At 61.9% G+C, this 54,911-nt stretch carries 55 protein-coding genes (1 of these 55 only partly in view); 31 read left to right on the top strand and 24 right to left on the bottom strand.

The window, feature by feature from the left end; translation table 11 throughout:
- On the top strand, positions 1-752 hold the 3' portion of the coding sequence (locus ACIP1G_RS18855) for a DGQHR domain-containing protein (protein WP_400739777.1). 232 nt of this gene lie to the left of the window's left edge; the window shows 752 of its 984 coding nt (coding positions 233-984); the start codon falls outside the window, past its left edge; it ends in the stop codon at positions 750-752.
- Positions 752-1,666, top strand: a complete 915-nt coding sequence (locus tag ACIP1G_RS18850; protein WP_400739776.1) for a hypothetical protein — start codon at positions 752-754, stop codon at positions 1,664-1,666. Before ACIP1G_RS18855 ends, ACIP1G_RS18850 begins: the two co-directional genes overlap by 1 nt.
- Before the next feature lie 15 nt (positions 1,667-1,681).
- On the opposite strand, the gene ACIP1G_RS18845 is transcribed toward ACIP1G_RS18850, so the two are convergent.
- The 3 genes from ACIP1G_RS18845 to ACIP1G_RS18835 form a co-directional block, all read right to left on the bottom strand.
- Positions 1,682-2,680 carry an AraC family transcriptional regulator gene (locus ACIP1G_RS18845; RefSeq protein ID WP_400739774.1) on the bottom strand — a complete coding sequence of 333 codons (999 nt, stop codon included), beginning with the start codon at positions 2,678-2,680 and terminating at the stop codon, positions 1,682-1,684.
- A gap of 105 nt (positions 2,681-2,785) precedes the next feature.
- On the bottom strand, positions 2,786-3,895 hold the full coding sequence (locus ACIP1G_RS18840; RefSeq protein WP_400739772.1) for an alcohol dehydrogenase catalytic domain-containing protein: 1,110 nt from the start codon (positions 3,893-3,895) through the stop codon (positions 2,786-2,788).
- Positions 3,896-4,043: 148 nt separating this feature from the next.
- Positions 4,044-4,979 carry a LysR family transcriptional regulator gene (locus ACIP1G_RS18835; RefSeq protein ID WP_400739770.1) on the bottom strand — a complete coding sequence of 312 codons (936 nt, stop codon included), beginning with the start codon at positions 4,977-4,979 and terminating at the stop codon, positions 4,044-4,046.
- A gap of 103 nt (positions 4,980-5,082) precedes the next feature.
- On the opposite strand from ACIP1G_RS18835, the gene ACIP1G_RS18830 reads away from it, so the two are divergent.
- Positions 5,083-5,847: an SDR family oxidoreductase gene (locus tag ACIP1G_RS18830; RefSeq protein WP_400739769.1), complete on the top strand. Its 765-nt coding sequence runs from the start codon at positions 5,083-5,085 to the stop codon at positions 5,845-5,847.
- 9 nt (positions 5,848-5,856) lie between these two features.
- A complete protein-coding gene (locus ACIP1G_RS18825; RefSeq protein WP_400739767.1) occupies positions 5,857-6,315 on the top strand; it encodes a lipocalin-like domain-containing protein in 459 nt (152 codons plus the stop codon).
- A 376-nt stretch (positions 6,316-6,691) separates the two neighbouring features.
- Here the strand turns inward: ACIP1G_RS18825 and ACIP1G_RS18820 are convergent, their stop codons facing one another.
- A complete protein-coding gene (locus tag ACIP1G_RS18820; protein ID WP_400739765.1) occupies positions 6,692-7,114 on the bottom strand; it encodes a hypothetical protein in 423 nt (140 codons plus the stop codon).
- Positions 7,115-7,197: 83 nt separating this feature from the next.
- Between ACIP1G_RS18820 and ACIP1G_RS18815 the strand changes: the two genes are divergently transcribed.
- Together ACIP1G_RS18815 and ACIP1G_RS18810 are read left to right on the top strand one after the other, a co-directional pair.
- A complete protein-coding gene (locus tag ACIP1G_RS18815; protein ID WP_400739763.1) occupies positions 7,198-7,494 on the top strand; it encodes a helix-turn-helix domain-containing protein in 297 nt (98 codons plus the stop codon).
- Between the two features lie 233 nt (positions 7,495-7,727).
- On the top strand, positions 7,728-8,069 hold the full coding sequence (locus tag ACIP1G_RS18810) for a HopJ type III effector protein (RefSeq protein WP_400739761.1): 342 nt from the start codon (positions 7,728-7,730) through the stop codon (positions 8,067-8,069).
- A gap of 44 nt (positions 8,070-8,113) precedes the next feature.
- Here ACIP1G_RS18810 and ACIP1G_RS18805 read toward each other — a convergent pair whose 3' ends face one another.
- From ACIP1G_RS18805 to ACIP1G_RS18795, 3 genes are all read right to left on the bottom strand, one after another.
- Positions 8,114-9,022, bottom strand: coding sequence for an alpha/beta fold hydrolase (locus tag ACIP1G_RS18805; protein WP_400739760.1), 909 nt, complete (start codon positions 9,020-9,022; stop codon positions 8,114-8,116).
- A gap of 145 nt (positions 9,023-9,167) precedes the next feature.
- Entirely contained in the window at positions 9,168-10,379 is a 1,212-nt protein-coding gene (fabV, locus tag ACIP1G_RS18800) for an enoyl-ACP reductase FabV (RefSeq protein WP_400739758.1), read from the bottom strand.
- A 250-nt stretch (positions 10,380-10,629) separates the two neighbouring features.
- Entirely contained in the window at positions 10,630-11,484 is an 855-nt protein-coding gene (locus tag ACIP1G_RS18795) for a LysR substrate-binding domain-containing protein (RefSeq protein ID WP_400739757.1), read from the bottom strand.
- A 135-nt stretch (positions 11,485-11,619) separates the two neighbouring features.
- On the opposite strand from ACIP1G_RS18795, the gene ACIP1G_RS18790 reads away from it, so the two are divergent.
- From ACIP1G_RS18790 to ACIP1G_RS18775, 4 genes are read left to right on the top strand one after another with little or no spacing between them, the layout of a single operon-like run.
- Positions 11,620-12,660 carry an agmatine/peptidylarginine deiminase gene (locus tag ACIP1G_RS18790; protein WP_400739756.1) on the top strand — a complete coding sequence of 347 codons (1,041 nt, stop codon included), beginning with the start codon at positions 11,620-11,622 and terminating at the stop codon, positions 12,658-12,660.
- Positions 12,657-13,556 carry an N-carbamoylputrescine amidase gene (gene aguB / locus ACIP1G_RS18785; RefSeq protein ID WP_400739754.1) on the top strand — a complete coding sequence of 300 codons (900 nt, stop codon included), beginning with the start codon at positions 12,657-12,659 and terminating at the stop codon, positions 13,554-13,556. The genes ACIP1G_RS18790 and aguB overlap by 4 nt, the downstream gene beginning before the upstream one ends.
- 2 nt (positions 13,557-13,558) lie before the next feature.
- Positions 13,559-14,644, top strand: coding sequence for an extracellular solute-binding protein (locus ACIP1G_RS18780; RefSeq protein ID WP_400739752.1), 1,086 nt, complete (start codon positions 13,559-13,561; stop codon positions 14,642-14,644).
- Between the two features lie 3 nt (positions 14,645-14,647).
- Entirely contained in the window at positions 14,648-15,757 is a 1,110-nt protein-coding gene (locus ACIP1G_RS18775; RefSeq protein WP_400739750.1) for an agmatine/peptidylarginine deiminase, read from the top strand.
- 124 nt (positions 15,758-15,881) lie between these two features.
- On the opposite strand, the gene ACIP1G_RS18770 is transcribed toward ACIP1G_RS18775, so the two are convergent.
- Both ACIP1G_RS18770 and ACIP1G_RS18765 read right to left on the bottom strand, forming a co-directional pair.
- Positions 15,882-16,415, bottom strand: coding sequence for a cytochrome b/b6 domain-containing protein (locus ACIP1G_RS18770; protein WP_400739748.1), 534 nt, complete (start codon positions 16,413-16,415; stop codon positions 15,882-15,884).
- Positions 16,412-16,678 (bottom strand): PepSY domain-containing protein, encoded by a 267-nt coding sequence (locus tag ACIP1G_RS18765; RefSeq protein WP_400739746.1) that lies wholly within the window; start codon positions 16,676-16,678, stop codon positions 16,412-16,414. The genes ACIP1G_RS18770 and ACIP1G_RS18765 overlap by 4 nt, the downstream gene beginning before the upstream one ends.
- A gap of 175 nt (positions 16,679-16,853) precedes the next feature.
- On the opposite strand from ACIP1G_RS18765, the gene ACIP1G_RS18760 reads away from it, so the two are divergent.
- Positions 16,854-18,032 (top strand): acetyl-CoA C-acetyltransferase, encoded by a 1,179-nt coding sequence (locus ACIP1G_RS18760; protein WP_400739744.1) that lies wholly within the window; start codon positions 16,854-16,856, stop codon positions 18,030-18,032.
- 136 nt (positions 18,033-18,168) lie between these two features.
- Here ACIP1G_RS18760 and ACIP1G_RS18755 read toward each other — a convergent pair whose 3' ends face one another.
- Positions 18,169-18,888, bottom strand: coding sequence for an SDR family NAD(P)-dependent oxidoreductase (locus ACIP1G_RS18755; RefSeq protein ID WP_400739742.1), 720 nt, complete (start codon positions 18,886-18,888; stop codon positions 18,169-18,171).
- 163 nt (positions 18,889-19,051) lie between these two features.
- Positions 19,052-19,876 (bottom strand): 5-methyltetrahydropteroyltriglutamate--homocysteine methyltransferase, encoded by an 825-nt coding sequence (locus tag ACIP1G_RS18750; RefSeq protein ID WP_400739740.1) that lies wholly within the window; start codon positions 19,874-19,876, stop codon positions 19,052-19,054.
- A gap of 335 nt (positions 19,877-20,211) precedes the next feature.
- Here ACIP1G_RS18750 and ACIP1G_RS18745 point away from each other — a divergent pair, with 335 nt between their 5' ends.
- Positions 20,212-21,699 (top strand): methylenetetrahydrofolate reductase C-terminal domain-containing protein, encoded by a 1,488-nt coding sequence (locus ACIP1G_RS18745; protein WP_400739738.1) that lies wholly within the window; start codon positions 20,212-20,214, stop codon positions 21,697-21,699.
- Here ACIP1G_RS18745 and yjiA read toward each other — a convergent pair.
- The 3 genes from yjiA to ACIP1G_RS18730 all read right to left on the bottom strand — a co-directional run bounded on the left by yjiA (position 21,659) and on the right by ACIP1G_RS18730 (position 25,107).
- Positions 21,659-22,636 (bottom strand): GTPase, encoded by a 978-nt coding sequence (yjiA, locus tag ACIP1G_RS18740; RefSeq protein ID WP_400739736.1) that lies wholly within the window; start codon positions 22,634-22,636, stop codon positions 21,659-21,661. The genes ACIP1G_RS18745 and yjiA overlap by 41 nt on opposite strands.
- A 189-nt stretch (positions 22,637-22,825) precedes the next feature.
- Positions 22,826-23,023 (bottom strand): YbdD/YjiX family protein, encoded by a 198-nt coding sequence (locus ACIP1G_RS18735; RefSeq protein WP_013974210.1) that lies wholly within the window; start codon positions 23,021-23,023, stop codon positions 22,826-22,828.
- A gap of 17 nt (positions 23,024-23,040) precedes the next feature.
- Positions 23,041-25,107, bottom strand: a complete 2,067-nt coding sequence (locus ACIP1G_RS18730; protein WP_400739734.1) for a carbon starvation CstA family protein — start codon at positions 25,105-25,107, stop codon at positions 23,041-23,043.
- 165 nt (positions 25,108-25,272) lie between these two features.
- Here ACIP1G_RS18730 and ACIP1G_RS18725 point away from each other — a divergent pair, with 165 nt between their 5' ends.
- Positions 25,273-25,638, top strand: a complete 366-nt coding sequence (locus ACIP1G_RS18725; protein WP_400739732.1) for a PilZ domain-containing protein — start codon at positions 25,273-25,275, stop codon at positions 25,636-25,638.
- A gap of 263 nt (positions 25,639-25,901) precedes the next feature.
- Positions 25,902-27,419 (top strand): nucleobase:cation symporter-2 family protein, encoded by a 1,518-nt coding sequence (locus ACIP1G_RS18720; RefSeq protein ID WP_400739730.1) that lies wholly within the window; start codon positions 25,902-25,904, stop codon positions 27,417-27,419.
- Between the two features lie 177 nt (positions 27,420-27,596).
- Here ACIP1G_RS18720 and radA read toward each other — a convergent pair whose 3' ends face one another.
- Complete coding sequence (gene radA, locus ACIP1G_RS18715) at positions 27,597-28,967, bottom strand: DNA repair protein RadA (RefSeq protein WP_003251626.1); 1,371 nt, start codon at positions 28,965-28,967, stop codon at positions 27,597-27,599.
- Between the two features lie 176 nt (positions 28,968-29,143).
- Here radA and mscL point away from each other — a divergent pair, with 176 nt between their 5' ends.
- The gene (gene mscL, locus ACIP1G_RS18710; protein WP_400739728.1) at positions 29,144-29,563 is read left to right on the top strand and encodes a large-conductance mechanosensitive channel protein MscL; all 420 of its coding nucleotides are present in this window, start codon (positions 29,144-29,146) and stop codon (positions 29,561-29,563) included.
- A 124-nt stretch (positions 29,564-29,687) separates the two neighbouring features.
- Here mscL and ACIP1G_RS18705 read toward each other — a convergent pair whose 3' ends face one another.
- The gene (locus tag ACIP1G_RS18705; protein ID WP_028699862.1) at positions 29,688-30,464 is read right to left on the bottom strand and encodes a ferredoxin--NADP reductase; all 777 of its coding nucleotides are present in this window, start codon (positions 30,462-30,464) and stop codon (positions 29,688-29,690) included.
- Between the two features lie 215 nt (positions 30,465-30,679).
- Between ACIP1G_RS18705 and ACIP1G_RS18700 the strand changes: the two genes are divergently transcribed.
- Together ACIP1G_RS18700 and ACIP1G_RS18695 are read left to right on the top strand one after the other, a co-directional pair.
- Positions 30,680-31,387 (top strand): autoinducer binding domain-containing protein, encoded by a 708-nt coding sequence (locus ACIP1G_RS18700; RefSeq protein ID WP_400739725.1) that lies wholly within the window; start codon positions 30,680-30,682, stop codon positions 31,385-31,387.
- A 96-nt stretch (positions 31,388-31,483) separates the two neighbouring features.
- The gene (locus ACIP1G_RS18695) at positions 31,484-32,614 is read left to right on the top strand and encodes a methyltransferase (RefSeq protein WP_400739724.1); all 1,131 of its coding nucleotides are present in this window, start codon (positions 31,484-31,486) and stop codon (positions 32,612-32,614) included.
- A gap of 122 nt (positions 32,615-32,736) precedes the next feature.
- Here ACIP1G_RS18695 and ACIP1G_RS18690 read toward each other — a convergent pair whose 3' ends face one another.
- The 3 genes from ACIP1G_RS18690 to ACIP1G_RS18680 are packed head-to-tail and all read right to left on the bottom strand — an operon-like array spanning position 32,737 to position 35,349.
- The gene (locus tag ACIP1G_RS18690) at positions 32,737-32,892 is read right to left on the bottom strand and encodes a DUF2474 domain-containing protein (protein ID WP_400739722.1); all 156 of its coding nucleotides are present in this window, start codon (positions 32,890-32,892) and stop codon (positions 32,737-32,739) included.
- Between the two features lie 9 nt (positions 32,893-32,901).
- Positions 32,902-33,909: a cytochrome d ubiquinol oxidase subunit II gene (gene cydB / locus ACIP1G_RS18685; protein ID WP_400739720.1), complete on the bottom strand. Its 1,008-nt coding sequence runs from the start codon at positions 33,907-33,909 to the stop codon at positions 32,902-32,904.
- A gap of 3 nt (positions 33,910-33,912) precedes the next feature.
- Positions 33,913-35,349, bottom strand: coding sequence for a cytochrome ubiquinol oxidase subunit I (locus ACIP1G_RS18680; protein WP_400739718.1), 1,437 nt, complete (start codon positions 35,347-35,349; stop codon positions 33,913-33,915).
- Between the two features lie 344 nt (positions 35,350-35,693).
- Here ACIP1G_RS18680 and ACIP1G_RS18675 point away from each other — a divergent pair, with 344 nt between their 5' ends.
- The 3 genes from ACIP1G_RS18675 to trmA all read left to right on the top strand — a co-directional run bounded on the left by ACIP1G_RS18675 (position 35,694) and on the right by trmA (position 39,573).
- Positions 35,694-36,914 carry an MFS transporter gene (locus ACIP1G_RS18675; protein ID WP_400739716.1) on the top strand — a complete coding sequence of 407 codons (1,221 nt, stop codon included), beginning with the start codon at positions 35,694-35,696 and terminating at the stop codon, positions 36,912-36,914.
- A 281-nt stretch (positions 36,915-37,195) separates the two neighbouring features.
- Positions 37,196-38,491 (top strand): NCS2 family permease, encoded by a 1,296-nt coding sequence (locus ACIP1G_RS18670; protein WP_400739714.1) that lies wholly within the window; start codon positions 37,196-37,198, stop codon positions 38,489-38,491.
- Positions 38,488-39,573, top strand: coding sequence for a tRNA (uridine(54)-C5)-methyltransferase TrmA (trmA, locus tag ACIP1G_RS18665; protein WP_400739712.1), 1,086 nt, complete (start codon positions 38,488-38,490; stop codon positions 39,571-39,573). Before ACIP1G_RS18670 ends, trmA begins: the two co-directional genes overlap by 4 nt.
- A gap of 97 nt (positions 39,574-39,670) precedes the next feature.
- On the opposite strand, the gene pcaG is transcribed toward trmA, so the two are convergent.
- Both pcaG and pcaH read right to left on the bottom strand, forming a co-directional pair.
- Complete coding sequence (gene pcaG, locus ACIP1G_RS18660) at positions 39,671-40,276, bottom strand: protocatechuate 3,4-dioxygenase subunit alpha (RefSeq protein ID WP_012274187.1); 606 nt, start codon at positions 40,274-40,276, stop codon at positions 39,671-39,673.
- Positions 40,277-40,286: 10 nt separating this feature from the next.
- Entirely contained in the window at positions 40,287-41,006 is a 720-nt protein-coding gene (gene pcaH / locus ACIP1G_RS18655; protein ID WP_051100860.1) for a protocatechuate 3,4-dioxygenase subunit beta, read from the bottom strand.
- Positions 41,007-41,234: 228 nt separating this feature from the next.
- Here pcaH and ACIP1G_RS18650 point away from each other — a divergent pair, with 228 nt between their 5' ends.
- Both ACIP1G_RS18650 and ACIP1G_RS18645 read left to right on the top strand, forming a co-directional pair.
- A complete protein-coding gene (locus tag ACIP1G_RS18650; protein WP_400739710.1) occupies positions 41,235-42,128 on the top strand; it encodes a neutral zinc metallopeptidase in 894 nt (297 codons plus the stop codon).
- Between the two features lie 295 nt (positions 42,129-42,423).
- Positions 42,424-44,343, top strand: coding sequence for a methyl-accepting chemotaxis protein (locus tag ACIP1G_RS18645; protein WP_400739708.1), 1,920 nt, complete (start codon positions 42,424-42,426; stop codon positions 44,341-44,343).
- A 143-nt stretch (positions 44,344-44,486) separates the two neighbouring features.
- Here ACIP1G_RS18645 and ACIP1G_RS18640 read toward each other — a convergent pair whose 3' ends face one another.
- Both ACIP1G_RS18640 and ACIP1G_RS18635 read right to left on the bottom strand, forming a co-directional pair.
- On the bottom strand, positions 44,487-45,383 hold the full coding sequence (locus ACIP1G_RS18640; RefSeq protein WP_400739706.1) for a LysR family transcriptional regulator: 897 nt from the start codon (positions 45,381-45,383) through the stop codon (positions 44,487-44,489).
- Positions 45,384-45,539: 156 nt separating this feature from the next.
- Positions 45,540-46,130 carry an NAD(P)H-dependent oxidoreductase gene (locus ACIP1G_RS18635; protein ID WP_400739705.1) on the bottom strand — a complete coding sequence of 197 codons (591 nt, stop codon included), beginning with the start codon at positions 46,128-46,130 and terminating at the stop codon, positions 45,540-45,542.
- 154 nt (positions 46,131-46,284) lie between these two features.
- Here ACIP1G_RS18635 and ACIP1G_RS18630 point away from each other — a divergent pair, with 154 nt between their 5' ends.
- Positions 46,285-46,599 carry a putative quinol monooxygenase gene (locus ACIP1G_RS18630; protein ID WP_400739704.1) on the top strand — a complete coding sequence of 105 codons (315 nt, stop codon included), beginning with the start codon at positions 46,285-46,287 and terminating at the stop codon, positions 46,597-46,599.
- On the opposite strand, the gene ACIP1G_RS18625 is transcribed toward ACIP1G_RS18630, so the two are convergent.
- Entirely contained in the window at positions 46,589-47,353 is a 765-nt protein-coding gene (locus tag ACIP1G_RS18625; protein WP_400739702.1) for a sulfite exporter TauE/SafE family protein, read from the bottom strand. The genes ACIP1G_RS18630 and ACIP1G_RS18625 overlap by 11 nt on opposite strands.
- A 77-nt stretch (positions 47,354-47,430) precedes the next feature.
- Here ACIP1G_RS18625 and ACIP1G_RS18620 point away from each other — a divergent pair, with 77 nt between their 5' ends.
- From ACIP1G_RS18620 to ACIP1G_RS18585, 8 genes are all read left to right on the top strand, one after another.
- Entirely contained in the window at positions 47,431-48,312 is an 882-nt protein-coding gene (locus ACIP1G_RS18620) for a LysR substrate-binding domain-containing protein (protein WP_400739701.1), read from the top strand.
- A gap of 165 nt (positions 48,313-48,477) precedes the next feature.
- On the top strand, positions 48,478-49,083 hold the full coding sequence (locus ACIP1G_RS18615) for a CDP-alcohol phosphatidyltransferase family protein (protein ID WP_400739699.1): 606 nt from the start codon (positions 48,478-48,480) through the stop codon (positions 49,081-49,083).
- A 30-nt stretch (positions 49,084-49,113) separates the two neighbouring features.
- Positions 49,114-50,865 (top strand): bifunctional alpha/beta hydrolase/class I SAM-dependent methyltransferase, encoded by a 1,752-nt coding sequence (locus tag ACIP1G_RS18610; RefSeq protein WP_400739697.1) that lies wholly within the window; start codon positions 49,114-49,116, stop codon positions 50,863-50,865.
- Entirely contained in the window at positions 50,866-52,314 is a 1,449-nt protein-coding gene (locus ACIP1G_RS18605) for a serine/threonine protein phosphatase (RefSeq protein WP_400739695.1), read from the top strand.
- Positions 52,311-52,742 (top strand): hypothetical protein, encoded by a 432-nt coding sequence (locus ACIP1G_RS18600; protein ID WP_400739694.1) that lies wholly within the window; start codon positions 52,311-52,313, stop codon positions 52,740-52,742. The genes ACIP1G_RS18605 and ACIP1G_RS18600 overlap by 4 nt, the downstream gene beginning before the upstream one ends.
- A gap of 10 nt (positions 52,743-52,752) precedes the next feature.
- Positions 52,753-53,376: a lysophospholipid acyltransferase family protein gene (locus ACIP1G_RS18595; protein WP_400739692.1), complete on the top strand. Its 624-nt coding sequence runs from the start codon at positions 52,753-52,755 to the stop codon at positions 53,374-53,376.
- A 1-nt stretch (position 53,377) separates the two neighbouring features.
- Positions 53,378-54,310 (top strand): phosphatidate cytidylyltransferase, encoded by a 933-nt coding sequence (locus tag ACIP1G_RS18590; RefSeq protein WP_400739690.1) that lies wholly within the window; start codon positions 53,378-53,380, stop codon positions 54,308-54,310.
- Between the two features lie 96 nt (positions 54,311-54,406).
- Positions 54,407-54,751: a cupin domain-containing protein gene (locus ACIP1G_RS18585; protein ID WP_003258412.1), complete on the top strand. Its 345-nt coding sequence runs from the start codon at positions 54,407-54,409 to the stop codon at positions 54,749-54,751.
- Positions 54,752-54,911: the final 160 nt, after the last annotated feature.

Genomic DNA, 54,911 nt, shown 5'->3' with positions numbered 1-54,911 from the left:
CCTATCACCCAGATTCAAATGAACTGGAGTTGAAAACTCCTGACCGCTCACTTCTGGTTATTGATGGGCAGCATCGCCTTTATGGAGCTCATTTTTTGGCGAGCGAGTATGGTGATGATATTCTTCTACCCGTTTGCATCCTGACCAATCTCTCGCTACTTGCTGAAGTTCAATATTTTATTGATATTAACTCCACACAAAAAGGCGTCCCAAAGACGCTTCGAATTGAACTAACAAAATTCTTGGTCGAGCAGGGATCAATTGAGCAAACTCGACTCAGGCTATTTAAAGAGCTTAACTCTGACCCTGAGTCAGTTCTATTCGGAAAGCTCAGCGCGGAGCAGCGTGGCCCTGGCTATCTCTCCCATGTACCGTTTGAAATCGCCATTAACAAAGTACTGGACCTTCCTCGACTGAAAGGGATGCAGTATGAGGAGCAAAAAGCGCTGATTTCAAACTACTTATATGGAATTGACCACAACCTAAAAGAAGCCAACGTCCCTAACAAGCTGACACAATCAGCATTCTTCCAAGCGGTTTTCCGTGTATTCAATAGCTTTTGCGAGCAAGCATTAATTACCGGGCAAAACTACAGAAAAGAAACCTTCGTTAAGGTTTTTGATTGCCTAAACAAAATTGACTTTGAACTTCACTCCGGCACAAACGAAGACGCCATCAGTCGCTTGGAGAAGGACTTGCTGGATAAGCTGGAGATCTCCCGGTACTCGACCATGGCGAAATCTCTATTCTAATGAAACTAATCAGCCACCTTGAGGACAGCTGTGTTGCTGCAATTGCACGTCTCGCGGGAATTTCGCAAAGGACTGATTATTCCCGCATTACGTATAATGACGGGCTTAAATATTCTATACTCCATGACCCTCTAGTTGAGGTTGCAGTAGAGTCACCAACCAGCTTCTCCATATCTGAAAGGATAGATGGCGACCTTATTCTAGAGGGCCCATCAATATGTGAAGGCAGGCTTGTAGATTTCGTACTAGGTGCAAAAAGAGTAAAAGCACAGTACGATAATTTATTAGCGAGCAAGAATTCGAACGTAAACACCGGCTGGCTGATAGTGACAGCCTACTACTCTGCGTTCTTCGCAGCCATTGAAATGGCCCGACTTCACGGCTTGCTGCCTATGTCGCTCGCATCGGAGGATATTAGGACGCTTCTGTCAAAAATGAGCGGGCCGTCTAACTTAACTCAACAGTTCGCTGACTCACCGCCGCAGAACTTTATCGGAGAAATATCTGGCAATAAAATAATATATCGTTCCAGCGGCGCAAAGCCTCATGTTGCCGCATGGGACCAAGTCAGAAAACATGTACTTAAAGGGGTCGTAGATAAGACAGGCTGGATAGAAGCAGCGATTCTGATATATTTCTTATCTGGCGAAAGGAGCTGGAAGCATCCTAGCGATCTTCGCAATGACTGGAATTACAAGCGCGCAGATTTGTTTATCAAAAACAACCGAGGCATACAGTTTAGAAAGCTCATAGGCAATGCCGACGGCGGACAAAAATGGCTTATGCAAATCAAACATGCAGATGAAGAGAATCAAATCAGCATTCTAGCGGCGCTAGCCGAAACTCTTTGCACGCCAATTACTAAGTCTCTGGAGCGCGTGCGCAACTCTGGGATAATGGAAAGAAGTTTCTGATTTTTTGTCTTTGACTCATCGACGTTTGATTGTATCTGAGGGTGATTCTCCGAATCGTTTCTTATACTCCACAGAAAACCGGCCGAGATGGTTGAAGCCCCACTTCAATGCTGTGGACGATACTTGGACATCGGTAAGATTTTTAGCTTCCAGCTCTCCTCGAACACGCCTTAGACGAATCTCCTTCAAGAACTGCATCGGTGACAGGCCACGGAAACGTTGAAAACTCAGCTGGACTGTTCGAGCAGTCACGCCAGCGTACCTTGCAATCTGCGAGATCGTGAGGGTCTCGTGAGCGTGCTCCTCCATGAACTCCTCAATCATCCGAACAATCGCAGGGACTACCTGCTTTTCGACCAATTCTCGCAGTGTCTCGCTGTGGTTACTTTCATGAAATTCGAGCAAAGAAGAGGCCAGTACCTCACCAATTTGGCTTTGTAGATGCGATGAAATTACTGACTTGGACGATAGCTGGCTATAAGCCCACCCCAGCGTCTGAAGCCAGTTTTGGCCAGCGAAAGTATTCGTGGGCAGGTGAGGCTGAAAGTAAATGTCTTGCTTGATACTCCTCCCGAGCTGACGTTGAAGCGTGGCCTCCAGCAGCGTTCGATCAATGCGAACGAGCAGCTTGTCAGTGCCAGGAAAATGATTGAAGAAGGAGTGTCGATGGTAGTTAAAAACCGTGGCATGTCCTGGGTTGCAACTGAGTCGCAACTGATCACTGATCACGTGCTCATGGCCTGTGAGGACCGACTGGATCAGTACGATGTCATCCAGCTTCCCTGGGTTGATGGCGATTTCCCCCCCAAAGGACATTCTGGCAACCCCACTCTCGCCAGCCGATCGATGAAAAAATCGAGCCTTGAAGTCGGCTCCCTTTTTCTCAAGCCGGTTCTTGCAGAACATGCGCTCACCGCACAAAACCGCCTCCTCTAGGTCGGACGATTCGCATACGCTGAAATCCGCGAGGACCTCATTAGAAGGTATAAATGGGGAGACGTTGGGCCAGGCCATGGAAAGCCCTCCAAAACAGCGATGAGTAACACGAGCAACCTATCAAAAACAGAGATTTGAGGACAACGTCATGGCGACGATCTGCGTCGTCGCCATCTTCCGCCATTAATCGTGCACGATGTGATAGTTCAAGAAGCCGCTGGCATCGGTTTGGATGTCTTCAAGGGCTTGGTTTAGCTGGTCCAATGTGTAGGGCCGAGGTGCCCATTGATTGGTGTCGAGCAATCCCGCTCTGATCAACGCCATCAGTTCCTGCGCTTCTGCGGTGGTGAACCACAGGGAGCCAATGTACTGAAGCTGGGTGCACATGAACGGGTGAGGATCGATCGGAATAGGTCCACTTACACCGCCGATCTGTACGATCTTTCCTCCTGACATGACGGCATTCATGGCCGAAACAGAAAGCTCCGCCGGAGCCTTTGCACCGAGCGTATCCACCACTGCGTCGACCCCGCTCGGAGCCATTTCGCGGATGCTTGCCTGCAAGTCGCTACTCTTGATCTGCAGAGAGCGAATGCGTTTTGGGGCCAGCTCGCGGAGTCGTTCGAGTGCAGTCCTATCTCGCGCTGCCACGATGATGTCCGTCACGCCCATCGCGACTGCGGCAAGCGTCGCTCCGATACCCAAGGTTCCTGAAGCCCCCAGTATCAGCAAGCTCTTACCTGGCATGAGTTCGAGCTTTTTCAATGCGGAGTAAGCAGTGCCCAAGTATCCAAGACGTGTAGCTACCTCGAATGGCAAGTCGTCAGCCAAGGTGATCAGGTTACGTGCAGGCGCTCGAAGGTATTGGGCATACCCAGCATGGCGATACTCGCGGAATACCTCTCTCGAAGACGGGCTGAATCCGAAATAGCCCATGAAGGTGTAGCTAGCGCACCGCGTCGGAAGGCCAGCCAGACACTGCTTGCAGCTGCCGCAACTCAGTCCTGGATTGACGTATACCCGGTCACCTTCCTTGAAATCTTTCACAGAGCGGCCAACCGATACCACAGTACCTGCGGCATCCAACCCGAACACAGCGGGCAGCTCAGGCAGAGGTAGGAACGGGTACCACTCAGGGAAATTTGTGACGACGTTACGCAGATTTGGGATAACACCGCAGGCGGCAGTTTTGATCAGGACGTCATGCTCGCCAACATCTGGAAGCGGAATTTCGTCCACGGTAAATTTGCCACCAACTTCGTGGAGGCGAGCAGCCAACATCGTACCTGGCATGAAACAAACCCTCTTTTTTTCGTTGTCAGGGCTGTGAGGCTCTTGAAAGCCGTTGAGGTATGACCGGCACATCGGCCACAGCTCCAATTATCCGCTCGGCTTCGAACGTGGCTATCCAGGCCCAGTAGCCGCTATCCAGATAGCGAAATTATTTGATATCGCTCGGTGAGGCTTGAATTGGTGCGGCCGGACTTTGAGCCAACTGACGCAGCCAGAGAATAGCCGCGTCAGCATCATTCCTCGGATGCCAAGACATCATGAGTTGGAGAGGCTCGCTTTCAAATGGCAACTCAAACGTCTCGATGGCATCGTTCTGGGACTGAGTAAGCATGCGAGGCATCGTACAGACCAGGTCCGTCGACATCAGAATCCCTGGAACCATCCCAGCGGTCGGCACGGTAAGGTAGATCTTTCGGCTCATGCCAGCGGAGCGCAAATACTCATCCATATACCCCCTAAAGCTCTCTCGCTCAGGCGATACGACAAGATGATTGAGTTCACAGTACCCATCCAGGGTAAGAGGCTCACTTCCACGAGGGTGCCCTTTGCGCTGCGCCATTACGAACTCATCGGTCCTAAGTGCCGTGCATCTCATCCCCAGAGGAACGCCGCGGCTAGAGTCGATCAGCAGATCGAAAACACCTTCCTCCATCTGCCTTCCTATGAGCCCAGGATCAACGGCATTGAGAGACACCTGAATTTGGGTACCAGCGTGCTTGGCGATCGATGCAATCAACGGCTCACAAATGGTGCTTAAGGCGGTATCACAGGCGGCTATCCGGAAGACTCTCTTGTCGTTCCAAGGATCGAATCCCAACTCACTCTGAATGACTGAACCGAGAGTCATCAGGGCTGCACGTAGAGGTCCCCGCAGCGCCAATGCCCGGGCGGTGGGGGTCATGCTCCGGCCTTTTTGAATCGGGACCAACAGCGGATCGCCCATCAGCTCGCGCAAGCGCGAAAGCTGTGCAGACATCGCGGGCTGGCTGATGTGAAGGCGTGAAGCTGCCTTGGTCACGTTCAACTCAGCCAGTAGTGTGTCCAGCGAAACCAAAAGGTTGAGATCAATACGCGACAGGTCCATAACCAATCCATCCCGATGATAGGTCGCATAACGATAAACAATTTCATGGATAGCTTCTTAAGATTTTAATGTTCTGGAAGACCTACGCTAACGGAGATCGACCATGACTAAACAGAAAGTACTGATAACGGCGGGAGCATCCGGAATCGGGTATGCGATAGCCCTGGCCTTCAGCAGCCGCGGCGCTGACGTCACGGTAGTGGACATCGACACTGAAGGCTTAAACCGCCTTCATGCAGAGCATACGAGTATTCGCACCGCGGTATGCGATGTATCTGATCGCCGCAGCCTTGAACTCTGTATTCCAGGCCTTATCGAAGCCATGGGTGGTTTAGATGTGCTCATCAACAACGCCGGGGTATCGGGCCCCACCGCTCCCGTTGAGCAACTTGACCCCGATGAGTGGGACAAGGTCATGCAGATAAATTTGAATGGGACCTTCAACGTTACGCGCCTGGCCGTTCCTGCGCTCAAGCGTTCATCTCACCCCTCGATCATTAACATGTCTTCTGTCGCTGGACGACTTGGTTACCCAGCTCGCTCCCCCTACTCGACCAGCAAATGGGGATTGATTGGTTTCACCAAGAGCCTTTCACGTGAACTCGGCGGGTATGGGATTCGTGTTAACGCCATTCTGCCCGGAGCTGTCGAAGGGGAACGCTTTGAGAACGTGCTCAAAGGCAGGGCCAATTTCAGCGGCAACTCCGTGGAGGAAGAACGTAACAAGGCGCTTTCTGTTCAATCCCTCCAACGCCTGGTGGACCCGAAGGACATTGCAGAACTAGCAGTCTTCCTAGCATCGGACGCAGGCAAGTCAATCTCTGGACAGCTTTTGCCAATCGACAACGACATGCAGCAGACGATGTGAGGTACGACCATGAGCATGCGTGAAAAACTGATTGGAACCTGGGTTCTCGAAACCTATACAGAATACCCAGTGGACGGATCTGCCCCTGTATATCCCTTCGGTGAACATCCTGAAGGATTCATAATCTACTCGGCAGATGGCTACATGTCGGCTCAGTTGAGCATGCCGAATCGGGCATCGTTTTCATCAGGTGACTGGTTCGAGGGCACTGATGCGGAATACCGCTCTCAAGGCCTGTCATACATCTCCTACAGCGGCCCCTTTGATGTAGCCGAGCACTCGGGTGAGCTCACCCACACCATCGCAATCTCGATGTTCCCGAATTGGATAGGCCAGGTGCAGCCGCGAACGGTAAAGCTTGCAGGAGATACCTTGGAGCTGGGTAATACCAGTCAGTACCGCTCAGGTGGAAGTGCAGTAAACGCAAAGATCCTATGGCGTAGAGCGAAGTCGTTGCCTTCCCAATGACCACTGTTGGAACGGAGCTGGTTCAGGGTCAGGAGTGACTGCAGCTGACCCGTTCCAACAGTGGTCACATATTAGTGGATCGAGGTGCCTGGTCGCCCCCAAGCTCTGAGCTGGTAGTCAGTTATCGCCTGAAATTGCGCTTCCGCTATAACACGCAAGCGCTCAATTACCGCGGCAGGCTTACCTGTCGCTTGCGCTTCGTGGTATCGACGCATGGCCTCCACTGCCTCTGCATACGCCTCATGGTCAGGGGGTAGAGGTTTTTCCAATTTGCTCATAAGGTGACCACGCTCTAAGCATCCTGTAAGTCATTCTAGGGCGAATCTCTGTGGCGAGTGATTTGCCCGACACCTGACTACCCCCAAGATGCTTAACATTACGAAGCCCCGCGGTAAATCACCTTCGAATACTCGATGCCGCTCCGAGGATTATTGTCAGGAAAACAGACAACCGTACCATCTCGAAGGGTGAATCTGACTCTCCCCTCCTTCACGGATTGTGCTACCTCGGAGAGATCATCCATCTGCCAGTTATCGTTCCCATTCAACCAGGCGGGCGAAACCAGTTGGAGGCACTCCACTCGGCTTTCATTCTGGTCTGATTCAATCCAGGAGATAAGAGATTGCACCGAGTCGATGAACACGACAGAGCGAGTTTCAAACCCCTCCTCGCACCTGACCAGCGTGACGTGGAACCAGGGTGATACCTGAGGTTTGAGCATGATGTGCCAGCCACGCTGGCCTGGCTCAAGAAACGCAGCCAGGCCTTTGACTTCAGCCCTGCTGTCGGACACGAACATAACGACGCCTCAAAATGAACAGTATACTGTGTAGCGATATACTATTCAAAACGGCTTCATCGTTCCTTTTGCGGGTTGAGCAAATGGAACTGAAAAAGGCTTTTGGTAAAGTGTTCCGCTGGTACCGGACCAAGAACGCACTCAGCCAAGAGGATTTCTCGGATGTCAGCGGTCGAACGTACATCAGCACCCTCGAACGCGGCATACACTCCCCCACGATCGACAGGCTGGAAGCACTCGCGCCGATGCTGAACGTCCATCCAATCACCTTACTGGTATGTACCTACGCAGCCAGAGACGGTGTGTCTCCTGACATTTTGCTGCAAAGGGTGCGCGAGGAAATCGATCACATGCAGCCGCCCTACTCTGCTCCTGAATAAGCAGTAACCGAGTGTCTTCTGCGAAGCATAGTCCGGAAAACAGGCACATCCCGACTTGAGAACAAGTATTCTGGGGCGAGTGAATCATCACAGAAGGGCTATTGCCGCTCTGGTAAATTCAGCGCGGAGCTGCGAGGTGGTTCCTCTCAAAAAAATGGAAAAAAGTACTATTGATAACTCATTGAATTATCGATAAAAAATATAAATTAACTGTTAATAAGGATCCGGAACTCGTGACTGATCTGAACACCCTGCGCGCCAGCCTGGCCGGCGGCCAACACGTTTTCGCCGACACCCTGGCGTTTATTGCCGATAACTACAGCTACCAGCCGCAGGCCTTCAACAATGGTGGCGTGGAAAATGCTGCTGGGCAGAACGAAGGTTCGTGCAAGACCTTGGGCCTGGCCGTGCTGGAAGGGCTGAGCGACCAGGAAGCGCTGCTGGCCTTTGGTGAGCACTACCGTGATGTGCTGGCCACGCCTGAGGGTAGCGACCACGGCAATATCCGTGCGCTGATCAAGCATGGGCTGGCCGGCGTTACATTTGCCGCGCAGCCGCTGTCGCGCAAGGCTTGAGGTCGTCGGGGCCGCTTTGCGGCCCCAAATTATCAAACCCGACATCAATCGATCAGGGTTCCCGGCACTCCCTCTACCAACCCGCCCCGCTCCAACCACTGCAACGCCACCGGCCACAAACTTTCGCGAAACCGATCATGGAAAAACGCGAAATGGCCAATTTCCTCGACTGAGATATCCACAGGCGCAATGCGCAGGTGCTGGCGCTCGGCCCCCTGTAGATAACCCAGCAAACGCTCGGTTGCCGCCACTGTGCCAAAGGGGTCGTCGGTCAGGCTGATGGCCAGCGTCGCCGCCCGCACCTGGGCGAACGGCAGTATTGCCAGCGCCCGCCCGCTGGGCCGCTGCTCATAACGCGGGGTACGGGTGGTCCAGTCGTGCACCACGCCGGAAGGCGTGTCCTCCAGCCAACCCAGGCGATTACCGGGGAAGTAACCGAATACCCGGGTCAGCAGCGGCATCACCACATGCCATTTGCCGAACAATTGCCAGCGCTGGTCGGCGGCGTAATCACGCCAGTAGGCAAATTGCGCGCCCACCATCACCACCCGTCGTACCTGGCCCGCCGACGGCGCCAGGCCTACTGCACAGCCGCCAAAACTGTGCCCTACCACGTCCACCGGCTGGCCTGGGAAGTGTTCTGCCGCATGCGCCAGCATGGCTTCGAAATCCAGCCGGCCCCAGTCGCTCCAGGTGGCCTGAAAACCACGCAGTGAAGCCGGGCGGGATTCTCCGATGCCACGGTAGTCGTAGGTCAGCACATCGCAGCCCTGGGCGAACAGGTAGTCGGCAAAGCGTGAGTAATAGCGGCAGCGTACCGAGGTGGCAGCGTTGATGATCACCAGCGGGCGCTGGCGGTCAGGCAGGGCGTGGCGCCAGATGAAGCCACCGAGGCTGTAGCCGTCGGCTGCGGGGTGGCGAAAGGCAGTGGCGGGTTGGGTGAGGCTGCTCATGGCACATTCCCGGTTGTTGTGCGCCAAAGCTAGCAAAGATTTTATAGCCTGTACCGGCCTCTTCGCGGGTAACCCGCTCCTATAGGCGGTGAAATACCTGTAGGAGCGGGTTCACCCGCGAAGAGGCCAGTACGGCTAAAGCCGATTACAGCTCGACGCAGTCGAACTTCACATCGGTAGCCACGTCTTCGTCGTAGTTGACGTCAGCGCGCTCGAAGCCGAACAGGTTGAGGAACTGCTTCTTGTAACCGGCATAGTCGGTCAGCTCAAACAGGTTCTCGGTGGTCACCTGTGGCCACATGGCCTTGCAGGCGTCCTGCACGTCGTCGCGCAGTTCCCAGTCGTCCAGGCGCAGGCGGGCTTTCTCGTCGACCTCGGCCGGGGCACCGTCAGCGCGGTACATGCGGTCGCGGAACATGCGGTCCAGCTGGTCCTGGGTGCCTTCGTGCACACCCTTTTCCTGCATGATCTTGAACACCATCGACAGGTACAGCGGCATTACCGGGATGGCCGAGCTGGCCTGGGTAACCACCGACTTCAGCACCGCCACGTTGGCGCCGCCTTTGATTTCGCCGGCCAGTTTCTTGTCCAGGCGCAGGGCGGTTTCGTCCAGGTCCTGCTTGGCCTGGCCCAGCGCGCCGTGCCAGTAGATCGGCCAGGTGATTTCGGTGCCGATGTAGCTGAAGGCCACGGTACGTGCGCCTTCGGCCAGTACGTTGGCGCCCGCCAGGGCGTCGATCCACAGCTGCCAGTCCTGGCCACCCATGACGGTGACGGTGTCGGCAATTTCCTGCTCGGTGGCCGGCTCGATGCTGGCCTCGATGATGGTGTCCTTGTTGGTGTCGATGGCGGTCGATTTGTACGGCTGGCCGATCGGCTTAAGCGCGGAGCGGATCACTTCTCCGGTCTGTGGCAGCTTGCGCACTGGCGAGGCCAGCGAATAAATGACCAGGTCGACCTTGCCGCCCATCTCGTTCTTGATCAGCTCGATGACCTTGGCGCGGGCTTCGTCGGAGAAGGCGTCACCGTTGATCGACTTGCTGTACAGGCCCTCGGCCTTGGCGAACTTGTCGAAGGCTGCAGCGTTGTACCAGCCAGCGGTGCCGGCCTTGGTCTCGGTGCCTGGCTTTTCGAAGAACACGCCCAGGGTGTCGGCCTTGAAGCCGAATGCCGCGGTGATGCGGGCTGCCAGGCCGTAGCCGCTGGAAGCACCGATGACCAGGACCTTCTTCGGGCCATCCTCGCGCACGCCCAGCTTGCGGGTGGCTTCGATCTGGTCACGGACGTTGAGCTCGCAGCCCTTCGGGTGAGTCGTGGTGCAGATGAAACCGCGAACCTTAGGATGAATGATGGCCAATGTCTGTACCTCGTCAGGTTTATGCCGGGGAAGCGCCGCTTGGGACGATTCCGATTGATCAGAGGGTGAGACTACCCCCGCAGGTTATCCGACACATATTACGGGGTGATCATGGCGATGCAAAACCGGGGTTAGCCTATGCCGGCCTGTTCGCGGGTGAACCCGCTCCTACAACGACCGCGCAAATCCTGAGACCTGCGCAATCCCTGTAGGAGCGGGCTCACCCGCGAAGAGGCCGGCCCAGACACCATCAATCTGCCAGGAGCGCTTCCTTCAACCACCCCAGAAACTGCCGGGCCAACGGATCATCCTGGCTATCCCGATGCACCAGGCAAGCCCAAGCCGGCCCCCGCACACGCTGCGCCGACAACGCCTGCAAGCGCCCCTCCTCCACCGCCCGCCGCGCCAGCAACTGGCTGACCAGCGCCACCCCCAGCCCTTCGCTCGCCGCATCCAGCAACAGCCCCGGGTCGGAAAAATTCAGCCCCTTGCCCTGCTGCCCCACATCCTCGCCACCCTCCAGCTGCCAGTGGCTCCAGTCCATTTCCCGTTCGCCGTGCAAGGTAGTCCGCACAGCCGAAGATGCCAGCGATGGGTGGCAGGCCGGGTACAGCTGGTCCTGATGCAGCACGCTGAAACTGCATTCAGCCTGGGCACTGAGGTCATCGCGGATGGCCAGGTCGATGGTTTCGCTGGCCATGTCCGGCACCTCGAAACTGGTGAACAGCCACAGGTCGACCGCCGGGCAGCGCTGGTGAAAGTCGGCCAGCCGCGGCAGCAGCCAGTGCCTGGCAAACGCCGGGCTGGTATTGACTACCAGCTGATTGGGCTTGCGGTACTGGTCAAGCCGGCGGATGCCCACCGCCAGGTGCTGCAACAGCGATTGCGTGGTACTGAGCAGGTCGTGCCCGGCATCGGTCAGGCTCACGCCACGGCCACTGCGGTGGAACAGCGGCTGCTCCAGGTAGGTTTCCAGGCTGCGGATCTGCTGGCTGATCGCTGACTGGGTCAGGTTCAGCGCCTCGGCGGCCTTGTGAAAGCTGCCCAGCCGCGCGGCGGCCTCGAAGCCGCGCAGGGCATTCAGGGGTGGCCAGTGTTTAAGCATGATTGATAAGCCTTGCTGATCAGATGTGCGCTAAATCTATCGTTTGTCGCTGGCCAGGCCTAGCCATAGCATTAGCACCAACACCCGCGACGGCGGGCTTCGTTGATAAAAATCCTTAATAGATCGGAGTTCACTATGCACCTGTCCCTCGACAGCGGCTGGCGTATGCCTGCCGAATGGGCCCGCCACGCTGCCACCTGGATGGTCTGGCCGCACAACCAGGCGCTGTGGGAAAGTGGCTGGAACGTGCGCCTGGCCGACGTACAGCAGGACTACGCCCGTGTCGCGGCGGCCATTGCCCGCTTCGAGCCGGTGAAAATGGTCGTCGACCCGTCCGCCTTAGCTAGCGCCCGCGCCCTGTGCGGCGCCAATATCGAGCTGATCGAGCTGGCCGTGGACGACAGCTGGTGCCGGGACAGCGGCCCGAGCTTCATCTGCCACCCGCAACATGGCCTGGCTGGCCTGAGCTGGCGCTTCAATGCCTGGGGCGGTAAGTCGCAACACAGCCTGGACCGCAGCCTGGGGCGGCGTATTCTCGACCAGCTCGGCCTGGACGGCTTCAGCACCTCGCTGTGCAACGAAGGCGGCGCGATTCATGTGGACGGCGAAGGTACGCTGATCACCACCGAGTCGGTGCTGCTCAACCCTAACCGCAACCCTGGCTTGAGCAAGGCCGAGTTCGAAGCCTGCTTTGCCCGCTATCTGGGCATCAGCAAGACCATCTGGCTGCCGGGCGACCCGCAATACGTAACCGGCGACATGACCGACGGCCACGTCGATGGCGTCTGCGCCTTCGCCCGCCCAGGCGTGCTGCTGGTCGACGCCACCCATGACCAGCACTCGGTGTACGCCGAAGTGGTGCGGGAAAACCGCCGCGCGCTGGAACTGGCCACCGACGCCCAGGGCCGCCACTTCGAACTGCTTGACCTGTACGAAGCCAGCGCCGCGGTAGACCAGGACGCCGAGGTGTTCTGTGCCTCCTATACCAACTTCTACATCGCCAACGGCGCGATCATCATGCCGGCCTACGGCATCGCTGCCGACCAGGACGCCGCCGCACAACTGGCCCATGCCTTCCCGGGCCGAGAGATCGTGCCGGTGCGCATCGACCACATTGCCTACGGCGGTGGCGGCATTCATTGCATCACCCAGCAGCAGCCCGAGGTGCAGCCATGAGCCGGCTGCGTATCGCCACCACGCAGATGCCGTGCAGCTGGAACCTGCCCGACAACCTCGAACGTGCCGAACAACTGGTGCGCCAGGCCGCCGCCAAAGGCGCCCAGGTAATCCTGCTGCAGGAGCTGTTCGCCACCCCGTACTTCTGCATCGAGCAGGACCACCAGCACCAGGCCCTCGCCCAGCCTTACCCCGACAGCCCGATCTTGCAGCGTTTTGCGGCACTGGCCGGTGAGCTGGGCGTGGTGCTGCCGCTGAGCTGGTACGAGCGCGCCGGCAATGCCTTCTTCAATTCGCTGACCGTGGCCGACGCCGACGGCCGCCTGCTCGGCGTGTACCGCAAGACCCACATTCCCAACGCCATCGGCTATCAGGAGAAGGAATACTTCAGCCCCGGCGACACCGGTTTCAAGGTCTGGGACACCGCCTTCGGCCGCCTGGGCATCGGCATCTGCTGGGACCAGTGGTTCCCCGAAACGGCCCGCTGCCTGGCGCTGATGGGCGCCGAAGTGCTGTTGTTCCCCACTGCCATAGGCTCCGAGCCTGGCTGTGCCGAACTGGACTCGCGCGACCATTGGCAGGTGGCCATGCGCGGCCATGCCGCCGCCAACCTGCTGCCGGTGGTGGCGGCCAACCGCGTGGGCGAGGAAGTCGCCGCCAGTGACGCAGCGCTGGCCATGCGTTTCTATGGCTCGTCGTTCATCTGCGACCACAAGGGCGCCATGCTCGCCGAAGCCGACCGCAACAGCAGCGGTATCTGGCTGCATGACCTGGACCTGGCGGGCATGCGCGAAGACCGTCTGAGCTGGGGCATCTACCGCGATCGCCGCCCGGAAATGTACGCCACGTTGCTGTCCCTGGACGGCAGCCACCCACACCCCTTGATGAGGGCCTGAGCATGAAACGCCACGTTCTAGCCGCATTGGCGCTGGCCGTCTGCGCCAGCCACGCCCAAGCCGAGCAGCCGGTGCTGCGCCTGTACAACTGGGCCGACTATTTTGCCGAGGACACCCTCAAGCAGTTCACCGCCGAAACCGGTATCCAGGTGATCTATGACGTGATGGATGGCAGCGAGGTACTTGAAGCCAAGCTGATGTCCGGGCGCAGTGGCTACGACCTGGTATTCCCCGGCGATACCGTTGCCGAGCGGCTGATGCGCGCCGGCAGCCTGCAACCCCTGGACCCCAGCCGCCTGGAAGCGCTGGACGATATCGAGCCTGGCCTGCGCAAGCTACATGCTCAGTACCCCAAGGCCAGCCAGGCCACCGTGCCCTACACCTGGGGCACCATCGGCCTGACAGTGAATGCCGACAAGGTGCGCCAGCGCATGCCCGATGCGCCGCTGGACGACCTCGACCTGCTGTTCAAGCCAGAGCTGGCCGCCAAGTTTGCCGACTGCGGCATCTCGGTGATCGACTCACCCGACGAAGTGCTGGCCGTGGTCCTCAATTACCTGGGCCGCGAGCCACGCAGTGCCAAGCGTGAAGACCTGGCTGCAGCCAGCGAGTTGCTCAAGGCCATTCGCCCGTATGTGCGCAAGTTCCAGTCGCAACCAGTGACCGAACTGGTCAACGAGAACCTGTGCCTGTCACTGGGCTACAGCGGCGATGTGATGCAGGCGCAGCGCACTGCCGAGGCCGCAGGCAAGCACCTCGATTTCCAGTACCGCGTGCCGCGTCAGGGCACCACAGTGTGGATGGATACCATGGCCATTCCGGCCGATGCCAAGCACCCGGAATACGCCTATCGTTTCATCAATTTCGTCATGCGCCCGGCGAACATGGCTGCGATCAGCAACTTCACCGGCTACCCCACGGCCAGTGCCAAGGCGCGCCAGGCGGTGGAGCCGCGTATGCGCGACAACCCCGATATCTACCTCGACCAAGCCACCTACGCCCGGCTGATCCCGGGCCGTGATATTCCACAGGCTGACATGCGTGCACGCATGCGCGTGTGGACACGCTTCAAGACTGCACAGGACTGAGCCATGCCAAGCCGTAGAACCTTCCTGCAACTGTCGCTGGCCGCCGGCCTCGGCGCCGGCCTGGGCCTGCCGCTGGGCCTGGCCCGCGCCGAAGAACCGGGGCGCTGGTTCATGCCCGACGAAGGCGAGCCGCAACAACGCGCGTTCATCGCCTTTGGGGCCCAGGCTGCCATCTGGGAGGACTTCACCACCGATGTGCAAGCCGCGCTCGGCCGCATTGCCCAGGCCATTGCCCGTTACCAGCCCGTCACGGTGTTCTGCCGGGCCAGCGAGCGAGCGCTGGCCGAGCAGCACTGCGGCCAGCACAACACGCAGTTTGTCGAGTGCGAACTGGATGACATCTGGATGCGCGACATCGGCGCCAACTTCGTCGTCGACGACGACGGCGCCCTGGCGGCAGTGGACTTCAACTTCAATGGCTGGGGCAACAAGCAGCGCCACCGCAACGATGCGCAGTTGGCCAAGCGCGTTGCCACGCTGGCCGGTGCCCGCTACCAGCGCAGCGAACTGGTGGGCGAAGGCGGTGCTATCGAGGTGGACGGGCATGGCACCGGCATCATGACCGAGAGCAGCTGGATCAACGCCAACCGCAACCCGGACTGGAGCAAGGCCGAGGTCGAAGCCGAGCTCAAGGCGCGCCTGGGCCTGAGCAAGATCATCTGGCTGCCGGGCATCGCTGGTGAGGACATTACCGACGGCCATGTGGACTTTTATGCCCGCTTCGTGCGGCCGGGGGTGGTGATTGCCAACCTGGACAACGACCCGGATTCGTATGACCACGCGGTAACGCGCAAGCACCTGGAAATCCTCAAGCGGGCCACCGATGCCGAGGGGCGCAAGTTGCAGGTACATGTGGTGTCGCCGCCAATGCGCGGGCGGCGCAACAGGTTCAGCAAGGACAATGACGATTTTGCGGCGGGGTACATCAACTACTTCGTGATCAACGGCGCGATCATTGCGCCGCAGTTTGGTGACGGGCCGGCGGATGAGAAGGCTCGGGCGCTGCTGGCGGCGTTGTATCCGGGGCGGGATATCGTGCAGCTGGATATCGATGCGATTGCGGCTGGGGGTGGGGGGATTCACTGTGTGACCCATCAGTGCCCGGCGGTATGAATGATGTTGCCTGACCGGGCCTCTTCGCGGGTCAACCCGCTCCTACAACGACCGCACAAATCTCAGGATTTGTGCAGGTCTTGTGGGAGCGAGCGTGCCCGCGAAGAGGCCGGTGCAGGTTTCCTCAATCGCGATGCCGCCGGCGCCCGGTGATCATCGACAACGGCAGGTTTTCGCGCAGGCGCACACTCTCGACGATGGCGCCCAGCACATGCACGCAGACCAACGCCAGCAACGCATTGGCCAGCCAGCTGTGCACATCCATCGGCCATTCGACACCCCACAGCGCGTCCACCTCCTGCGAGGCCCAGCCGGTCAGGCCAAGGCCCGTGATGCCGATCAACATCAGCACCATCACCAGCGCGCCTATCGGCGAATGCCCCATGCCATGGACATGCTCCCCGCGCAGCAGATCGCGGGCATGCCCGGCCACGCCCGACGGCGTTGGCCAAAAATCAGCCCAGCGCGCGCTGCGCGGCCCGACAAACCCCCAGACCACACGTACCACCACACAGGCCAGTGCGTAGTAACCCAGCCACTGGTGCCAGTCATCACCCTCTTCGTTGAAAAAGTAGTTGGCAAAGAACACGATCGCGATCGACAGGTGGATCAGCCGCAGGAGTGGGTCCCACAGCTGCACCGTGCCGTCGCTGTTCACTTGTGATACTCAGTCTTGACTGCCTTGCCAGTCACCGGGTCGTGGTAGATCTCGACCTTCTTGCCATCCTTGTCGAAACCATAGATCTCGTAGCAGTTGCCCTTGGTGACCTTGAACTTGTTGATCTTGTAGCCCTGCTCCTTGAGCTGGGCCTGGAACTTTTCCTGGTCTTGCCAGGTGCTTTTATCAGCGGTGGTGCATTCGGTAGCGGCGAATGCAGTGCTGCTGCCGATCAGCAGGGTTAGAGCTATCAATGAGCGCATGGGCATGAACTCCATTCAGGTGGGTGATACAGCATGCTAATTAGCTTAGATGTGGGGGGCGCATTACGCCCATTCATTTGCTTTCCGGATCAATCACAAAGAAAAACAAACTTAACAAATGAGCCAAAGCCACCGATGCTTGAGGCATTACGCCCATCGCACGGAGAACAACAACATGAACGACGTGGTCATCGTCGCCGCAACCCGTACCGCCATTGGCAGCTTCCAGGGTGCCCTGGCCAGTGTGCCAGCGGTCGACCTTGGTGCCGCCGTGATCAAGCGCCTGCTGGAGCAGACAGGGCTGGACCCGGCGCAGGTTGACGAAGTGATTCTCGGCCAGGTGCTCACCGCCGGCGCCGGGCAGAACCCGGCACGCCAGGCCGCGATCAAGGCCGGCCTGCCCTTCAGCGTACCGGCACTGACCCTGAACAAGGTTTGTGGCTCGGGCCTCAAGGCCTTGCACCTGGCCGCGCAGGCCATCCGCTGCGGTGACGCCGAGGTGGTAATTGCCGGTGGCCAGGAGAACATGAGCCTGGCCCCCTATGTGATGCCCTCGGCCCGTACCGGCCAGCGCATGGGCCATGGCCAGCTGATCGACAGCATGATCACCGATGGCCTGTGGGATGCCTTCAACGACTACCACATGGGCATCACCGCGGAAAACCTGGTGGACAAGTACGCCCTCAGCCGTGAACAGCAAGATGCCTTCGCCGCCGAGTCGCAGCGCAAGGCCGTGGCGGCAATCGAAGCCGGCCGTTTCGATGACGAAATCACCCCGATCGTGCTGCCGCAGAAAAAGGGCGAGCCCAAGGTGTTCGCACGTGACGAGCAGCCACGCCCGGACACCACCGCCGAATCCCTGGGCAAACTGCGCCCGGCGTTCAAAAAGGATGGCAGCGTCACCGCTGGCAATGCCTCCAGCCTGAATGATGGCGCCGCCGCTGTGCTGCTGATGAGCGCGACCAAGGCCAAGGCCCTGCGCCTGCCGGTGCTGGCGAAAATCGCGGCCTATGCCAGTGCTGGTGTAGACCCGGCGATCATGGGCATTGGCCCGGTTTCGGCGACCCAGCGCTGCCTGGACAAGGCCGGCTGGCAGTTGGCCGAGCTGGACCTGATTGAAGCCAACGAAGCCTTTGCCGCCCAGGCACTGGCCGTGGGCAAGGCGCTGGAGTGGGATGCTGCGCGGGTTAACGTGAATGGTGGGGCGATTGCCCTGGGCCACCCGATTGGAGCGTCTGGGTGCCGGGTGTTGGTAACCTTGCTGCACGAGATGATCAAGCGGGATGCCAAGAAAGGTTTGGCGACCTTGTGCATTGGCGGTGGGCAAGGGGTGGCTTTGGCCATTGAGCGTTGATCTTGGATTGATTTGAGCAGGTCCGGCCTCTTCGCGGGTAAACCCGCTCCTACAGGGACCGCACAAATTTCAATGCTTGTGCAGTAACTGTAGGAGCGGGTTTACCCGCGAAGAGGCCAGGCCTGCTTAAAACCCTTCAGAACCGCTCATCGGCAATTGCCGGCAAGGTCAGCTCGCGCACATAGCTTGCCGCCGACAGCTCCAGCAGCGTACGCACCATCAGCACCACATCATGCAGCGGTATCAGCCCTCCTTCCCCACGCGCCGCGGCCTCGGCCCACGGCACATCCAGGCTGTCCTGGGTATTCAGATAGCCCAGGTTCAGGCACGTCACCCCAAGCCCCTGCCCCCGATAGCCTTCGCGCAAAGCCTCGGCGATGCCGCGCAGGGCGAACTTGGACGCGGCGAAGGTCACTTCCGGCCGACCACTCTGGGGCAGGCCCGAAGTGGAACCGGTCAGGATGATTCGTGGTTTTTCGCTTTTGAGCAGCTGTGGCAGCAAACGCTTGATCAGCAGGATGGTCGCGGTGATGTTGCAGTCGACCATGCGCTGCAATTGCACATCGCGGTCTTCGAGAAAGCTGTAGTGCGTTTCGAAGGCCTCGGTTTCCCACAAGCCGAGGTTATAGATCAGCGTATCCACACCGCCATCGGCCAGTGCTCGGGCAATGGCCTCGACAGCGGTGGCCGGCTGGCCGAGATCGGCTTCGATCCATTGGGCTTCGACATCCTTGCCGATGTTCACTGCCGCTGGTTTGGCGCGCGACACGCCGATCAATGTATCGCCGGGGTTGCCCAGCCCTTCCATGAAGGCCTTGCCCAGGCCCTTGCTGGCACCGACTACCAGAATGCGCATCGCATCACTCCCTGTGGATTTGATCGGAGTCGGCATTCTAGGGGTTTTGTAGCGCCTGTGCCGGCCTCTTCGCGGGTAAACCCGCTCCCACAAACATTGAAATTTGTGCGGTCCCTGTGGGAGCGGGTTTACCCGCGAAGAGGCCGGCACAGACCGCGAATAATCAAGCTGCGACTCGGTACTGCTCCAGCGAAGCGGCCAGCACCGCCACTTCCTGGCACTTCTGCACGGCCAGCTCCACCGGGCTTTCCAGCAACGAACAAGCCGGCGCCAGCCACAGCCGTTCACCCAGGCGTTCGTGGGCATCGAGCAACAAATCCAAGGTCTTTCCCAGATCGCAAGGCGCGGCGTCGCGGCCGTCGACCAGGCCCAGCGACAGCACCTTGTAAGCGGGCAGGCGGTCGAGCATGGCCTGGTACTGCTCAGGCGCCTGCACCAGGTCGATATGCAGGCCATCGACCGGCAGGTTGGCGGCCAGGCCGAGGTTGCCATCGAGACCACCGGAATAGGTGGCGATCAGCTTCTTCAGCGGTGCCCGCTGAAGGATGTTGTAGACGCGCTCGTAGGCGTTTTTCCAATCTTGTGGCAGCTCCTGGGCCAGGATTGGCTCATCGATCTGCACCCATTCGACGCCCAAGGCAGCCAGGCGGTTGAGGGCCTGGTCATACTGCGGCAACAGGCGGTCGAGCAGCTCCAGCTTGTCGAAGTCGTCGCCCTGGGCTTGACCCTGCCACAGGTAGGTCAATGGGCCGATCACCACCGGCTTGACCGCATGGCCCAGGGCTTTGGCTTGTTCCACTTCCTCGAAAAGCTGTTCCCAGTTCAGGGCGAACTGTTGGTCATCGGCGGTCAGCGCGTGGTCATACTGGGCGGCGTTGCCGACTGGCAGCAGTTCAATACCGGCGTCTTTCTGCACTTGCCAGTGGCGGGCCCGCAGCTCACGGTCGCGGCCGGTGGTTGGAAAGCCCAGGTTGTGTGCCAGTGCCATGTCTTGTCCCTTCAGCATGCTCAAATTAATGAAGGGATTTTCCGGCTGATGGGGGTATTGAGACAAACTCATTAAATTTGAGATGAACTCAAGAAATTCTCATGATCATGGTTTTGCATGGGCTGTGCCGGCCCTTTCGCGGGTGAACCCGCTCCTACAGGAGTTTCATGATCTTCGGTGAATGCAGCACCTGTAGGAGCGGGTTTACCCGCGAAAGGGCCGGCACAGGGTAAACACTGATGTCTCATTCAGAGCACCACCCTGCGCATCCGGACATGACCCCGCCCGCCTTCTGCCGCACAATGCCACCCTGACCACACCAGGTACCCGGCCCCATGAGCCTGCTGAAAACCGCGCTGCGCGAAAATACCTTCGTCTGCGTCATGGAGTTCGTCCCCAAGCCCTCCGCAGAGCGCTTTGCTGCCATGCAGGCGATCATGGATCGTGCACACCTGTGCGGCTGGCCAATGACCGTGGCCATCGGCGACCGCGTCGGCAGCCCGCTGGACATGTCGCCGCTGGACGCCCTCGCCTCGTTCAGTAATCCGGTGCCTGCCCTGCCGCATTTCTCCGGCAAGGACCGCGAACGCCACCACCTGCTCGCGCAACTGCAACGCATGGACGCCGCCGGCCTCGACCAGCTGTTGCTGCTCACCGGCGACCGCCTGCCCGGCCATGAGCCTGGCCAGCGCCCGGTGCGCTACCTGGAGTCGGTCGCTGCCCTGCAGATCGCTCGGCAAGCCTGCCCTCACTGGCTGCTGGGCGCGGCGCTGAACCCGTTCAAGTACTGCGAGGAAGAAGGTGGCGCCCAGTATTTCAAGGCCGAGAAAAAGCTGGCGGCGGGTGCTGACTTCCTCACCCTGCAACTGGGTTTCGATGCCGCCAAGCACCAGGAGGCCATGCACTGGATGAGCCGCCAGGCGGCGCCAAAGCCGATGCTGGCCTGCCTGATGAGCCTTACCCACGGCCGCGCGGCGATGCTTGACCACGTGGCCGGCGTTACCGTTTCGCCGTCCATGCGCGACATGCTCGAAGCGGAAACGGCGCAGTCCAAGGCCTTTGCCCAGGCGCGCAGCGTCGACCGCCTGGCCTTGCAGATCATTGGCGTGAAGCTGATGGGTTACGCCGGCGTGCACCTGTCGGGTATCCACGAGCTCAAGCAACTGCTGGCCCTGGAAGCGCGCATCGAGCACTGGCAAGCGCAGGTCCACACACTGGAACAATGGGCACCCGCCTGGCACGCCAGCTGGCAGATGCCCGGCCTGCCGGCCGTGATCTTCCATCCGCCACAGGCGGGCTGGCGCCAGGGCGAGTCACGGGTCGATGCTTCGTTCAAGGAAAAAGCGCGCTATCAACTGATGCACGGCATGCACTCACTACTGTTCAGCCGCCGCAACAGCCTGAGCAAGGCATTCGGCTGGGCGGTGCGCCAGCCGCTTTGGGCTACCCGCCTTGGCGCGCAGGTGCTGCACAAGGTAGAACGCGCCGTGAAGCGCCCGCTGGTGGGTTGCGACACGTGCGGCCGTTGCCGCCTGGAAGACACCCTGTACATCTGCCCGGAAACCTGCCCCAAGGGCCTGGCCAACGGCCCTTGCGGCGGCACCGCGCTGAACCGCTGCGAGTTTGGCGACCGCGAGTGCATCCACAGCGTCAAGTACCGCACCGCCAAGGCGGTGCGGCAAACGGCCGTGCTGACGGAGCGCCTGATCCCGTGCATCGAGGTCGAAACCCGTCACCGCAGCTCATGGCCGCAGTGGTTCGCAGCACAGACGCCCCGCCGGCTCAGCCCACAGCCAGCGCCTCGAACCCAGCCCGAATCGTAGCCTCGGGCAGCTCATCGGCGATGAACACCATCACGCTCTCGCGGGTTTCACCCTCGGCCCACTCGGCGTCCCAGTCGAAGCCGTAGAGCTTGAGTACGCCCTGGAACACCAGCTTGCGGTCTTCGCCGGCAATGTTCAGCACGCCCTTGTAGCGCAGCAGCTGCTTGCCGTGGGCTTCCAGCAGCTCATTCATGAAGTTGCTGAGGCGGTCGATATCCAGCGCGGTTTCCGTGCGCAACACCAATGTGGAGATACGGTCCGGGGTAGCGGGCTTGAGCAACGGGCGAAGCGTAGGCTTGAGGTTCGCACCCAAGTCCGGGTTCAGGTTGAAACCCCGTACATCGAGCAGTTCCGCCAGGTCGATGCGTCCATGCTCGACCACGCGGATCGCAGCCCGGCCATTAATGCGTGCCAGGCGATCGCGCAGGGCTTCTACCGCAACCGGCTCGACCAGGTCGGTCTTGCTGAGCAGTAGCCGATCGGCAAAACCGACCTGGGCCTGGGCGATGGTCTGGGTCAGGTGCAATTCAGCATGGGCGGCATCGACCAAGGTGATGATGCCGTCGAGGATATAACGCTCACGCAGCTCCTCGTCGATGAAAAAGGTTTGTGCCACTGGTGCCGGGTCGGCCAGGCCTGTGCATTCGATCACCAGCCGGTCGAAGGCGATTTCGCCGGCATCCAGGCGTTCGAGCAATAGGTACAGGGCGCGGGTCAGGTCGCCGTGGATGCTGCAGCACACGCAGCCGTTGGCCAGGGTCATCACCTGGACCGGCTCGTCGCCCAGCAGCTGGCTATCGATACCGGCCTCGCTGAATTCGTTTTCGATCACCGCGATTTTCAGGCCGTGCTCAGCCTTGAGCATGTGCTTGAGCAAGGTGGTCTTGCCGGCACCGAGGAAGCCAGTGAGGATGGTAACGGGAATAGGCGTCTGCACGCAGAACTTCTCCTGTGCAGTGATAATTCGGAAGGTGTGCGCGCTCCCTGTAGGAGCGGCCTTGTGTCGCGATAGGGCCGCAAAGCGGCCCCAGGTTTTCAGCTTCGCAGCGGATATAGCCGGGGCCGCTGCGCGGCCCTGTCGCGACACAAGGCCGCTCCTACAAGGACCGCGCTGGCCGATGAGGTGTTAGCAGCACTTGGGCCCGGACTTGCCGCCGTATCGCGCTTCCTGGCGTTCGCGGAAAAACTCCTCGTACGTCATGACCGGCTTGTCCGGGTGCTTGGTCTGCATGTGCTCGACATAGTTGTCGTAGTCGGGCATGCCGACCATCAGGCGGGCTGCCTGCCCCAGGTATTTACCCAGTCGACCCAGGTCGTTGAACATGACTGCAGTCCTCTCGTTTACGCGTCAGGCAACGCCTGGAATGGCGTTTCCTTGTCGGTGCGTTCTTTGCGGCCCCAGGCGGCATAGCCGACCTTGAGGGCGAAGAACAGGATGCTGAACACCACCAGAAGGAACAGGATGGTCAGGCCCGCGTTGGTGTACGCGTTGAAGATCACATGCTGCATCTGGCCGATGTCCTTGGCCGGTGCCAGTACCTGGCCGGCGTCCAGCGCCGTGCTGTACTTCTTGGCCAAGGCCAGGAAGCCCACTGCCGGGTTCGGGTCGAACAGCTTGATCAGGCCTGCCGCAGTGGTGCAGATCAGCAGCCACACAGCCGGCACCAGGGTTACCCAGATGTAGCGCTGACGCTTCATCTTGATCAGCACCACGGTGCCGAGCATCAGGGCAATACCGGCCAGCATCTGGTTGGAGATGCCGAACAGCGGCCACAAGGTGTTGATGCCACCCAGCGGGTCGATCACGCCTTGGTACAGCAGGTAACCCCACATTGCCACGCAACCAGCGGTGGCAAGCAGGTTGGCACCCCACGACTCGGTACGTTTCAGGGCGGGTACGAAGCTGCCCAGCAGGTCTTGCAGCATGAAGCGCCCGGCACGGGTACCGGCATCTACTGCGGTAAGGATGAACAGCGCCTCGAACAGGATCGCGAAGTGGTACCAGAAGGCCATGGTGTTTTCACCCGGCAGCACCTGGTGCAGGATCTGCGCGATACCCACCGCCAGGGTCGGCGCACCACCGGCGCGGGCCAGGATAGTGTGCTCGCCGATGTCGCGGGCCACTGCTTCCAGTTGCTCGGGGGTAATCAGGAAGCCCCAGCTGCTGACTGTCTGCGCCACCGATGCAACGTCGGCGCCGACCACTGCGGCCGGGCTGTTCATGGCAAAGTACACACCCGGCTCGATCACCGAGGCGGCGACCATGGCCATGATGGCAACGAACGACTCCATCAGCATGCCGCCGTAGCCGATGTAGCGAGCGTTGGTTTCGTTATCCAGCAGCTTGGGCGTGGTCCCCGAGGAGATCAGCGCGTGGAAGCCAGACACCGCGCCACAGGCAATGGTGATGAACAGGAACGGGAACAGGGTGCCCTTCCACACCGGGCCGGTGCCGTCGGTGAACTGGGTCAGCGCCGGCATTTTCAGCTCGGGCGCGATGATCAGGATGCCGATGGCCAGGCCGACGATGGTGCCGATCTTGAGGAAGGTCGACAGGTAGTCACGCGGCGCCAGCACCAGCCACACCGGCAGCACGGCGGCGACGAAGCCATAACCCACCAGCATCCAGGTGATCTGCACGCCGGTGAAGGTGAACGCCGGGCCCCAGGTCGGATCTGCAGCAATCTGCCCCCCCAGCCAGATCGACGCCAGCAGCAGCACCACGCCGATGACCGAGATTTCGCCAATGCGGCCCGGGCGGATGTAGCGCATGTAGATGCCCATGAACATCGCGATCGGGATGGTCGCCATCACCGTGAACATGCCCCATGGGCTTTCGGCCAGGGCCTTGACCACGATCAGCGCCAGCACCGCCAGGATGATGATCATGATCAGGAAGCAGCCGAACAAGGCAATGGTGCCCGGAATACGGCCCATCTCCTCGCGCACCATGTCGCCCAGCGAACGGCCATTGCGGCGGGTGGACAGGAACAGGACCATGAAGTCCTGTACCGCACCGGCCAGCACCACGCCGGCAATCAGCCACAGCGTGCCGGGCAGGTAGCCCATTTGCGCGGCGAGTACCGGACCAACCAGCGGGCCGGCGCCAGCGATGGCGGCGAAGTGGTGACCGAAGAGGATGTGTTTGTTGGTCGGGACGTAGTCCAGGCCGTCGTTGTTGAGCACCGCCGGGGTGGCACGGCGCGGGTCGAGTTGCATCACCTTGGTGGCGATGAACAGGCTGTAGTAGCGATAGGCGACCAGGTAGATGGCCACGGACGCGACCACGATCCACAAGGCGTTGATCGCCTCGCCGCGACGCAGGGCAACCACACCCAGCGCGCAGGCTCCTATGACTGCCAGCGCCAGCCACGGAATGTGGCGTAGCAGGCTATTATTGTTGTTCATGGTTAGCTTCCAGCTGGTGGATTGGAAAGACCGCCCATCGAGTCTAGGGCGAGTCATCGCGCATTGCCACACTTGCTTTGGTCTAGAGCCTCTGCGGCCAGATTGCGGTACCTGATGCACATACCACTCTAACTATAGTCAGGATGTCACCCGGAGAGTCCGCCCATGAGCATTCACGACGAACGCCGCCGCTTCCAGCGTATTCAGTTCGATGCCCCGACCAAGTTGTGCCAGGGCGAGCGTTGCTGGAAGGTGAAACTGCTCGACCTGTCCCTCAAAGGCCTGCTGGTCGAATGCCCGGAGCCCTGGGACGCCGACCTGACCCAGGATTTCGAAGCGTACATCCTGCTCAACGATGAAGAGACCGAAGTGCAGATGCAGGTCGAACTGCGCCACGAAGAGCCCCACCGCCTGGGCTTCATCTGCCTGTACATCGATCTCGACTCGATGAGCCATTTGCACCGTCTTGTGGAATTGAACGTGGCCGACAGCACCGAAATGATGCGTGAGCTGCGCGAACTGATCGAATAATGAAATCTCTTAGCTAGCTACTAGCTTTCCCGTCTGGTGTTTCCTGTCTACCCAGACAGCTTTAAGTCTGGGTAGCAACTCTTTGTACACACCCCTCTAGTACAGCTTCTGACGAGTTGGTACGGCTTCTGCATTGGGTTTTCGCACACCCTGCGGCCGCTACTGTGCGCGCTCCGATCAAAATATTGTATACAATTCTTGTGGCAATCATTTGTAGGAAGTGTCTACAGTAGCAACACAAAAATAAACAGAGAGCCTGCTCCATGACTACGTCCCCTAGCACGTCTCCCGCCAAGCGCCCCGAGGATGAAAACCTCGGCCTTGGGGCCAACCTGGCCTATGGTCTGCAGCACGTACTGACCATGTACGGGGGGATTGTCGCGGTACCCCTGATCCTGGGGCAGGCCGCAGGCCTGAATGGCGCCGAAATCGGCATGCTGATCGCCGCCTCGTTGTTCGCCGGTGGCCTGGCCACCCTGCTGCAAACCCTGGGCCTGCCGTTTTTCGGCTGCCAGTTGCCGCTGGTACAGGGCGTGTCGTTCGCGGGTGTGGCGACCATGGGCGCGATCCTCAGCAGCGAGGGCGGCGGCGGCCTGCCGGGCGTGCTGGGTGCGGTCATGGCGGCATCGTTCATCGGGTTTCTGATCACCCCGGTGTTCTCGCGCATCACTAAGTTCTTCCCACCGCTGGTAACCGGCATCGTCATCACCACCATCGGCCTGACCCTGATGCCAGTAGCGGCCCGCTGGGTGATGGGTGGCAACAGCGCCTCGCCAGAGTTCGGCAGCGTTGCCAACATCGGCCTGGCCGGGCTGACCTTCGCCATCGTGCTGCTGCTGAGCAAGCTGGGCAGCGCGACCATCTCGCGCCTGTCGATCCTGCTGGCCATGGTGGTTGGTACCTTGATCGCCTGGGCGCTGGGCATGACCGACTTCAGCAAGGTCAGCGAAGGCCCGATGTTCGCCTTCCCCACGCCGTTCCACTTCGGCATGCCGGAATTCCACATCGCCGCGATCCTGTCGATGTGCATCGTGATCATGGTGACCCTGGTGGAAACCTCGGCCGACATTCTGGCCGTGGGTGAGATCATCGACACCAAGGTCGACTCCAAGCGCCTAGGCAACGGCCTGCGCGCCGACATGGCGTCGAGCATCCTGGCGCCGATCTTTGGCTCGTTCACCCAGAGCGCGTTCGCCCAGAACGTCGGCCTGGTGGCGGTGACCGGGGTCAAGAGCCGCTATGTAGTGGCTACCGGTGGCGTGATCCTGGTGGTGCTCGGCCTGCTGCCGATCATGGGCCGGGTGATTGCCGCAGTGCCTACCCCGGTATTGGGCGGCGCGGGCATCGTGCTGTTCGGCACCGTGGCGGCCAGTGGTATCCGTACCCTGTCCAAGGTCAGCTACAAGAACAACGTCAACCTGATCATCGTCGCCGCCTCGCTGGGCTTCGGCATGATCCCGATTGCCGCGCCGACCTTCTACCACCACTTCCCGAACTGGTTCGAGACCATCTTCCACTCGGGCATCAGCTCGGCTGCGATCATGGCCATCCTGCTGAACCTGATCTTCAACCACTTCACCACAGGCAACTCGGAAAACCAGTCGGTGTTCGCCGCGGCCTACGAGCGCACGATCCAGTATTCGGACATTTCCGCGCTGCGTGATGGCGACTACTTCAAGGATGGCAAGCTGTTCGATGCCGAAGGCAATGAAGTGCCGATGCTGGAACTGGACGAGCATGGTAATGAAACGGTCAGGCGCACGCCGGTTGCCGAGCATTGACCGCTGACTGAGCGGTGAGGTGGAGGGGCCGACGCGCATCGTCGGCCCCTTTTTCGTTTGCCTGTGCCGGCCCTTTCGCGGGTAAACCCGCTCCCACAGGTACCGCGCCCCATTCACGGCTGGCGCTACACCTGTGGGAGCGGGTTTACCCGCGAAAGGGCCGGTACAGGCTATACATCACTCGAACAATGCATCCAGGGCCTGCTCCAGCCGGGTAACGGCAATCACCTGCAACCCCGCCGGCGCCTCTTTCGGCGCATTGCCCTTGGGCACGATGGCCCGCTTGAAACCATGCTTGGCCGCTTCCTTCAAACGCTCCTGCCCGCTAGGTACCGGCCTTACCTCGCCCGACAGGCCGATCTCGCCAAACACCAGCAGGCCATGCGCCAACGGCCGGTTGCGCAAGCTGGACATCACCGCCGCCAACAGCGCCAGGTCCGAAGCCGTTTCCAACACCTTCACCCCGCCCACCACGTTGAGGAACACGTCCTGGTCGTGGGTGGGAATGCCGCCATGACGGTGCAGCACCGCCAGCAGCATGGCGAGGCGGTTCTGATCCAGGCCCAGGGTCACCCGACGCGGGTTGGCCAGGTGGCTATCGTCGACCAGTGCCTGCACCTCCACCAGCATCGGCCGGGTACCTTCCCAGGTCGCCATCACCACACTGCCCGGCACTTCTTCCTGGGTACGGTTAAGAAAGATCGCCGACGGGTTGGACACCTCTTTCAAACCCCGGTCCGTCATGCCGAACACGCCCAGCTCGTTAACCGCGCCAAAGCGGTTCTTCACTGCCCGCAGCAAGCGCAGGCGGCCGTCGGACTCGCCTTCGAAATACAACACGGTGTCGACCATGTGCTCCAGTACCCGCGGGCCGGCCAGCGAGCCTTCCTTGGTCACGTGGCCAACCAGGAAGATCGCCGTGCCGCTCTGCTTGGCGTAGCGCACCAGCAACGCCGTGCTTTCACGCACCTGGGCCACGCCGCCGGGCGCCGATTGCAGTTGCTCGGTGAAAATGGTCTGGATCGAGTCGATCACCATGACCCGCGGTTTTTCGACGCGTGCCGTGGCGATGATGGTTTCGATGCAGGTTTCGGTCATTACCTTGAGCTGGTCCTGGGGCAGGCCCAGGCGCCGCGAACGCATGGCCACCTGCTGCTGCGATTCCTCGCCGGTGACATACAGCGCCGGCATGCCCACGGCAATGTTGCACAGCGTTTGCAGCAGGATGGTCGACTTGCCGATGCCGGGGTCCCCGCCAATCAGCACCACCGAGCCATCCACCAGGCCACCGCCCAGCACGCGGTCCAGTTCGGTACTGCTGGTGGTGAAACGCGGGATTTCTTCGACGCTGACTTCGGCCAACGTCTTGATCTGCGCCTGCTGCCCGGTCCAGCCGGCACGGCCGCTACTGGGCGCAGCGGCACCGCCGCTTTCGATCATGGTTTCGACCAGGGTGTTCCAGGCCCCGCATTCGCCGCATTGCCCGGCCCATTTAGGGAAGGTCGCGCCGCATTCGGTGCAGCCATACAAGCGCTTGGCCTTGGCCATGGGTGGGGTCTCCTGGCAAAAACCGCCATGATAGCCGAGCAGGACGTGTCTCGAACGCTTCGGGATGCGACAAAACTATTCGTTCTAACCACAGTCACTACCCCTGAACACCACGCATGAAGCGTTTTAGTGGCTTACACTGCGTTAACCTTACCTTTTGTTACAAGGAACCAAACATGGGCATGCTCAATGAGTTCAAGGCCTTCGCGGTCAAAGGCAATGTGGTCGACATGGCAGTCGGCATCATCATCGGCGCAGCCTTCGGCAAGATCGTCTCGTCCTTCGTCGGTGACGTGATCATGCCGCCACTGGGCCTGCTGATTGGTGGTGTGGACTTCAGCGACCTGGCCATTACCCTGAAGGCGGCCGAAGGCGATGTGCCGGCGGTGATGCTGGCGTATGGCAAGTTCATCCAGACCGTGATCGACTTCGTGATCGTGGCCTTTGCCATCTTCATGGGGGTAAAGGCGATCAACCGGCTCAAGCGCGAAGAGGCCGTGGCGCCGACTGTGCCGCCAGTGCCATCTGCCGAAGAGACCTTGCTGACCGAGATTCGCGATTTGCTCAAGGCGCAGAACCAGAACCGGTTGCCCTGAGATTGCTGGGGCCGCCCTGCGGCCCATTCGCGGCACAAGGCCGCTCCCACAAGGTGCCGCGTAGACAGGCCCATGTGGGAGCGGCCTTGTGCCGCGAATGGGCTGCAAAGCAGCCCCAATGGCTTTACCAGTAATTCTCGACAGCCACCTGCCCCGGCCGCTTGCTCAGGCTCAGCTGCAGGTCACGCGCCTTCAGCACCTTGCGCGTCTCGTCGATCATTTCCGGGTTGCCGCACAGCATCACCCGCGAATGCTCCGGTGACAGCTCCAGCCCCGCCGCCTTCTCCAGCTCGCCATTCTCGATCAACGTGGTAATACGCTGGTTCAGCGCCCCCGGGTGCTGCTCACGGGTCACCACCGGAATGAACTGCAACTTGCCGGCGAACTCGGCCAGGTAGTCACGCTGCTCCAGCCCGGCGATTTCATCCACATAGGCCAGCTCTTTCGCTTCACGCACCGAATACACCAGCTTGATGCTGTCGAAACGTTCCCAAGCTTCGAAGTCCTGCAGGATCGACATAAATGGCGCAATGCCTGTACCGGTGGCCAGCAGCCACAGGTCACGGCCACCGACGAAGCGATCAAGCGTGAGGAAGCCGAAGGCCTGGCGGTCGATCAGCAAGGTATCGCCCGCACCTAGCCGGCTCAGTTCACTGGTGAACTCACCACCGGGTACCACGATGGAGAAGAAGTCGAGGTGCTCGTCATGCGGTGCGCTAACCATGGAATAGGCGCGCCATACCACGCTGCCATCAGCCTTGGTCACGCCCAGGCGGGCAAACTGGCCGGAACGGAAGCGGAACCCCGCATCGCGCGTAACCCGCAGGCTGAAGAGGTTCGGCGTCAGCGGCTGAACATCGAGCAGGGTCTGGCGGGTGAATTTTTCGGCGCTAGCGGTCATATTGGGCTCCAAGGTTTGGCGTGCGCACAGTGTCGCGCAAAGTGCCGTGGATAAAAACCACTGCTTTGTAGGGCCTCATCAAGGGCGATCGTGCCGAAGTCGCAGAAAATCCTGATCGCTATAACAAAAAAATCCCAACGTTATGGTAGGACATTTCCTACAATCATCCGGGTACTCAAACGGATTGGATCCTGATACCCCGAGGAGTGTTTCAGATGCTTCAATGGAAACCCGAGCATCTTCATGCGTTCGTCAGTGAACGTAGCCCACGGAAGCTGTTCGACATCGCGGTGCACCTGGCACAAGACCTGGGCATGGATTACCTTGGGCTGAACATTCGCATCCAGATCGCCACGCAGACGCCCAGGGTCTACCTCTACAGCAACTACCCGGACGAGTGGATCGAGCGCTGCCAGCGTGACGATTTCTACAAGCAGGACCCTGCTGCCAACATCAGTCACAGTTCGACCATGCCGGTGCTGTGGACCGACGATCTGTACCGTGATGCCCCGCATTTTCGTGAAGCAGCCTGCCAGTATGGCCTGCGTCACGGCTGGACGCAGTCTTTGCACGACCTGCAGCACAACGAGAGCCAGGTCAGCGTGGCCAGGCCCCACGGCAACATCGGCATCCACGAACTCTACGATAAGGCCGGCAGTGTGCAGTGGCTGTGCCACACCCTGCACGCGGTGCTGGGCGAACACCACCTGAACGCGCTGTGCCCACCTCAGCCGAAAATGAGCGAGCGCGAACTGGAAGTGCTGAAATGGTCGGCCGCCGGCAAGACCGCCGCCGACGTGGCCTGCATCCTGTCACTGTCGCAAAGCACGATAAACTTCCATATCCGCAGCGTGATCACCAAGACCAACGCCGCCAACAAGGCCGGCGCCATCGCCATCGCCGCCCTGCGCGGCTGGATCTGACCGGCAAACCTGCGACCTTGGGCAAAGCCCTGTAGAATCGCCCGGCAAAGCCCGGGGCGAACCGCAACGGGCAGTTTCGTACCCGAGCCAGACGCCATGCCCCTGTTGACCACCCCCTTCGCCGAACTCGACCTGATCCGCCAGCCGGAGCAGGCCAACGACCCGCTGCAGGCTTTTGATGCCGCCGACGAGTACCTGCTTGCGCAGTTGCATGAACAGGCACCCGAGGCCAACTGCCGGGTGCTGGTGCTCAATGACAGCTTCGGCGCCCTGGCCGCCAGCCTGGCGGGCCAGCTGCAAGTGGTCAGCAGCGGCGATTCGCACCTGGCGCACGTGGCCCTGGAAAAGAACCTGGCGCGCAATGGCCTGCCGTTCGACAGCGTGCCGTTCGTGCCGGCCAGCGAACCCTGGCAAGGCCCGTTCGACCGGGTGCTGGTGCGCGTGCCCAAGACCCTGGCCCTGCTCGAAGAGCAGCTGATCCGCCTGCAAGGCCACCTGGCACCCGGCGCACAGGTGATCGCCGGGGCGATGATCAAGCACCTGCCATGGGCCGCCGGTGAGCTGATGGAGAAGTACATCGGCCCGGTGCAGGCATCGCTGGCGCAGAAAAAGGCCCGCTTGCTGACGGCAACGGTGGCCGACCGCCCGCTCGCACGCTCGCCCTACCCTAGCCGCTACCGCCTCGACGTGCCGGCGCTGGAGCTGGAGCTGGTCAACCATGCCAACGTGTTCTGCCGTGAGGGCCTGGACATTGGCACCCGGGCGTTCCTGCCCCACCTGCCACGCGACCTTGGCCGCGCGCGGGTGGCGGACCTGGGTTGCGGCAACGGTGTACTGGCGATTGCCAGCGCCCTGGCCAACCCGGATGCCGAGTACACCTTGGTTGACGAGTCGTACATGGCGGTGCAATCGGCGCGGGAGAACTGGCAGGCTGCGCTGGGCGAGCGCCCGGCGATGTTCGAGGCGGCCGATGGTTTGGCCGGGGTAGAGAAACAATCGCTGGACGTAGTGCTGTGCAACCCGCCGTTCCACCAGCAGCAGGTGGTGGGCGATTTTCTCGCCTGGCGCATGTTCCAGCAGGCGCGCGAGGCGCTGGTGGTGGGTGGGGCGCTGTATATCGTGGGTAACCGGCACCTGGGCTATCACAGCAAGCTGGCGCGGCTGTTCCGTGGGGTGGAGCAGGTGGCGGCTACGCCCAAATTTGTAATCCTGAAAGCCCGCAAATAGGCGCCCTGGGTTCCAACAGGCTGTGGGAGCGGGCTTGTCCCGCGAACCAGACAACACGGTGCATGGCACCGGCTTTGCCGGTGTTCGCGGGACAAGCCCGCTCCCACAGCGCCCCCATCAATTCAATGGGTGGTCAGGCCAGCAGCCCCCATGAACAAGCGCATCACCCAGGCCGCCACGCCCAGCGCTGCAACACTCATCGCCCATATCAGCAACAGCCAGCCCAGCCGCTGCCACAGCGGTTTCTTGTCTTCCAAACTATGCTTGCCAGTCATCATGCGGCCCTCCTAGTGATAGCCGTCTTCATGGGTCACCTTGCCGCGGAACACGTAGTAGCTCCAGAAGGTATACATGAGGATGAACGGCAGGATGAACAGTGTGCCCACCAGCATGAAGCCTTGGCTCTGCGGCGGTGCGGCGGCATCCCAGATCGAGATTGACGGAGGGATGATGTTCGGCCACAGGCTGATACCCAGGCCGCTGTAGCCAAGGAAGATCAGCACCAAGGTGAGCAGGAACGGGGTGTAGTGCGCGTTGCGTGCCACCGCCTTGAGCAACCCGTAGAAGGTCACCAGCACCAGCAGCGGCACCGGCATGAACCACAGCAGGTTGGGCATGCTGAACCAGCGGTCGGCGATTTGCGGGTAGGCGATGGGCGTCCACAGGCTGACGATACCGATCACCGCCAGCAGCACCAGCGCCAAAGGCCGGGCAATGTCGTGCATCTTCTGCTGCAGCGGCCCTTCGGTCTTCATGATCAGCCAGGTGCAACCCAGCAGCGTGTAGGCCACGATCAAACCGAGCCCACTGAACAGGCTGAACGGGGTCAGCCAGTCGAGGGTGCCACCGGCGAAATGCCGGTCGACCACCTTGAAGCCTTCAAGGAACGCGCCCAGTGCCACGCCCTGGAAGAAGGTCGCGACCAGCGAGCCCCAGATGAACGCCTTGTCCCAGATATGCCGCTTCTCGGCGGTGGCCTTGAAGCGGAACTCGAACGCCACGCCGCGGAAGATCAGGCCGATAAGCATCAGAATCAAAGGCAGGTACAACGCCTCAAGGATCACCGCGTACGCCATCGGGAACGCCCCGAACAGCCCTGCCCCCCCCAATACCAGCCAGGTTTCGTTGCCATCCCACACCGGGGCGACGGTGTTCATCATCACATCACGGTCATGCTCGTCCTTGACGAACGGGAAGAGCATACCGATTCCCAAGTCGAAACCATCCATCACCACGTACATCATGACGCCGAAGATGATGATCACGGCCCAGATCAGCGGAAGGTCGATACCCATGGCTCAGTTCCCCTTGCTCAGGCTGGCGGTGTTGGCCTCGTGGCCATCATCTGCGGCGGACAGCGGCCGCGCCGGCGTGCGTTTGGTGCCAGGCCCACCAGGGTTGGTCTCGTCACCTTCACCGGTCTGCGGGCCTTTGCGCACCAGGCGCATCATGTAGCCAAGGCCAGTACCGAACAGGGCGAAGTACACCACCACAAAGGCCACCAGGGTAAAGCCGAGCTGGGCGTAACTGTGGTTGGACACGCCATCCGCCGTGCGCATCAGGCCGTACACAACCCAAGGCTGGCGGCCGATCTCGGTGGTGAACCAGCCGGCCAGCAATGCAACCAGCCCTGAAGGCCCCATCCACAGGGCCACGTGCAGGAACGGCCGTGAGCTGTAAAGCGTGCCGCGCTTGCGTAGCCACAGGCTCCACAGGCCGACGAAGATCATCAGGAAACCAAGGCCGACCATGACCCGGAACGACCAGAACACGATGGTCGAGTTGGGCCGGTCCTCAGGCGGGAATTCCTTCATCGCCGGTACCTGCTTGTCCAGGCTGTGGGTCAGGATCAGGCTGCCAAGCGCCGGGATCTCGACCTTGAAGCGGGTAGTCTCGGCTTTCATGTCGGGGATGCCGAACAGGATCAGCGGGGTCGGCTCGCCGGGCACGTTCTCCCAGTGGCCTTCGATCGCGGCAATTTTCACCGGCTGGTGCTTGAGCGTATTGAGGCCATGGAAGTCGCCGATCACCGCCTGGATCGGGGCCACGATCAGCGCCATCCACATGGCCATCGACAGCATCTTGCGCACCGCCGGGTTGTCACGCCCACGCAACAGGTGCCAGGCCGCCGAGGCGCCGACGAAGAACGCTGTGGACACGAACGCAGCGGTGGCCATGTGCATCAGGCGGTAAGGGAACGAGGGGTTGAACACCACCGCGAACCAGTCCACCGGCACCACCCGGCCATCGATGATCTCGTGGCCTTGCGGGGTTTGCATCCAGCTGTTGGAGGCGAGGATCCAGAACGTCGAGACCAGCGTGCCGAGCGCCACCATCACCGTGGAGAAGAAGTGCAGGCCGCGACCAACGCGGTTCCAGCCGAACAGCATGACGCCCAGGAAGCCGGCCTCGAGGAAGAAGGCAGTGAGGACTTCGTAGGTGAGCAGCGGGCCAGTGACAGCGCCGGCAAAGTCGGAGAAGCGGCTCCAGTTGGTGCCGAATTGGTAGGCCATGACCAGGCCGGAGACCACGCCCATGCCGAAGTTGACGGCAAAGATTTTCGACCAGAAGTGATAGAGGTCACGGTAGACCTGGTTGTGGGTCCTCAGCCAAAGGCCTTCAAGGACTGCCAGGTAGCTCGCCAGGCCGATGGTGATGGCCGGGAACAGGATGTGGAACGACACGGTAAAGGCAAACTGCATTCGGGCGAGCTCTAAGGCCTCTATTCCGAACATGGTGCTTCCTCTTCAGGTAATCCGGCGTCCGGGCTTGTGGCCCCGTCGCCCACTGCCCCCACGGTAGTCGAGTGCGGCGCGTTGGAATTGTTCTGTTCGATCGCAGGGATTCCGGCCCAGAGGGCCAATTCGTTGAATCTGGAACGATTGATCCAGATCAACGAATGCTAGGAAGCATAGTCCCGAATGGCCCGGCCGGGCGTGTGGTTGATTGCCGCGTGACCGGTTGCCCCACCCTCTTACATAACGCGTGAAAAAGTGCCGATCCGGGCAAACAGTAACTGCTTGTTACAAACAGATGGTACGCTGCGCCCCCCTCTACTGCGCCGAGCCCCTGGTTTCCGATGTCCGAATCCGCACCGCAGTTGTTGCGTCACCACCGCCCTTTCCTGGCCTTCTGGCTGGCCCGTGTATTCACCGCCAGCGGCTTCCAGATGCTCACCGTGGCCATTGGCTGGCACCTCTACCAGTTGACCGGCAATGTGCTGGACCTGGGTCTGGTCGGCCTGGTCGAATTCGCCCCGCGCGTGCTGTTCATGCTGCACACCGGGCATGTGGCCGACCGCTATGACCGGCGCAAGGTCGCCGCCCTGTGCCAAAGTTTGCAAGGGCTGATTGCCCTGGCGCTGGCAGTGGGCAGCGCCACCGACAACGTCACCCGCGAGCTGATCTTCGCCCTGGCCTTCCTGCTTGGCGCCACGCGCTCATTCGAAATGCCGGCCACCCAGGCGCTGCTGCCCAACGTGGTGCCGTCCGGGCTGTTCCCGCGGGCAGTGGCGGCTTCGGCGTCGGCCACCCAGACAGCGACCATCGTGGCACCGGCGGTGGGCGGTTTCCTCTATGCCTTCGGCAGCATCTGGGTGTATGGCCCCACCGTGGCCCTGTACGCCATTGCCTGCGTACTGACCCTGAGCCTGCAGGCGCGCGGCCAGGTCGTGCAGCGCGGGCGCGCCAGCATCGAGTCGCTGCTGGCCGGCATCCGCTTCATTCGCAGCCGCCCCGACATCCTCGGCGCCATCTCGCTGGACCTGTTCGCCGTGCTGCTGGGCGGGGCCACTGCGCTGCTGCCGGTGTTCGCCAAGGACATCCTGCTGACCGGCCCCCTGGGCCTGGGCCTGCTGCGCTCGGCACCAGCGGTGGGGGCGTTGCTGATGTCGCTGTGGCTGGCGCGCTTCCCGTTCGAGCGCAACGTCGGGCGCACCATGTTCACCGCAGTGGGCATTTTTGGCGTGGCGACCATCGCCTTCGGCCTGTCGACCTCGTTCTGGTTCTCGCTGGCGGTGCTGGTGGTGCTGGGTGCGGCAGACATGATCAGCATGGTCATTCGCGGTGCCTTCGTGCAGTTGGAGACGCCGGATGAAATGCGCGGGCGGGTGAGCGCGGTGAACGGGCTGTTCATTGGGGCCTCGAACCAGCTCGGTGAGTTCGAATCGGGGGTGACGGCGCACTGGTTTGGTACGGTGCCGGCGGTGGTGATGGGTGGGGTGGGCACCTTGGTGGTGACTGGGGTGTGGATAAAACTGTTCCCTACGCTGGCCAAGCGGGATCGGTTGCATAACGGTTGATCGGTTGCCTGTGCCGGCCTCTTCGCGGGTGAACCCGCTCCTACAGGGATTGCGCAAGGCCTGAGGGCGGCGGGTTACTTGTAGGAGCGGGTTTACCCGCGAAGAGGCCGGCACAGGCTATAGCGAACCCATTCCCCAACGGCCATAGGCCCCCGCCAACCATGCTGGTATGATGCGCGGCTTTTTTCCGCCCCACACAAAACCACGGCAACCGGTACGGTCTGTGCTTTGCTGATGGGGTCGATATATTCATGGCGCCGGGGGCGCCTTGGGGAGCGGGCATGCTGGAAAGGCTGTTTCAACTAAGAGCACACAACACCAACGTGCGCACCGAGATTCTTGCGGGCGTCACCACCTTCCTGGCCATGGCCTACATCCTGTTCGTCAACCCGAGCATCCTCGGTGAGACCGGCATGGACAAGGGCGCGATCTTCGTCGCCACCTGCCTGGCGGCGGCCATTGGCTCCACCACCATGGGCCTGATCGCCAACTACCCGATCGCCCTGGCACCGGGCATGGGCCTGAACGCGTTCTTCACCTACACCGTGGTGCTGCACATGGGCCACACCTGGCAGGTGGCGCTGGGTGCGGTGTTCCTGTCGGCGGTGATGTTCTTCCTGCTGTCGATCTTCCGTATCCGCGAATGGATCGTGAACAGCATCCCGCTGCCGCTGCGTTCGGCGATTGCTGCCGGTATCGGCCTGTTCCTGGCGCTGATCGCCCTGCATAACGCAGGCATCGTCGTCGATAACCCGGCCACCCTGGTGGGCCTGGGCGACCTCAAGCAGCCGGCACCGATCCTCGCCACCCTGGGCTTCTTCCTGATCGTTGGCCTGGAGTCGCTGAAAGTGCGCGGCGCCGTGCTGATCGGCATCCTGGCGGTGACCATCGCCTCGATCGTGATGGGTGTGACGCCATTTGGCGGCATTGTCTCCATGCCACCATCGTTGGCGCCGACCTTCCTGCAGCTGGACATCGCCGGCGCGCTGGACGTGGGCCTGGTCAGCGTGATCTTCGCCTTCCTGTTCGTCGACCTGTTCGACAACTCCGGCACCCTGATTGGCGTGGCCAAGCGCGCCGGGCTGATGGGCAAGGACGGCCACATGCCGAAGATGGGCCGTGCGCTGATCGCCGACAGTACCGCCGCCATGGCCGGCTCGCTGCTGGGCACCTCGACCACCACCAGCTACATCGAATCTGCCGCGGGCGTGAGCGCCGGTGGCCGCACCGGCCTGACCGCCATCGTGGTCGCCATCCTGTTCCTGTTGGCACTGTTCTTCGCCCCGCTGGCCGGTAGCGTGCCGGCCTTCGCCACCGCCCCGGCGCTGCTGTTCGTCGCGGTACTGATGGCCTCGGGCCTGGCGGAAATAAACTGGGACGACGTCACCGAAGCCGCACCGGTGGTGGTGACCGCCCTGGCCATGCCGCTGACCTACTCGATCGCCAACGGCATCGCCTTCGGCTTCATCTCCTGGACTGCCGTCAAGCTGATCTCTGGCCGCCACCGCGACCTGAACCCGGCCCTGGTGATCCTTTCCATCCTGTTTGTCATCAAGTTGGGCTGGTTCAACGCATGAGTGCTGCTTTCGACCCCTCCTCCTACGCCACCCAGCTGGACGCCAAGGTGGCCCGGCTGCGCGAGCTGCTGGCGCCGTTTGGCGCGCCGGAGCCGGCTGTTTTCGACTCGCCGCGCGAGCATTACCGCCTGCGCGCCGAGTTCCGCCTGTGGCGTGAGGATGGCCAGCGCCACTACGCCATGTTCGCCCCGGGCGAGAAGCACAAGGCGATCCTGATCGACGACTTCCCCATTGCCAGCCAGCGCATCAACGAACTGATGCCGCGCCTGAAGGCGGCCTGGCAGGGCAGCGAGGAACTGGGCAACCGCCTGTTCCAGGTGGAATTCCTCACCACCCTGGCCGGCGATGCCATGATCACGATGTGCTACCACCGCCCGCTGGACGAGGCCTGGGAAGTGGCTGCGCGGCAGCTGGCCGAAGAATTGAGCGTGAGCGTGATTGGCCGTTCCAAAGGCAAGCGCCTGGTAATCGGCCGTGACTATGCGGTGGAAAAACTCGACGTAGCAGGCCGCGTATTCAGCTATCGCCAGCCGGAGGGTGCGTTCACCCAGCCCAACGGCGCGGTGAACCAGAAGATGCTGAGCTGGGCTTTCGAGGCGATTGGCGAGCGTGACGACGACCTGCTGGAGCTGTATTGCGGCAACGGCAACTTCACCCTGCCACTGGCTACCCGCGTGCGCCAGGTGCTGGCGACCGAGATCAGCAAGACGTCGGTCAATGCTGCACTGAGCAACCTCGACGAGAACGCTGTGGATAACGTGCGGCTGGTGCGGTTGTCGGCAGAGGAGCTGACCCAGGCGCTGAATGACGTGCGACCGTTCCGCCGCCTGGAAGGCATCGACCTGAAGAGCTACGCGTTTGGTACGGTGTTTGTCGACCCACCGCGGGCGGGGATGGACCCGGATACCTGCGAGCTGACCCGGCGTTTCGAGCGGATCCTGTACATCTCGTGCAACCCGGAGACACTGGCGGCGAACATTGCCCAGTTGCAGGACACCCACCGCATCGAGCGGTGTGCGTTGTTTGACCAGTTCCCGTATACCCACCATATGGAGAGTGGGGTGTTGCTGGTTCGGCGTTAAAGCATTCGCGGGGCAAGCCCGCTCCCACAGGTACTGCTGCACCTTGTGGGAGCGGGCTTGCCCCGCGAATGGGCCGCAAAGCGGCCCCAGGCTTCACTCAGAAGTCGAAGAACACCGTCTCCCCTTCCCCCTGAATACGGATATCAAAGCGATACGCCGTCTTCCCATCCACTTCGCAACGCTTGGCAATCAGGGTCTCACGACGCTGCGGCTGCTCGATCAGGTTGAGTACCGGGCACTTGGCGTTGGCCTGGGCCTCATCATCGAAATACAACCGCGTGTGCAGGTGAATGTTGATGCCCCGGGCAAACAGGCTGATGTTGATGTGCGGCGCCATCGGCACGCCAGCAGCGTTGTTCACCACACCCGGCTTGACCGTGTGCAGGGTCCACTCACCAGCATCGAATGTTGTCGCAGTACGGCCAAAGCTGTTGAAGGCGTTTTCCAGGTTGTAGGCATCCTGGTACTCGCCATTGGCGTCGGCTTGCCACACTTCCAGGAACGAGTCACGCACCAGGTGGCCATTACCGTCGTATACCTGGCCGATCAACAGGATGTGCTCACCCGGCGCGTCTGGCTTGGCCAGGCGATTCCAGATTTCCTGGTCACGGGTCGGGTTGCCGGCCGCTTCCAGGGCCAGGCCGATGTGCACGTAAGGGCCGGCAGTCTGCGAAGGGGTTTCCGGCAGCAGTTCGATTGGCATGGCGGGGTCCTCAGCAGTTTTCGAAGTGGGTCTTGCGCTGGCCGCGCAGCACGATGTCGAAGCGGTAGGCCAGGCAGTCCATCGGGTTGGCGTTGCTCATGTCGAGCTTGGCGATCAACTGCTGCACGGCTTCAGGGTTGGCGATCGACTTGACGATCGGGCACATCGGGATCAGCGGGTCACCCTCGAAGTACAGCTGGGTGATCAGCTTGGTTGCGATCGACGGGCCGCTGATGGCGAAGTGGATGTGCGCCGGGCGCCAATCGTTCGGGCCGTTGCGCCATGGGTACGGGCCCGGCTTGATGGTGCGGAAGCTGTAGTAGCCGTCGCGGTCGGTCAGGCAGCGGCCCACGCCACCGAAGTTCGGGTCCAGCGGTGCCAGGTAGCGGTCGTTCTTGTGGCGATAGCGGCCGCCGGCGTTGGCCTGCCACATTTCCACCAGGGTGTTGGGCACAGGCTTGCCGTACTGGTCGACGACGCGGCCGGCAACAATGATGCGCTCGCCGATTGGCAGGCCACCGTTGTTGAAGTTCAGCAGCAGGTCATGGTCGTGGGCGCCAAAGCCCAGGTGGGAAAAGTCGGGGCCAGTGGTTTCGCTGATCGACTGCGGAATGCTGACCAGTGCCTGGCGCGGCGAGCGGGCAATGGACGTCTTGTAGTCAGGCGTAAGGGCTTTCGGGTGCCAGTTGCGATCACGGATCACGAAGCGGCTGTTGTCCTGAGCGGGCATGCCGGTTTCCTCTCTTGGAATTATGGAGATGCGCAGGGGGGCTTCTTTAAAGCCCATTCGCGGGCAAGCCCGCTCCTACATACAGTTTCAGGCAGGTCGCGCGCGATGAATATTGAAATCGAGCACTTCACCAATAACCAAATGGTTATGGATTAACACCTTGGCCTGACACCTGCCGCTTTCGTGAACTAATCTTTGTCTTCTTGTTTCACGCTCCGGAGAGCATTCATGGAATGGCGAAAAGGCCGGCGCAGCGACAACGTGGTCGATGCCCGAGGCGAAGGTGGCGGTGGCGGCGGCATGCGTTTCGGCGGCGGCAAGGGGCTGGGGCTCGGGGCGATTCTGCTGATTGTCGGCATCGGCTGGCTTACCGGGCAGGACCCGTTGCAGATTCTTGGCCAGCTCACCGGCCAGATGGAACAGCAGCAACAGCAAACGGCCCCCAGCGGTGCAGGCGGCAAGGCGCCGCCGGCCAATGACCAACAGGCCGAATTCGTCGCCTCGATCCTGGGTGACACCGAAGACACCTGGAAGGCCCTGTTCGCCGAAGCCGGCAAGCAGTACCGCGACCCGAAACTGGTGCTATTCAGCGGCCAGGTCAATTCGGCCTGCGGCTTTGCCTCGGCGGCGGTGGGCCCGTTCTACTGCCCGGCGGACCAGCGGGTCTACCTGGACATGTCGTTCTTCCGCGAAATGGAAACCCGCTTCGCCGCCGCCGGCGACTTTGCCCAGGCCTATGTGATCGCCCACGAAATCGGCCACCACGTGCAGACCCTGCTAGGTGTTTCGGCCAAGGTCGATGCAGCCCGCCGCAACGGCCAGCGCATGGAGGGCGACAATGGCCTGCTGGTGCGCCAGGAACTGCAGGCCGACTGCCTGGCCGGGGTATGGGCCTACCAGGCGCAGAAGCGCCTGAACTGGCTGGAGCCGGGTGACGTCGAGGAAGCGCTGAACGCAGCCAATGCCATTGGCGATGACCGCTTGCAGCAGCAAGGCCGCGGGCGCGTGGTGCCGGACTCGTTCACCCATGGCACCTCGGCGCAGCGGGTGCGCTGGTTCAAAACCGGGTTTGCCGAGGGTGAAGTAAACCGCTGCGATACCTTCAGTGCGCGCAACCTCTGACACTTCGCCCAACAGGCTGGCGCGGTCAGTGTAGGAGCGGCCTTGTGTCGCGAAAGGGCCGCAAAGCGGCCCCAGCAATAGTTGCATCAGCGCTGAAATCCTGGGGCCGCTTCGCGGCCCTTTCGCGACACAAGGCCGCTCCTACAAAAAAACCGCATATACGTCTTTTGCTGAAAAAGCGTTTCAGCTTCCCCCATCATTGCCGATAACCCCTGCACGAGTCAGCGGGCATCCAGAACAACAACGCCTGGCGATCGAAGATCAAGAGAGCGAAAACAACTTCTGGAGAGCGTGCATGAACAGCTGGTTCGCCAACATCAGCGTCAACCTCAAACTCGGCCTGGGCTTCGGCCTGGTGCTGATCCTTACCGGCCTGCTGGCCCTGACCGGCTGGACCAGCCTGGGCAGCCTGATCGACCGCAGCAACTGGATGGGCGATATCGGCCAGCTGAACAAAGACCTTACCGACCTGCGTATTGCGCGCCTGCAGTACATGATCGCCAATGGCGACGATACCGCAGCAGCCAATACCCAGGCCAAGCTGGACGCTTTCGGCAAGCAGCAGGCCTACCTGGCCAGCACCTTCAAGAGCCCGGACAACGTCAAGCTGCTGGGTGAGCTGGGCGAGACCATCAGCGCCTACAAGCTGTCGCTGAACAAGATGCGCCAGGGCTACGACGCCAGCCGCACCGCGCGCGCTGCCATGGACAGCTCGGCCACCCGTGCCGACCAGGCCATGGACGCCCTCAGCCAGGAAGTGATGGCGCGCCCCGAAGCCGACAGCGTGCGCCTGGCCCAGTACCAGCTGATCAGCAAGGCCCGCCAGCAACTGCTGCAAGTGCGCATCGACGTGCGCGGCTACATTGCCGACAACAGCGCCGCCAACGAGCAGGCCGCCCTGCGCCAGCTGGACGCGGCCTTGGCCGAAATCGACAACCTCAAACGCCAGCTGCCCGCCGAAGACGCACGCCTGCAACAGTTCGAAGGTTCGGTACTGGCCTACCGTGAGGCCGTGCGCCAGTTCCGCGACGCGGTCGCCAACATCACCACTTCACGCGCCGAAATGACCGTGCAAGGTGCCGACATCGTCAAGCGCAGCGATGCGCTGTACCAGATCCAGCTGGAACGTCGCGACATCGAAAGCACCCAAGCCCGCAGCCTGCAGGCCATCGCCACGTTGTTGGCACTACTGGTCGGCGTGCTGGCGGCAGTGCTGATCACCCGGCAGATCACCCGCCCGCTGCACGACACCCTGGTAGCGGTGGAAAAGATCGCCAGCGGCGACCTCACCCAGCACCTGCGTGTTACCCGCCGCGACGAGCTGGGCGTGCTGCAGCAAGGCATCGCGCGCATGGGCACTACCCTGCGCGAGCTGATCAGCGGCATCCGCGATGGCGTTACCCAGATCGCCAGCGCCGCCGAAGAGCTGTCGGCAGTCACCGAACAGACCAGCGCCGGTGCCAACAGCCAGAAGGTCGAGACTGACCAGGTGGCCACCGCCATGCACGAGATGGCCGCAACCGTTCAGGAAGTGGCACGCAATGCCGAGCAGGCCTCGCATGCCGCCACCGGTGCCGATGACGAAGCCCGCGCCGGCGACCGCGTGGTGGGCGAGGCGATTGGCCAGATCGAGCGCCTGGCCGAGGAGATGCACCGTTCCACCGAGGCCATGAACCTGCTGCAGCAGGAAAGCCAGAAGATCGGCAGCGTGATGGACGTGATCAAGTCGGTGGCCGAACAGACCAACCTGCTGGCCCTTAACGCAGCGATCGAAGCCGCGCGTGCCGGTGAGGCCGGGCGGGGCTTTGCCGTGGTCGCCGACGAAGTGCGCGGCCTGGCCCAGCGCACGCAGAAGTCCACCGAAGAAATCGAAGAGCTGATCGCCAGCCTGCAGCACGGTACCCAGCAGGTGGCGAGCGCCATGCAGGGCAGCCGTACCCTGACCGACAGCAGTGTCGAGCTGGCGCGCAAGGCCGGGGCATCGTTGGAGAGCATTACCAGCACGGTGTCGGGCATCCAGTCGATGAACCAGCAGATTGCCGCTGCGGCGGAGCAGCAGAGTGCGGTAGCTGAGGAGATCAGCCGCAGCATCCTGAATGTGCGCGATGTGTCGGAGCAGACGGCTGCGGCCAGTGACGAGACGGCGGCGTCCAGCGTGGAGCTGGCGCGGCTGGGGGGGCAGCTGCAGACGCTGGTCAGCCAGTTCCGCGTCTGACCTGAAGCCCCTGGGGCCGCTTTGCGGCCCTATCGCGACGCAAGGCCGCTCCTACAGGAGATCGCGGTCACCTGTAGGAGCGGCCTTGTGTCGCGATCGGAGGGCAAAGCCCTCCCCTACGCCAACGCAGACCTGCCGCGGTCTCAGCAGGCGTACATCGCCAGCTTGCGCTGGATGAAATCGAGGAAGCACTGGATGCGCAGTGCCAACTGGGTGTTGCGGTAGTACACGGCGTGGATCGGCTGGCGGTAGCCATTGTTGGCCTCGCTCAGCAGTACCTGCAGGCGCCCGGCGCGGATGTCCTCGTGGGTCATGAAGTGCGACAGGCTGACGATGCCCTCGCCGGCCAGCGCCAGCTGGCGCAGGGTCTCGCCGCTGGAGGCGATCAATGCCGGGCGGATGCTCCAGCGGTCGCCCTGGGCATGGCGCAGCGGCCAATGGTTGAGCGACTCGGGCTGGCTGAAGCCGAGCAGGCAGTGACTGTTCAGATCCTCGACCCGTTGCGGCGTGCCGTGCTGCTCCAGGTAAGCCGGGCTGGCCAGCACTTGCACCGGGCTGCATCCCAGGTTGCGGGCGTGCAGGCTGGAGTCGGCCAGCTCACCGATGCGAATGGCCACGTCGGTGCTCTGCTCCAGCAGGTCGATGATCAGGTCGTCGGTGTTCAGCTCCAGCTCGATGCCTGGGTACTGGCGGCGGAACTCGCCGATCCACGGCAGGATGGCATGCAGCATGAACGGCGCAGCGGCGTTGATGCGCAGGCGCCCGGTGGGGGTCTGGCGGTTCATCGACAGGCGCTCTTCCATCTCGTCCATCTGTTCCAGGATCAGCCGCGAGCGCTCAAGGAAGAACCGGCCCTCTTCAGTCAGGTCCATGCGCCGGGTGGTGCGGTTGACCAGCGTTGTGCCCAGCTTGCCCTCCAGGCGCGACAGGGTGCGGCTGACGGCTGATGGGGTCTGGCCCATCTGCTCGGCGGCGGCGGAGATCGAGCCGCAATCGATGACGGCGACGAATACCTGGAGTTCTTCGGATCGGGTTTTCACATCTGGGCCTGTGGTGGTCTCTGCAGAGATTAGATAGCCGCTTGTCGATGCCAAGTCCAGTGGTGCCTGTACGGGCCTCTTCGCGGGTAAACCCGCTCCTACACAGGTTGTTGTAGGAGCGGGTTTACCCGCGAAGAGGCCAGAACAGGCAAAAGCTTATTGTGCCCTGCCAAACACCTTGTTCAAATGCGCCTCATAAGCCGCCAACGCCGCTGGCACATCCGGCCGCTTCATCACATCCACCGCCAGGAACGTAGGTAGCCCGGTCATGCCAAGGAACTGGTTAGCCTTGTGGAACGGAAAGTACACCGCATCCACGCCCTTGCCCTCAAAGAAGTCCGTCGGGTCATCGAACGCCTGCTGCGGCGCGTTCCAGGTCAGCGACAGCATGTACTGTTTGCCATGTACCAAGCCACCGCTGCCGTACTTCTGCGAGTGGTCGGAACGGGTGCGGCCGTCGTTGGCATACAGGCTGCCATGGCCGGCGGTGAACACATCGTCGACGTACTTCTTCACGGTCCACGGCGCGCCCATCCACCAGCCGGGCATCTGGTAGATCACCACATCGGCCCACAGGAACTTCTCCACTTCATCCAGGGCGTCATAGCCGCCGTCGATGAAGGTCTGGCGCACATCGAAACCGGCCCGGTCCAGATGAGCGATGGCCGCTTCGTGCAAGGTCGCGTTGAGGCGACCATCGGAGTGAGCGAACTGTTTACCACCGTTGAGCAAAAGGATCTTCTTCATGCGGGCCTCGCGGTCAAATTCAGGCCGCAGGTTAGAGGCTCGCGGGCGCGGAATACAGCAGCGTTGGGGCAAAATACAATTGACCTGAAGTCACGAATAAGCAGCACATTATTGCCGTAGAATCGGTTCACCTTCCATCACCGAGTAGCGCCCCATGAGTAAGCAGTTCGCCTTCATCCTCAAAGCCAAGACCCGCCCGGAAATGGCTGATGCGTTCGAGACCCTGTTCCGCCCCTACGTCGAGCCAAGCCGCCAGGAGCCGGGCTGTATCGAGTACCACATGCTGCGCGACAAGCAGGACCCGAGCCTGTTCGTGTTCTTCGAAGTGTGGGCCGACAAGGCCGCGCTGGATGTGCATTCGGCCCTGCCGCACATGGCCGCGTTCTTTGAAAAACGCATGGACTACCTGGAGCGCGACTTCGATATCCAGATGATTGACATGCTCAGCGCCTCATCGGCTAACCGTTGATCAGCAAATGGCCGCCGAGCGCGGCCAGGCCGATGAAGAAGCAACGCTTGAACAGCAGCGCGCTGATGCGCTGACGCAGCCACTGGCCGGCCAGCATGCCAAGCAAGGCCGGCGCCAGCATCAGCAGCGAAGCCCCCAGCGCCTGGCCACCCAGGGCATCCTGCCCGGCCAGGCCAACGGCCAACGCCAGCGTCGACACCGTGAACGACAGGCCCAGGGCCTGGATCAGCTGTTCACGGCTCAAGCCCAGGCTCTGCAGGTAAGGCACCGCCGGTATCACGAACACCCCGGTCGCCGCCGTGACCACGCCAGTCACCAGGCCGCAAACCGGCCCCAGCCAGCGTTCGTGCCCCGGCGCCAGGTGCAAGCCCGGGCCCGCCAGCCCGTACAACGCATACACCAGCAACGCCGCACCCAGCGCGTGCACGGCCCACGAACCACTGTTGATCCCCAGCCAGGCGCTGCCCAGCAAGGTACCCACGAAGATCATCGCCAGCATCGGTCCCAGGCGCACCAGCAACTCGCGCAGGTGTCCACCGTTGGCGAGCTGCCACAGGTTGGTCAATGTCGAGGGCACGATCAGCAGTGCCGCTGCCTGCGCCGGTGGCATAGCCAGGCCCAGCAGGCCCATGGCAATGGTCGGCAGGCCGAGGCCGATCACCCCCTTTACGGCCCCCGCCAGCAGAAAGGTCAGTATCACCAGCAATGTCAGTGCTGGGCCTATGTTCTGGTAGAAAACGAGCAAGGTATTCATGGGCCGATGATGGCGTGCACCGGCCGAGCTGAAAATCTGCCATATACTCAGCCTGACTCTTGTCAGGACAGAGCCAGATGCATTTCGACTTGATCGACCTCAGACTGTTCCAGCACACCCTGGAGTGCGGCAACATCACCGCCGGCGCCAGCCGCAGCCATCTGTCGCTGCCGGCGGCCAGTGCGCGCATTCGCGCCATGGAAGCATCGCTCGGCATCCCCTTGCTGGCACGTAACCGCCGTGGTGTACAGCCAACCCCGGCCGGCCAGGCGCTGCTACAGCATGCCCGCGTGATATCGCAGCAGGTCGAGCGGCTGCTGTTCGACCTGGGCCAGTACGCGCAGGGGCAGCAAGGCCAGGTGCGCCTGCTATGCAACACCGCAGCGCTCACCGAGTACTTGCCGGAGCTGCTGGCCAGCTACTTGGCTGCACACCCTGGGGTCAGCGTGGATGTGCAAGAGCTGCCAAGCTTGCGCATCGTTCAGGCGATTACCCAGGGCATGGCCGACCTGGGCATCGTCTCGACCGCCGCCCCCAGCGAGCACCTGCAGACACGGCCGTTTCGCGACGACCCACTGGTGCTGATAACGCCACTGGGCCACCCGCTGGCCAGCGCGCTCGCGCCCAGCTTCATCGACAGCCTGGCCCACGGCTATGTCGGGCTGGGGGCTACCAGTGCATTGGCGTTGTACCTGGAAGAGCAGGCACTGCGCGAGGGGCAGCGCATGCGGGTTCGGGTGCGGGCCGAGGGGTTTGACGGGGTGATGCGCATGGTCGCGGGCGGGGCCGGGGTCGGGGTGGTGCCGTTGGCTGCGGTGAAACGTTGGCAAGGGTTGTTGCCATTGCACTGGGTGGCGCTGGAGGAACCATGGGCCAACCGCCGGTTGCTGCTGTGTGCTCGGGATTTTACGGCCCTGCCGGGCTATGCCGCCGGGCTGGTAACCGCCCTCACCGGCTGACGCTGGGCGGATGGCACGGGCTTCGCCCGTGTTCGCGGGTAAACCCGCTCCCACAGGGTAATCAGTATTTCCTGGATTGACGCTATACCTGTGGGAGCGGGTTTACCCGCGAACACGGGCTCACACACAATGGCGCCATAGCGGCCCACGAAAAAGGATTTTCCAGTGGCATCGATCTACCAGCTAAAACCGCGCTTTCAAGCCTTGCTGCGCCCCGCAGTGAAACGCCTGCATGACCGCGGTGTCACCGCCAACCAGGTCACTGTCGCCGCCGCCGTGGTGTCTGCCCTGCTGGGCCTGCTGCTGGCCGCCCTGCCGCACGTCACCTGGCTGTTCATCCTGGTGCCAGTGTGGATGCTGCTGCGCATGGCCCTGAACGCTGTCGACGGCATGCTGGCTCGTGAATTCGGCCAACAATCCACCCTCGGCGCCTACCTCAACGAACTCTGCGACGTGATCGCCGACGCCGCCCTGTACCTGCCCTTCGCCCTGCTACCTGGTGTTTCACCTACGCTGGTGGTGCTGCTGGTGCTGTGCGCCACGTTCAGCGAATACGCCGGGGTCATGGGCCCGCTGGCCGGTGCCTCGCGGCGCTATGACGGCCCCATGGGCAAGAGCGACCGGGCCTTTGCCTTCGGTGTGCTGGGCGCCGGCGTCGCCTTTGGCCTGCTCAATGGTGCCTGGATCAACGGCCTGTTGCTGGTCATCCTCGCGCTCTCGCTCTATACCCTCTACAACCGGGTTCGCCAGGGGCTGGCCGAAACCCGCTAAGCCTACAGCCGACGCAAAAGGACGTTGACCATGCGCCAAGCGCAAGCGCTGCACTTCTCCACCCATGACGGTGTCGAGCTGCACTACCGTCATTGGCCTGCCACCCGCAACGAGTACCCGCCACGCCGGGCCGTGGTGATGTTTCATCGAGGCCACGAACATGGCGGGCGCATGGCCCACCTGGCCGATGAGCTGGACATGCCAGGCTATGACTTCTTCGCCTGGGATGCCCGCGGCCATGGCCAGTCGCCGGGCGCACGCGGCGACAGCCCGGGGTTCGCCACCAGCGTGCGCGACGTGCAGACCTTCATCGAACACATCCAGGCGCAACACGGCATCGCCGAACAGGACCTGGTAGTACTGGCACAGAGCGTGGGTGCCGTGCTGGTCGCCACCTGGGCACACGACTACGCACCCAAGGTGCGCTGCATGGTGCTGGCCTCGCCGGCATTCAAGGTCAAACTGTACGTGCCGTTCGCCCGTACCGGCCTGAAGCTGCTGAAGGCCCTGCGCGGCAACTTTTTCGTCAACAGCTACGTCAAGCCGCGCCTGCTCACCCACGACCCTGAGCGGGTGATGTCGTATGTGGCCGACCCGCTGATCAGCCAGCCGATTTCGGTGACCATGCTGCTGGGCCTGTACGAAGCCGCCGACCGCGTGGTGGCAGATGCCCAGGCCATTCAGGTGCCGACCCAATTGCTGGTGTCCGGTGCCGACCTGGTGGTCGAACGCCAGCCACAGGAGCGCTTTTTCGAACGGCTGGGCAGCGCACGCAAGGAAATGCACACCTTGCCCGGGTTCTTCCACGACACCCTCGGCGAGCGCGATCGGGCGCATGCCCTGCGGCGCATCGAGCGGTTTGTCGAACACTGCTTCGCCAGCCCCGCCGTGCCGTCACTGCTTGATGCCGACAAGACCGGCGCCAGCTGCGCCGAAGCCGAAAGCCTGGCCGCGCCGTTGCCGCGCCACTCGCCGCGTGACCTTTACTGGCGCGCCACCCGTGCCAGCCTGCGCCTGGGCAAGGGTTTGTCGGAGGGCGTGAAGCTGGGCTTCGACACGGGTTTCGATTCGGGCAGCACCCTCGACTACGTGTACCGCAACCAGCCGACCGGCAAGGGCAAGCTGGGCCGCCTGGTCGACCGGAACTACCTCGACGCCATCGGCTGGCGCGGCATCCGCCAGCGTAAACTGCATGTCGAAGAGCTGTTGCGCCTGGCCATCGCCCGCCTGAGCGAACAGCAACGGCCAGTGCACATCGTCGATATCGCCGCCGGCCATGGCCGCTACATCCTTGAGGCCCTGCAGGACCTTGAGCAATTGCCAGACTCGATCCTGCTGCGCGACTACAGCGAGCTGAACGTGCAACAAGGCAGCACGCTGATCGCCGAAAAGGGCCTGGCCGATATCGCGCGCTTTGTCCAAGGCGATGCCTTCGACCGCCAGAGCCTGGCCACGCTGGATCAGCCGCCAACCCTGGCCGTGGTCTCGGGCCTGTACGAACTGTTCGCCAGCAACCAGCTGGTGGGCAACTCACTGGCTGGCCTGGCTGACGCAGTGGAAGATGGCAGCTTCCTGGTCTACACCGGCCAACCGTGGCACCCGCAACTGGAGATGATCGCCCGTGCCCTCACCAGCCACCGCGGCGGCGAGGCCTGGGTGATGCGCCGCCGCAGCCAGGCCGAGATGGACCAGCTGGTAGAGGCTGCGGGTTTCCGCAAGCTGGCCCAGCGCATCGATCAATGGGGCATTTTCAGTGTCAGCCTGGCACAACGGGTGCGCTGAATGAGCCCCGCTCGCGAACCTGGGCTGATCCGCAGGGGGGTGTTCTGGCTGCTGGTGCTGGGGCCGTTGTTTTTCCTCAGCTATGGGCTGGCGAACAATTACACGGCCGGGCGCAGTGATGTTGGCAGCCTGGTGTTCGGCTGGGAACGCGGCATGCCGCTATGGCCCTGGACAATCATCCCGTACTGGTCGATCGACCTGCTTTACGGCCTGTCCTTCCTGCTGCCGCGCACGCGCCAGGAGATGGACCGCCACGCGCTGGCGTTGCTCAGCGCACAGGTAATCTGCGTCAGTGGCTTCCTGCTCTGGCCGCTGCGCTTTACCTTCGAGCGACCAGAGCTGGGTGGTGTATTCGGCTGGTTGTTCGATGTGCTGATGGGCTTCGACAAACCGTTCAATCAGGCACCTTCGCTGCATATTGCCCTGCTGGTGATCATCTGGACGATGTTTGCCCGGCATGTGCAACGCCAGCCCTGGCGTTGGCTGATGCATGGCTGGATGGCGCTGATCGGGGTGTCGGTATTGACCACCTGGCAGCACCATTTCATCGACGTGCCGACAGGGGCACTGGCGGGGTTTGTCTGTGTCTGGCTGTGGCCGCATCGGGGGCGGCTACCCTGGCAACAGGCACGTCTTGCGCGTGATGCCAAGCGCTGGCGGGTGGCGTTGTGTTATGCAGTGGGCGCACTGCTGTGCGCAGTGCCTGCCGTTGTGTTGGGCGGCGCCTGGTTGTGGTTGGCCTGGCCGGCCGTGTCGCTGGTATTGGTGGCGCTTAACTATGGCGTGTTCGGCCCAGGCGGGTTTCAGAAAGGCGCCGATGGGCACTTGTCGAATGCAGCCAGCTGGCTGTTGGCACCGTACTTGTTGGCGGCATGGGCAAACTCGCGCTTATGGACCAGGCGCCATCCGCAGGCGGACGAAGTGTGTGAAGGCGTTTATCTGGGGCGGATTCCTGGGCGTTGTACGCAATTCGCTGCGATCGTCGATTTGTGTGCAGAGCTACCGTGCAATGTTCAGGACGGCGCGGGCCTTTGTAGGAGCGGCCTTGTGTCGCGAAAGGGCTGCACAGCAGCCCCGGCAATTTCTGCAGCGAAGCTGAAAATCTGGGGCCGCTTCGCGCCCCTTTCGCGACACAAGGCCGCTCCTACACAGGCCGCGTCAGCTGTTGGCTACGCGTGTTTCCCCACACTGGACCTGATAGTCCCGGACAGCACCCTGCTGCACCAGGCCGCCATCGCCATCGAAAGACTGCGCTCCCAAGGCCCCGTACTGGTCTGCTGCGCCTTGGGCTATTCGCGCAGCGCCAGCGCCGTAGCCGCCTGGCTGGTGCTCACAGGCCGCTGCGCTGACGCGCAACAGGCCGAAACGCTGCTGCGCAAGGCCCGCCCCGGCATTGTCCTGCACAGCGCGCACCGCCAGGCCCTGCAACAGCTTGGTGCACAACCATGAACCTGCTGGTGGTGGCCAGCCTGCTGGGCTGTGGCAAACAGCTGGAACGCCTTTCAGACGGCCTCACCCTGCTGGCCCTGGCCTACGGCCTGGCGCCTTTGCTGGGTGCCCCGCTGCAACCGCTGGCCAGCCTGCTGTGCAGTGTGCTGCTGGTGCTCGGCGTGCTGCACAAGTATTGGGCCATCCGTGTGGCCGTGGATGCCAAACTGTTTGCCCGCCTCGCCGATAGCAGCGACCTGGCAGCAGACACCCAGGCCCTGGACCGTGCTTTGCTCGAACTGAAACTCAAACCACAGGCTGCAGACTCCCGCACCTGGCCTGCCCGCAGCCAGGCCGCATTGGGCCTGTTGCGCCGCCAGGCAGTTTGCCTGGGCCTGCAGCTGACGCTGGCCTTGGCTACCCTGCTGATGCTGCCTTTCAAGGGATGACTACCAATCCATGCTCGCCAACCTTACGGCCTACCTCATCACTTCCGCCGCCCGCCTGATCACCGGCGCCCGCGCCCTGTGGCTGGGTTGCACACCGCTGCCGGTGCAACGCCTGTACTTCGCCAATCACAGCAGCCACGGTGACTTCGTACTGCTGTGGGCGTCGCTGCCGCAGCCACTGCGCAAGCGCACCCGCCCGGTGGCCGGCGCCGATTACTGGGCCAAACCGGGCCTGCGCGATTTCCTCATTCGCAAGGTATTCAATGGCGTGCTGATCGACCGGCAACGCAGCGAAGGCCAGGGCAGCCCGCTGCAGCCGATCCTCGACGCCGTGGCCCAGGGCGACTCGCTGATCTTCTTCCCAGAGGGCACGCGCAACCTGGGCGACGAACCGTTGATGCCGTTCAGGAGCGGGTTGTATCACCTGGCGGCAGCCAACCCTGAAGTCGAACTGGTGCCCGTGTGGATCGCCAACCTCAACCGGGTGATGCCAAAGGGCCGCGCCCTGCCCTTGCCGTTGCTATGCACGCTGAGCTTTGGCGAACCCCTGCGCCTGCAGGCCGATGAGAGCAAGCAGGCGTTTCTCGAGCGGGCCAGCCAGGCCCTGCTGAACCTGGCCCCGAAGGATGCCTGACATGGACGACAACACCCTTTCCCTGTTCGCCGGCATCGGCGCCTTGTTGCTGCTCGCCAGCGTAATCGGCCGCCTGCTCAAATGGCGCGCGGGCCCCGCGCCGCACGCGGTGATCGACAACCTCAACGCCCGCATCAACGCCTGGTGGGTAATGGTGCTGGTAATCGGCATCGCCTTCCTGTTCGGCAAGTACGGCGTGATCGTGCTGTTCTACGGCGTGTCGTTCTACGCCCTGCGCGAGTTCATGACCCTCACCCCGACCCGGCGCAGCGACTACCCGGCACTGGTGGCGGCGTTCTACGTGGCGCTACCCGTACAGTACGTGCTGATTGCCATGGACTGGTACGGGCTGTTCACTATCTTCATCCCGGTGTACCTGTTCCTGCTGCTGCCGATCCTGGCCAGCTTTGGCGGCGACACCACGCGCTTTCTCGAACGCGCCTCGAAAGTGCAGTGGGGGTTGATGATTGCGGTGTACTGCGTGTCCTCGGTGCCAGCCTTGATGACCCTGGACATCCCGGGGTACGAGGGGCGCAACCTGTTGCTGATTGCCTGGCTGATCATGGTGGTGCAGCTCAGCGACGTGCTGCAGTACGTATGCGGCAAGTTGTTCGGCAAACACAAGGTGGCGCCCAACCTGTCGCCGTCCAAGACCATCGAAGGCCTGGCTGGCGGCGTGGCGCTGGCCACCCTGATCGGCGCCATGCTGTGCTGGATTACCCCGTTCACCTTCTGGCAGGCCGCGCTGATGGCACTGGCCGTCAACGCCATGGGCTTTTTCGGCGGGCTGGTGATGTCGGCGATCAAGCGCGACCGCGGGGTGAAGGACTGGGGGCACATGATCGAAGGCCATGGCGGCATGCTCGACCGCATGGACTCGGTGTGCTTTGCAGCACCCGTGTTCTTCCATTTTGTGCGGTATTGGTGGGCATAGCGCGGGCAGGCAGCTGGACGTCGAGCCCAGGCAACTGCGGCTCGGCCAATGGCCCTATGGTGACGAGTCATTCAGCCAGTCACCAGGAGTTGTGCCATGTCCGATTTCATCACCGTCCTGCGCGAAACCTGCCCGACGCCGGTCGTGGACGCCACCAAGTGGAAGCGCATCGGCGGCGATCCGCACACCGTCAACCTCAACGCCTACCTGTCGGCCGACGGCAGCAAGATCATGGGCACCTGGATCTGCACCCCGGGCAAGTTCGAGGTCAATTACGAGAAGTGGGAGTTCTGCCACTTCCTCGATGGCTACTGCATCATCACCCCGGAAGGCGAAGAGCCAAAGCACCTGAAAGCGGGTGATGTGTTCGTGATCGAACCGGGGATGAAAGGTACCTGGGAAGTGGTCGAGACCGTGCGCAAGTATTTCGTCTTCGCCTGATCCCACAGCGGGCATTGCGCGGTCGTGGGTGGGGGGGGGGGGGGGGGGGGGGGGGGGGGGGGGGGGGGGGGGGGGGGGGGGGGGGGGGGGGCGCGGGGGGGGGGGGGGGGGGGGGCGGGGGGCCCCCCCCCCCCCCGGCGGCCGGCCCCCGCCGCGCCGG

Origin of the sequence: Pseudomonas sp. NPDC089392, assembly GCF_044749595.1 — a bacterium.
Classification (GTDB): domain Bacteria; phylum Pseudomonadota; class Gammaproteobacteria; order Pseudomonadales; family Pseudomonadaceae; genus Aquipseudomonas.
Note: the sequence above shows the minus strand (reverse complement) of the source record. Positions and strands in the feature narration are given on the sequence as shown.

Excerpts from the sequence above, each read along its gene's own strand:
- ACIP1G_RS18605 (WP_400739695.1), top strand. The coding sequence starts at position 50,866 with ATGAGCCCCGCTCGCGAACCTGGGCTGATCCGCAGGGGGGTGTTCTGG.
- ACIP1G_RS18610 (WP_400739697.1), top strand. The coding sequence starts at position 49,114 with ATGCGCCAAGCGCAAGCGCTGCACTTCTCCACCCATGACGGTGTCGAG.
- ACIP1G_RS18720 (WP_400739730.1), top strand. The coding sequence starts at position 25,902 with ATGACTACGTCCCCTAGCACGTCTCCCGCCAAGCGCCCCGAGGATGAA.
- ACIP1G_RS18595 (WP_400739692.1), top strand. The coding sequence starts at position 52,753 with ATGCTCGCCAACCTTACGGCCTACCTCATCACTTCCGCCGCCCGCCTG.
- ACIP1G_RS18725 (WP_400739732.1), top strand. The coding sequence starts at position 25,273 with ATGAGCATTCACGACGAACGCCGCCGCTTCCAGCGTATTCAGTTCGAT.
- ACIP1G_RS18680 (WP_400739718.1), bottom strand. The coding sequence starts at position 35,349 with ATGTTCGGAATAGAGGCCTTAGAGCTCGCCCGAATGCAGTTTGCCTTT.
- ACIP1G_RS18590 (WP_400739690.1), top strand. The coding sequence starts at position 53,378 with ATGGACGACAACACCCTTTCCCTGTTCGCCGGCATCGGCGCCTTGTTG.
- ACIP1G_RS18635 (WP_400739705.1), bottom strand. The coding sequence starts at position 46,130 with ATGAAGAAGATCCTTTTGCTCAACGGTGGTAAACAGTTCGCTCACTCC.
- ACIP1G_RS18650 (WP_400739710.1), top strand. The coding sequence starts at position 41,235 with ATGGAATGGCGAAAAGGCCGGCGCAGCGACAACGTGGTCGATGCCCGA.
- mscL (WP_400739728.1), top strand. The coding sequence starts at position 29,144 with ATGGGCATGCTCAATGAGTTCAAGGCCTTCGCGGTCAAAGGCAATGTG.
- ACIP1G_RS18700 (WP_400739725.1), top strand. The coding sequence starts at position 30,680 with ATGCTTCAATGGAAACCCGAGCATCTTCATGCGTTCGTCAGTGAACGT.
- radA (WP_003251626.1), bottom strand. The coding sequence starts at position 28,967 with ATGGCCAAGGCCAAGCGCTTGTATGGCTGCACCGAATGCGGCGCGACC.
- ACIP1G_RS18760 (WP_400739744.1), top strand. The coding sequence starts at position 16,854 with ATGAACGACGTGGTCATCGTCGCCGCAACCCGTACCGCCATTGGCAGC.
- ACIP1G_RS18750 (WP_400739740.1), bottom strand. The coding sequence starts at position 19,876 with ATGGCACTGGCACACAACCTGGGCTTTCCAACCACCGGCCGCGACCGT.
- ACIP1G_RS18820 (WP_400739765.1), bottom strand. The coding sequence starts at position 7,114 with ATGTTCGTGTCCGACAGCAGGGCTGAAGTCAAAGGCCTGGCTGCGTTT.
- ACIP1G_RS18585 (WP_003258412.1), top strand. The coding sequence starts at position 54,407 with ATGTCCGATTTCATCACCGTCCTGCGCGAAACCTGCCCGACGCCGGTC.
- ACIP1G_RS18675 (WP_400739716.1), top strand. The coding sequence starts at position 35,694 with ATGTCCGAATCCGCACCGCAGTTGTTGCGTCACCACCGCCCTTTCCTG.
- ACIP1G_RS18755 (WP_400739742.1), bottom strand. The coding sequence starts at position 18,888 with ATGCGCATTCTGGTAGTCGGTGCCAGCAAGGGCCTGGGCAAGGCCTTC.
- cydB (WP_400739720.1), bottom strand. The coding sequence starts at position 33,909 with ATGGGTATCGACCTTCCGCTGATCTGGGCCGTGATCATCATCTTCGGC.
- ACIP1G_RS18625 (WP_400739702.1), bottom strand. The coding sequence starts at position 47,353 with ATGAATACCTTGCTCGTTTTCTACCAGAACATAGGCCCAGCACTGACA.
- ACIP1G_RS18830 (WP_400739769.1), top strand. The coding sequence starts at position 5,083 with ATGACTAAACAGAAAGTACTGATAACGGCGGGAGCATCCGGAATCGGG.
- ACIP1G_RS18600 (WP_400739694.1), top strand. The coding sequence starts at position 52,311 with ATGAACCTGCTGGTGGTGGCCAGCCTGCTGGGCTGTGGCAAACAGCTG.
- aguB (WP_400739754.1), top strand. The coding sequence starts at position 12,657 with ATGAGCCGGCTGCGTATCGCCACCACGCAGATGCCGTGCAGCTGGAAC.
- ACIP1G_RS18745 (WP_400739738.1), top strand. The coding sequence starts at position 20,212 with ATGAGCCTGCTGAAAACCGCGCTGCGCGAAAATACCTTCGTCTGCGTC.
- ACIP1G_RS18645 (WP_400739708.1), top strand. The coding sequence starts at position 42,424 with ATGAACAGCTGGTTCGCCAACATCAGCGTCAACCTCAAACTCGGCCTG.
- ACIP1G_RS18670 (WP_400739714.1), top strand. The coding sequence starts at position 37,196 with ATGCTGGAAAGGCTGTTTCAACTAAGAGCACACAACACCAACGTGCGC.
- pcaG (WP_012274187.1), bottom strand. The coding sequence starts at position 40,276 with ATGCCAATCGAACTGCTGCCGGAAACCCCTTCGCAGACTGCCGGCCCT.
- ACIP1G_RS18730 (WP_400739734.1), bottom strand. The coding sequence starts at position 25,107 with ATGAACAACAATAATAGCCTGCTACGCCACATTCCGTGGCTGGCGCTG.
- ACIP1G_RS18630 (WP_400739704.1), top strand. The coding sequence starts at position 46,285 with ATGAGTAAGCAGTTCGCCTTCATCCTCAAAGCCAAGACCCGCCCGGAA.
- ACIP1G_RS18790 (WP_400739756.1), top strand. The coding sequence starts at position 11,620 with ATGCACCTGTCCCTCGACAGCGGCTGGCGTATGCCTGCCGAATGGGCC.
- ACIP1G_RS18845 (WP_400739774.1), bottom strand. The coding sequence starts at position 2,680 with ATGGCCTGGCCCAACGTCTCCCCATTTATACCTTCTAATGAGGTCCTC.
- ACIP1G_RS18735 (WP_013974210.1), bottom strand. The coding sequence starts at position 23,023 with ATGTTCAACGACCTGGGTCGACTGGGTAAATACCTGGGGCAGGCAGCC.
- ACIP1G_RS18780 (WP_400739752.1), top strand. The coding sequence starts at position 13,559 with ATGAAACGCCACGTTCTAGCCGCATTGGCGCTGGCCGTCTGCGCCAGC.
- ACIP1G_RS18840 (WP_400739772.1), bottom strand. The coding sequence starts at position 3,895 with ATGCCAGGTACGATGTTGGCTGCTCGCCTCCACGAAGTTGGTGGCAAA.
- ACIP1G_RS18815 (WP_400739763.1), top strand. The coding sequence starts at position 7,198 with ATGGAACTGAAAAAGGCTTTTGGTAAAGTGTTCCGCTGGTACCGGACC.
- ACIP1G_RS18825 (WP_400739767.1), top strand. The coding sequence starts at position 5,857 with ATGAGCATGCGTGAAAAACTGATTGGAACCTGGGTTCTCGAAACCTAT.
- ACIP1G_RS18765 (WP_400739746.1), bottom strand. The coding sequence starts at position 16,678 with ATGCGCTCATTGATAGCTCTAACCCTGCTGATCGGCAGCAGCACTGCA.
- ACIP1G_RS18835 (WP_400739770.1), bottom strand. The coding sequence starts at position 4,979 with ATGGACCTGTCGCGTATTGATCTCAACCTTTTGGTTTCGCTGGACACA.
- pcaH (WP_051100860.1), bottom strand. The coding sequence starts at position 41,006 with ATGCCCGCTCAGGACAACAGCCGCTTCGTGATCCGTGATCGCAACTGG.
- ACIP1G_RS18850 (WP_400739776.1), top strand. The coding sequence starts at position 752 with ATGAAACTAATCAGCCACCTTGAGGACAGCTGTGTTGCTGCAATTGCA.
- ACIP1G_RS18795 (WP_400739757.1), bottom strand. The coding sequence starts at position 11,484 with ATGCTTAAACACTGGCCACCCCTGAATGCCCTGCGCGGCTTCGAGGCC.
- ACIP1G_RS18690 (WP_400739722.1), bottom strand. The coding sequence starts at position 32,892 with ATGATGACTGGCAAGCATAGTTTGGAAGACAAGAAACCGCTGTGGCAG.
- ACIP1G_RS18620 (WP_400739701.1), top strand. The coding sequence starts at position 47,431 with ATGCATTTCGACTTGATCGACCTCAGACTGTTCCAGCACACCCTGGAG.
- trmA (WP_400739712.1), top strand. The coding sequence starts at position 38,488 with ATGAGTGCTGCTTTCGACCCCTCCTCCTACGCCACCCAGCTGGACGCC.
- ACIP1G_RS18805 (WP_400739760.1), bottom strand. The coding sequence starts at position 9,022 with ATGAGCAGCCTCACCCAACCCGCCACTGCCTTTCGCCACCCCGCAGCC.
- ACIP1G_RS18695 (WP_400739724.1), top strand. The coding sequence starts at position 31,484 with ATGCCCCTGTTGACCACCCCCTTCGCCGAACTCGACCTGATCCGCCAG.
- ACIP1G_RS18705 (WP_028699862.1), bottom strand. The coding sequence starts at position 30,464 with ATGACCGCTAGCGCCGAAAAATTCACCCGCCAGACCCTGCTCGATGTT.
- ACIP1G_RS18775 (WP_400739750.1), top strand. The coding sequence starts at position 14,648 with ATGCCAAGCCGTAGAACCTTCCTGCAACTGTCGCTGGCCGCCGGCCTC.